The sequence below is a fragment of the Brevibacillus sp. RS1.1 genome (genome assembly GCF_013284365.1).
GTDB classification, from domain to species: Bacteria; Bacillota; Bacilli; order Brevibacillales; family Brevibacillaceae; genus Brevibacillus; species Brevibacillus brevis_D.
In genome coordinates, this window is sequence record NZ_JABSVA010000006.1 from 57672 (window position 1) to 115342 (window position 57671).

Annotated in this window: 50 protein-coding genes and 1 riboswitch (2 of these 51 cut by a window edge); of the genes, 29 read left to right on the plus strand and 21 right to left on the minus strand. The window is 47.9% G+C overall.

Annotated features, from left to right (window positions below):
* On the minus strand, positions 1–61 hold the 5' end (the start) of the coding sequence (locus HP570_RS19740; RefSeq protein ID WP_173626844.1) for a putative periplasmic lipoprotein. 500 nt of this gene lie to the left of the window's left edge; the window shows 61 of its 561 coding nt (coding positions 1–61); the start codon lies at positions 59–61; its stop codon lies beyond the left edge, outside the window.
* Between the two features lie 205 nt (positions 62–266).
* On the opposite strand from HP570_RS19740, the gene HP570_RS19745 reads away from it, so the two are divergent.
* Entirely contained in the window at positions 267–1043 is a 777-nt protein-coding gene (locus HP570_RS19745) for a DUF169 domain-containing protein (RefSeq protein ID WP_173626845.1), read from the plus strand.
* On the opposite strand, the gene HP570_RS19750 is transcribed toward HP570_RS19745, so the two are convergent.
* A complete protein-coding gene (locus tag HP570_RS19750) occupies positions 1040–1561 on the minus strand; it encodes a DinB family protein (RefSeq protein ID WP_173626846.1) in 522 nt (173 codons plus the stop codon). The two genes, HP570_RS19745 and HP570_RS19750, sit on opposite strands and share 4 nt — an antisense overlap.
* 64 nt (positions 1562–1625) lie before the next feature.
* A complete protein-coding gene (locus HP570_RS19755; protein WP_173626847.1) occupies positions 1626–2573 on the minus strand; it encodes a helix-turn-helix transcriptional regulator in 948 nt (315 codons plus the stop codon).
* A gap of 144 nt (positions 2574–2717) precedes the next feature.
* Here HP570_RS19755 and HP570_RS19760 point away from each other — a divergent pair, with 144 nt between their 5' ends.
* The 6 genes from HP570_RS19760 to HP570_RS19785 all read left to right on the plus strand — a co-directional run bounded on the left by HP570_RS19760 (position 2718) and on the right by HP570_RS19785 (position 9066).
* Complete coding sequence (locus tag HP570_RS19760; RefSeq protein ID WP_173626848.1) at positions 2718–3578, plus strand: M15 family metallopeptidase; 861 nt, start codon at positions 2718–2720, stop codon at positions 3576–3578.
* A 21-nt stretch (positions 3579–3599) separates the two neighbouring features.
* Positions 3600–4652, plus strand: a complete 1053-nt coding sequence (vanG, locus tag HP570_RS19765; RefSeq protein WP_173626849.1) for a D-alanine--D-serine ligase VanG — start codon at positions 3600–3602, stop codon at positions 4650–4652.
* 3 nt (positions 4653–4655) lie between these two features.
* The gene (locus HP570_RS19770; RefSeq protein WP_173626850.1) at positions 4656–5453 is read left to right on the plus strand and encodes a M15 family metallopeptidase; all 798 of its coding nucleotides are present in this window, start codon (positions 4656–4658) and stop codon (positions 5451–5453) included.
* Entirely contained in the window at positions 5440–7161 is a 1722-nt protein-coding gene (gene vanT / locus HP570_RS19775) for a serine racemase VanT catalytic subunit (protein WP_173626851.1), read from the plus strand. The genes HP570_RS19770 and vanT overlap by 14 nt, the downstream gene beginning before the upstream one ends.
* A gap of 41 nt (positions 7162–7202) precedes the next feature.
* Positions 7203–8294, plus strand: coding sequence for a sensor histidine kinase (locus tag HP570_RS19780; RefSeq protein WP_173626852.1), 1092 nt, complete (start codon positions 7203–7205; stop codon positions 8292–8294).
* A gap of 124 nt (positions 8295–8418) precedes the next feature.
* Positions 8419–9066 (plus strand): hypothetical protein, encoded by a 648-nt coding sequence (locus HP570_RS19785; RefSeq protein ID WP_173626853.1) that lies wholly within the window; start codon positions 8419–8421, stop codon positions 9064–9066.
* A gap of 125 nt (positions 9067–9191) precedes the next feature.
* Here HP570_RS19785 and HP570_RS19790 read toward each other — a convergent pair whose 3' ends face one another.
* From HP570_RS19790 to tnpB, 4 genes are all read right to left on the minus strand, one after another.
* Complete coding sequence (locus tag HP570_RS19790; protein ID WP_173626854.1) at positions 9192–9779, minus strand: CAP domain-containing protein; 588 nt, start codon at positions 9777–9779, stop codon at positions 9192–9194.
* A gap of 7 nt (positions 9780–9786) precedes the next feature.
* A riboswitch (cyclic di-AMP (ydaO/yuaA leader) is annotated at positions 9787–9944 on the minus strand.
* A 224-nt stretch (positions 9945–10168) separates the two neighbouring features.
* A complete protein-coding gene (locus tag HP570_RS19795; protein ID WP_012684337.1) occupies positions 10169–11284 on the minus strand; it encodes an aminopeptidase in 1116 nt (371 codons plus the stop codon).
* 95 nt (positions 11285–11379) lie between these two features.
* Complete coding sequence (locus tag HP570_RS19800; protein WP_173626855.1) at positions 11380–12579, minus strand: iron-containing alcohol dehydrogenase; 1200 nt, start codon at positions 12577–12579, stop codon at positions 11380–11382.
* A 152-nt stretch (positions 12580–12731) separates the two neighbouring features.
* The gene (gene tnpB, locus HP570_RS19805; protein WP_173626856.1) at positions 12732–13856 is read right to left on the minus strand and encodes an IS200/IS605 family element RNA-guided endonuclease TnpB; all 1125 of its coding nucleotides are present in this window, start codon (positions 13854–13856) and stop codon (positions 12732–12734) included.
* A gap of 362 nt (positions 13857–14218) precedes the next feature.
* Here tnpB and purC point away from each other — a divergent pair, with 362 nt between their 5' ends.
* From purC to purN, 7 genes are read left to right on the plus strand one after another with little or no spacing between them, the layout of a single operon-like run.
* On the plus strand, positions 14219–14938 hold the full coding sequence (gene purC / locus HP570_RS19810; RefSeq protein ID WP_012684340.1) for a phosphoribosylaminoimidazolesuccinocarboxamide synthase: 720 nt from the start codon (positions 14219–14221) through the stop codon (positions 14936–14938).
* Complete coding sequence (gene purS / locus HP570_RS19815) at positions 14931–15179, plus strand: phosphoribosylformylglycinamidine synthase subunit PurS (RefSeq protein ID WP_007717324.1); 249 nt, start codon at positions 14931–14933, stop codon at positions 15177–15179. The genes purC and purS overlap by 8 nt, the downstream gene beginning before the upstream one ends.
* Positions 15180–15183: 4 nt before the next feature.
* Positions 15184–15876 (plus strand): phosphoribosylformylglycinamidine synthase subunit PurQ, encoded by a 693-nt coding sequence (gene purQ / locus HP570_RS19820; RefSeq protein ID WP_172141848.1) that lies wholly within the window; start codon positions 15184–15186, stop codon positions 15874–15876.
* A complete protein-coding gene (gene purL / locus HP570_RS19825) occupies positions 15857–18100 on the plus strand; it encodes a phosphoribosylformylglycinamidine synthase subunit PurL (RefSeq protein ID WP_173626857.1) in 2244 nt (747 codons plus the stop codon). The genes purQ and purL overlap by 20 nt, the downstream gene beginning before the upstream one ends.
* Complete coding sequence (gene purF, locus HP570_RS19830) at positions 18085–19503, plus strand: amidophosphoribosyltransferase (RefSeq protein WP_173626858.1); 1419 nt, start codon at positions 18085–18087, stop codon at positions 19501–19503. The genes purL and purF overlap by 16 nt, the downstream gene beginning before the upstream one ends.
* Positions 19504–19559: 56 nt before the next feature.
* On the plus strand, positions 19560–20600 hold the full coding sequence (gene purM, locus HP570_RS19835) for a phosphoribosylformylglycinamidine cyclo-ligase (protein WP_173626859.1): 1041 nt from the start codon (positions 19560–19562) through the stop codon (positions 20598–20600).
* Positions 20594–21202: a phosphoribosylglycinamide formyltransferase gene (purN, locus tag HP570_RS19840; protein ID WP_064201859.1), complete on the plus strand. Its 609-nt coding sequence runs from the start codon at positions 20594–20596 to the stop codon at positions 21200–21202. The genes purM and purN overlap by 7 nt, the downstream gene beginning before the upstream one ends.
* A 60-nt stretch (positions 21203–21262) precedes the next feature.
* Here purN and HP570_RS19845 read toward each other — a convergent pair whose 3' ends face one another.
* Positions 21263–22198, minus strand: a complete 936-nt coding sequence (locus HP570_RS19845; protein WP_173626860.1) for a magnesium transporter CorA family protein — start codon at positions 22196–22198, stop codon at positions 21263–21265.
* 426 nt (positions 22199–22624) lie between these two features.
* On the opposite strand from HP570_RS19845, the gene HP570_RS19850 reads away from it, so the two are divergent.
* From HP570_RS19850 to purD, 3 genes are all read left to right on the plus strand, one after another.
* Positions 22625–23002, plus strand: a complete 378-nt coding sequence (locus HP570_RS19850) for a hypothetical protein (RefSeq protein WP_173607206.1) — start codon at positions 22625–22627, stop codon at positions 23000–23002.
* A gap of 180 nt (positions 23003–23182) precedes the next feature.
* On the plus strand, positions 23183–24733 hold the full coding sequence (gene purH, locus HP570_RS19855) for a bifunctional phosphoribosylaminoimidazolecarboxamide formyltransferase/IMP cyclohydrolase (RefSeq protein WP_173626861.1): 1551 nt from the start codon (positions 23183–23185) through the stop codon (positions 24731–24733).
* A gap of 79 nt (positions 24734–24812) precedes the next feature.
* Entirely contained in the window at positions 24813–26090 is a 1278-nt protein-coding gene (gene purD / locus HP570_RS19860) for a phosphoribosylamine--glycine ligase (RefSeq protein ID WP_173626862.1), read from the plus strand.
* Positions 26091–26150: 60 nt separating this feature from the next.
* On the opposite strand, the gene HP570_RS19865 is transcribed toward purD, so the two are convergent.
* The 4 genes from HP570_RS19865 to HP570_RS19875 form a co-directional block, all read right to left on the minus strand.
* Positions 26151–27359: an MFS transporter gene (locus HP570_RS19865; RefSeq protein WP_173626863.1), complete on the minus strand. Its 1209-nt coding sequence runs from the start codon at positions 27357–27359 to the stop codon at positions 26151–26153.
* Between the two features lie 11 nt (positions 27360–27370).
* Positions 27371–27754, minus strand: coding sequence for a MarR family winged helix-turn-helix transcriptional regulator (locus tag HP570_RS19870; RefSeq protein ID WP_012684352.1), 384 nt, complete (start codon positions 27752–27754; stop codon positions 27371–27373).
* A 171-nt stretch (positions 27755–27925) separates the two neighbouring features.
* Positions 27926–28060 (minus strand): EYxxD motif small membrane protein, encoded by a 135-nt coding sequence (locus HP570_RS29825; RefSeq protein WP_012684353.1) that lies wholly within the window; start codon positions 28058–28060, stop codon positions 27926–27928.
* An 18-nt stretch (positions 28061–28078) separates the two neighbouring features.
* Positions 28079–28618, minus strand: coding sequence for a YgaP family membrane protein (locus HP570_RS19875; protein WP_142498395.1), 540 nt, complete (start codon positions 28616–28618; stop codon positions 28079–28081).
* A gap of 191 nt (positions 28619–28809) precedes the next feature.
* On the opposite strand from HP570_RS19875, the gene HP570_RS19880 reads away from it, so the two are divergent.
* The 7 genes from HP570_RS19880 to pdxR all read left to right on the plus strand — a co-directional run bounded on the left by HP570_RS19880 (position 28810) and on the right by pdxR (position 37521).
* Positions 28810–30567 (plus strand): adenine deaminase C-terminal domain-containing protein, encoded by a 1758-nt coding sequence (locus HP570_RS19880; RefSeq protein ID WP_173626997.1) that lies wholly within the window; start codon positions 28810–28812, stop codon positions 30565–30567.
* 236 nt (positions 30568–30803) lie between these two features.
* Complete coding sequence (locus HP570_RS19885) at positions 30804–32039, plus strand: branched-chain amino acid ABC transporter substrate-binding protein (RefSeq protein WP_173626864.1); 1236 nt, start codon at positions 30804–30806, stop codon at positions 32037–32039.
* A gap of 61 nt (positions 32040–32100) precedes the next feature.
* Positions 32101–33147, plus strand: a complete 1047-nt coding sequence (locus tag HP570_RS19890) for a branched-chain amino acid ABC transporter permease (RefSeq protein ID WP_173626865.1) — start codon at positions 32101–32103, stop codon at positions 33145–33147.
* A gap of 9 nt (positions 33148–33156) precedes the next feature.
* Positions 33157–34440, plus strand: coding sequence for a branched-chain amino acid ABC transporter permease (locus HP570_RS19895; protein WP_064201865.1), 1284 nt, complete (start codon positions 33157–33159; stop codon positions 34438–34440).
* 21 nt (positions 34441–34461) lie between these two features.
* Positions 34462–35238: an ABC transporter ATP-binding protein gene (locus HP570_RS19900; protein ID WP_173626866.1), complete on the plus strand. Its 777-nt coding sequence runs from the start codon at positions 34462–34464 to the stop codon at positions 35236–35238.
* Positions 35239–35252: 14 nt separating this feature from the next.
* Complete coding sequence (locus HP570_RS19905) at positions 35253–35960, plus strand: ABC transporter ATP-binding protein (protein ID WP_016741241.1); 708 nt, start codon at positions 35253–35255, stop codon at positions 35958–35960.
* Positions 35961–36042: 82 nt separating this feature from the next.
* On the plus strand, positions 36043–37521 hold the full coding sequence (gene pdxR / locus HP570_RS19910) for a MocR-like pyridoxine biosynthesis transcription factor PdxR (protein ID WP_173626867.1): 1479 nt from the start codon (positions 36043–36045) through the stop codon (positions 37519–37521).
* Between the two features lie 56 nt (positions 37522–37577).
* On the opposite strand, the gene HP570_RS19915 is transcribed toward pdxR, so the two are convergent.
* Positions 37578–38117: a hypothetical protein gene (locus HP570_RS19915; protein ID WP_012684364.1), complete on the minus strand. Its 540-nt coding sequence runs from the start codon at positions 38115–38117 to the stop codon at positions 37578–37580.
* Positions 38118–38351: 234 nt separating this feature from the next.
* Positions 38352–39113, minus strand: coding sequence for an IclR family transcriptional regulator (locus HP570_RS19920; RefSeq protein ID WP_012684365.1), 762 nt, complete (start codon positions 39111–39113; stop codon positions 38352–38354).
* 230 nt (positions 39114–39343) lie between these two features.
* Between HP570_RS19920 and HP570_RS19925 the strand changes: the two genes are divergently transcribed.
* From HP570_RS19925 to HP570_RS19945, 5 genes are read left to right on the plus strand one after another with little or no spacing between them, the layout of a single operon-like run.
* Positions 39344–40462 carry an ABC transporter substrate-binding protein gene (locus tag HP570_RS19925; protein WP_173626868.1) on the plus strand — a complete coding sequence of 373 codons (1119 nt, stop codon included), beginning with the start codon at positions 39344–39346 and terminating at the stop codon, positions 40460–40462.
* 9 nt (positions 40463–40471) lie between these two features.
* Complete coding sequence (locus tag HP570_RS19930) at positions 40472–41566, plus strand: ABC transporter ATP-binding protein (protein WP_064201867.1); 1095 nt, start codon at positions 40472–40474, stop codon at positions 41564–41566.
* Positions 41567–41569: 3 nt separating this feature from the next.
* Positions 41570–42412: an ABC transporter permease gene (locus HP570_RS19935; RefSeq protein WP_173626869.1), complete on the plus strand. Its 843-nt coding sequence runs from the start codon at positions 41570–41572 to the stop codon at positions 42410–42412.
* The gene (locus tag HP570_RS19940; protein WP_012684369.1) at positions 42409–43209 is read left to right on the plus strand and encodes an ABC transporter permease; all 801 of its coding nucleotides are present in this window, start codon (positions 42409–42411) and stop codon (positions 43207–43209) included. Before HP570_RS19935 ends, HP570_RS19940 begins: the two co-directional genes overlap by 4 nt.
* A gap of 12 nt (positions 43210–43221) precedes the next feature.
* Positions 43222–44358 carry a M20 family metallopeptidase gene (locus HP570_RS19945; RefSeq protein ID WP_016741236.1) on the plus strand — a complete coding sequence of 379 codons (1137 nt, stop codon included), beginning with the start codon at positions 43222–43224 and terminating at the stop codon, positions 44356–44358.
* A 91-nt stretch (positions 44359–44449) separates the two neighbouring features.
* On the opposite strand, the gene HP570_RS19950 is transcribed toward HP570_RS19945, so the two are convergent.
* The 7 genes from HP570_RS19950 to HP570_RS19980 all read right to left on the minus strand — a co-directional run.
* Positions 44450–44737 carry a hypothetical protein gene (locus HP570_RS19950; RefSeq protein WP_012684371.1) on the minus strand — a complete coding sequence of 96 codons (288 nt, stop codon included), beginning with the start codon at positions 44735–44737 and terminating at the stop codon, positions 44450–44452.
* Between the two features lie 178 nt (positions 44738–44915).
* The gene (locus HP570_RS19955) at positions 44916–45269 is read right to left on the minus strand and encodes a hypothetical protein (RefSeq protein WP_017249740.1); all 354 of its coding nucleotides are present in this window, start codon (positions 45267–45269) and stop codon (positions 44916–44918) included.
* Between the two features lie 86 nt (positions 45270–45355).
* Entirely contained in the window at positions 45356–47791 is a 2436-nt protein-coding gene (locus tag HP570_RS19960; protein ID WP_173626870.1) for a hyaluronate lyase N-terminal domain-containing protein, read from the minus strand.
* A complete protein-coding gene (locus HP570_RS19965) occupies positions 47791–50277 on the minus strand; it encodes a galactose-binding domain-containing protein (protein ID WP_254495385.1) in 2487 nt (828 codons plus the stop codon). Before HP570_RS19965 ends, HP570_RS19960 begins: the two co-directional genes overlap by 1 nt.
* 20 nt (positions 50278–50297) lie before the next feature.
* Positions 50298–51446, minus strand: coding sequence for a beta-xylosidase family glycoside hydrolase (locus tag HP570_RS19970; protein WP_173626871.1), 1149 nt, complete (start codon positions 51444–51446; stop codon positions 50298–50300).
* A gap of 12 nt (positions 51447–51458) precedes the next feature.
* Positions 51459–56075 (minus strand): hypothetical protein, encoded by a 4617-nt coding sequence (locus tag HP570_RS19975; RefSeq protein ID WP_173626872.1) that lies wholly within the window; start codon positions 56073–56075, stop codon positions 51459–51461.
* 11 nt (positions 56076–56086) lie between these two features.
* Positions 56087–57671, minus strand: partial view of a 3-keto-alpha-glucoside-1,2-lyase-like domain-containing protein gene (locus HP570_RS19980; protein ID WP_309139204.1) — the 3' end only. 1673 nt of this gene lie beyond the right edge of the window; the window shows 1585 of its 3258 coding nt (coding positions 1674–3258); its start codon lies off the right edge, out of view — the gene reads right to left on this strand; its stop codon occupies positions 56087–56089.

Here is a 57671-nt window from a genome sequence, read left to right on the forward strand (position 1 = left end):
AGGAGCATCCCATTAACAGAAAGACGAGAAGCACCGTGCCCAGCCATGCCAACTTTTTCATTGTGAACCCTCCAGCCATCCCAAGTAATACGTGTGTCTTCTTTTATCCTAACAGGGATCGTTTCGACTCCCTATCGATAAACCTTTCCATTACCTTACGATGTTGTAAGCTTGGAAAAAATGCAGGGAGTGACAGGACTTTGGGTGAAAAAGACGAAAGATTCCGAGTATAAGCGGTGAATGTGAAAAACGAGGGGGAGAATGGAATGAACGCCATCGAGCTGAATCAAGCACTTCAAATGTATGTGAGGACCGAGACCTTTCCTGTGGGAGTTAGCATCCAAAAAGAAGAAGCCACCCTGCCGTCAAAGGCAAAGCGACCTGTCCGTGATCTGGGTTATCCGATTACTATTTGCCAAGCTGTCGGTTTTTCCCGGCGTTATGGCTGGAGTATCGCGATGAATGGAGCCGATCTGTCCTGTCCGATCGCGCAGGTGGCTTTTGGGTATGAAGAGCAGCCGGCGTTTTATACAGAGGGTCATCTCGCCTGTGGGATGTATACAGATTCATTGGAAAATGGGGCGAAAAGCGAGCTGGATGTCCCGAAATTTTCAGCAGAAGAAAGCGGCTACTACGTATCGTTTCCGCTGGAGCGGGCACAGATTGAGCCAGATGTCGTCGTGATTTACGGCAATGCGGCACAGGTCATGCGATTGGTGGCGGGGATGCTGTACAAGCGCGGTGGATCGATTCCTTCTACCTTTTCTAGCCGGGCCGACTGTGCGGACATCGCGATCAAGCCGATCCAGACGGGACAGCCGCAAGTGATCGTACCGTGTTATGGTGATAGATTGTTTGCCCAGACACAAGATCATGAGATGGCCTTCAGCTTTCATTTTCGCGATGCCGCCGAGCTGGTGGAGGGATTAGTGGGAACGCAAAAAGGCGGAATCCGTTATCCGATCCCGTCCTTCTTGCGCTATCAAGCAGAGTTTCCGCCGACCTATCAAAAGCTTGCGGGGATGTTTGGAGAAAAAAACTAGCCCTTCAGTCGGTTGAGCTGGAGCAGGTGATGGCGATAGTGCATTTCTACCACAGCAAACCATTCCTTTGCGGTAAGCGAACCGAAGGCTGGGTGAGCCACCGTGTGATGCACAGGAATTTCGTCCAGAGTTGGTTCCAGCTCTTTCATTAGTGCGAGCACGCTGATGAGTCCATCATGCAATTGCTCCTTGCTTTCTGGTTGTGCAGGTGTGTACTCAGGAGAGGCAGGGACTTTCACGCGAACGGGAAGAAAGGAACCTTGAGCAAATATCGTCTGGCCGATCTCGGATTTTTGGGCACCTGCTTCTGTGACAGCAGGACCTCCTTGTCTACACTTCTCGACATTTCCCAGATGAAAATACCGGGCAGATTGGATCAAGTGAAGGTACATTTGACCGATCGACCATTCCTCTTCACTTGGCTTTTGCAAGAGTTGTTCCATGGTGAAGCCCTCTAATTCATGCAGATAGTGGTTTGTCACGTCTTCAAATTTGTTTACGATTTCTTTTGTATTCATGGGCGAATCAGCTCCTCTTGGTTTCTTGCTCTTATCATATTCGAACGCTACTGACAGCAGTATGTCAGTAGCGTTCGAATAATTTTTGGGCTTCTTCCCGTATTCGGCTACGCAAGGATTCAGGCGTAAGAACAACCGCATCTGCCCCTAACCCAAGTACCCAAGACAATATTTCTTCGATTTGTCTGACGCGCAATCTAACGAGAAAGCCGTCCGGATGCTCCGTAATCTCTTCGATAAAAAAATTGCCCGATTCTTTTACCCGATCAGCGATAGTTGGGCTGATGACGATCTGCACCTCCAAGTACCGATCGTCGAGAGGCTTGTAATCAGCAAAATGGAAATCGTCAGGGAGGATAAAGCGCTCTTCCAAAACGATCAGGCCGCTCATGCGGGACAGGCGGAATCGACGAATATCCTGTCGCAGATCGCAATGAGCGAGCAGTGTCCAAGAACCACGAACCAGCACGAGACCATATGGAGCAACATCACGAACTGTTTCACGATCGTCCCCCTCCCCAGGCGTGCCCCTCCGATAGCGGAACCGCACCTTCCGCTCACTAATGATCGCATCGTGGAGGAGCTGCGCATGCGCTTTTTCCTGTTCGCGCAGATTGTTTGCTTCGGGGCTTACGAGGCGAAAGGTTGAACGGATACGTCTGGCTTGTTCGCCTACATCCGCAGACAGGATCGCTTCTACTTTGCGTTGCACGGCTCTTGCACTATTTCCAAAGTTTTGGTCAAATGCTTGCTCGACCAAGTCTGCTCCGATCAAAAGTGCAACGGCTTCTTCTACCGAAAAGCTGACGGGTGGAAGAAAATACCCTTCCATTAACGAGTAGCCCTGACCCGGTGCCCCAACGATGGGGACGCCTGCTTCGCTCAATGCCTGCATATCACGATAAATCGTCCGGACGCTCGTCTCGAAAGTCGCGGCCAAATCTTCTGCGCGCAACGTACCTTTTCGCTGCAATTCCAGAACGATTGCCAACAGACGGTCTGTTTTGTTCATACTAGGCTACTGACCTCCTCTCTATCCAGCTAAGCAACTTTATAAAAATGATTGGACATCTTTAAAATTATTTTAGATTTACCCTACTTTTTATTTTAACAGTTTTCCCTATCCTAGATGTGTAAGTGAAGGAGGAAGCTGTGAATGAAAAAGAGGGTTTTTTGGCTTGTCATTTTATCGCTGTTTGGATATATCGTTTTCCGAAAAATAACAGAAGGCCCACCTAATGTTGGAGGACATATGGAAACAGTGAGCGAGGCTACAGGTGTGGAGTACCAATCGATACAAATAACAAAAGATCAAATTTATCAGGGAGACCTTCTCTTGGTCAATAAAGACTATCCGGTTCATGAGGCAGGGGTAAAAAACGATGTGATTCGGTTGTCTGAGCATGAAGAACTGTTACAAGGCTATACTTTGCTCGATCATAGACTCGAAGTGTCGGAGCGTGTAGCCAAAGTATTCTTGGAGATGGTCAAAGCTGCACAACAAGATAACGTGAGTCACTTTATCCTGAACAGCGGTTATCGAGGTAAGGAAGAACAAGAGAAGCTGTATGAAGAAATGGGGCCAGCGATCGCGATGCCAAGCGGTTATAGCGAACACAATGTAGGTTCCGCGCTGGATATTGGATCGACGCAAATGAAAATGGAGCACGCCCCTGAAGGCAAGTGGCTGGAAGATCATTCGTGGAAATACGGTTTTATTTTGCGCTACCCGAAAGATAAGGTAGCCATTACAGGAACGGTATTTGAGCCTTGGCATTTCCGATATGTCGGCTTGCCGCATAGCGCGATCATGAAGGAGAATAACTTTTCGCTGGAAGAATACTTGGACTATCTAAAAAACAAAAGAAGTATCTCCGTGACAAACGATGGGAAGATCTACGAAATTAACTACTACCCTGTCGATGAAGAGATGATGATCAAAGTACCGATTTCGAGCAACTACGAGATTTCGGGTGACAACATAGGCGGCGTGATTGTAACAAGCTACGTGAACTAAAGAAAAGGGGGAGTTTATCTAATGAAGAAATTGACTGTCGCAATTTTGTTTGGGGGATGTTCCTCTGAGTATGAAGTATCGCTAAAATCTACGAGTTCGGTGCTGGAGAGCTTGTGTCTGGAAAAGTACGAGGTGATTTTGCTAGGAATTACGAGGGAAGGGCAATGGCTACGATATACCGGCAACATCGAAAGCATTCGGAATGACAGTTGGCATCAAAGTGAGAAGTGTGTGCCAGCCTTTCTCTCTCCTTGCAGACAGGTGCGGGGAATTGTTACACAGGAGAACGGTGCCATGACGGTCACGAAGGTTGATGTGGTATTCCCGATTTTGCATGGCAAAAACGGAGAGGATGGAACGGTGCAAGGGCTGTTGGAGCTCGCCGGAATTCCTTTTGTCGGTTGTCACACGCTATCCTCTGCGATTTGTATGGATAAGGATATCGCCCACACGTTGGCGGAAAGCTCCGGTATCAAAACGCCAAGATCCGTTACCGTTTATCCAAATACGGATCTTGCAACTGTTCAAGCTGCCACCGAACCACTGGGATTTCCTTTGTATGTCAAACCGGCAAAGGCAGGGTCCTCCATTGGGATTACGAAAGCATACAGCCTATCAGAATTGTTCTTCGGGATAGAAAACGCCCTCCAGCATGATGACAAGGTAGTCATTGAAGAAAACATCGCAGGATTTGAGGTGGGCTGCGCGGTACTGGGAAATCGTGAGGTCATTGTGGGGGAAGTGGATGAGATCGAATTGCTCCAAGGCTTCTTCGATTATACTGAAAAGTATTCATTGGAGACTGCCCATATCCATGTCCCAGCAAGAATAGACGAAGAGCTCGCTCATAAAATCAAGCAAACAGCGACCCATCTTTATCAGGTTTTTGGCTGTCGTGGCTTCGCTCGCGTGGATACGTTTGTCACACCAGACGGGGATATCGTGTTTAACGAAGTGAATACGATCCCCGGCTTTACCTCGAAGAGCAGGTATCCAAGCATGCTGCGTGCTGCGGGGATTTCCTATAAGGAGCTTCTTGATACGTTGATTATGCTAGCGTTGGAGGAGGACTAACCGATGACACAACCTCACGTCTTTACGGTTACGTTGAACAGCGACAATCTGCATCACGGTCATCTGATCTTGGTGAATCGCCAGTATCCGATCCGCTGGCAAACAGACGAAGGTATCCTGCTGAACCGCATGCGGCTGATTGATGGAGCGCACAACAATATGATGCTGGAAAACACGGCTGCAAAGATGTTTGCCGAGCTGCTGAAAGCCTGCAACGCAGAGCATTCAATCGTGCCTGTCAGTGGTTTTCGCAGTAAGGCGGAACAAACGGATATTTATGATCAATCCTTGCTCGAAAATGGACAGGTGTTTACCAGTAAATTTGTAGCGCGTCCGAATGAAAGCGAGCATCAGACAGGGCTTGCGATAGATGTAGGGGAGAAAAAGGAAGTAATCGATTTTATTTGCCCTTCTTTTCCCGATCACGGCGTATGCCGAATGTTTCGACAGCGTGCTAGTCAATATGGGTTTATCAAACGCTACGACAAAGACAAAGAACAGCTAACAGGGATTTCGGATGAGCCCTGGCATTTTCGGTATGTGGGCTATCCGCATGCTGTGTTGATGGAAAAGCTTCAGCTTTGTCTGGAAGAGTATATCGAGTATGTGAAAAACTACCAATTCCATCAGGAGCATTTGCGAGTAGATGAGGAGAACATGGAAATCTACTATGTAAAAGCTACCGATACAGTTACGCACATCCCGGTTGTGGCTGGTGAGCGCTACGAAATATCGGGCAACAACGTGGATGGATTTATCATTACGGTATTTCATCAGGAGGCACGTAATGAACGTGGGTAGTGAAAATCAGTATGGCGGGCTGGATCGATTCGGAATCATTGCAGCGATTCTTGTTATCGCCATCCATACTTTTCCACTGCTATCCATAAGTGAATGGGCGGACTTCACACTGAGACAAACAATAGCCAGGGTGGCAGTTCCGTTTTTCTTTATGTGCACAGGATTTTTCTTCATGCAAAAGCTTGGCTCAGATCGCAACAGAAATGCGTCTATGCTAAAGCAGTTTTTATGGAAAGTAGGAAAGCTATATTTGCTTTCGATCCTTCTCTATCTTCCTGTGAATGTGTATGAGGATTTTACGGATGGATTTACTGTATTTACAGCAGTGAAAGACCTCTTGTTTAACGGGACCTTGTATCATCTGTGGTATTTCCCTGGCATCATGCTGGGAGTGTGTATCAGTACTTTTTTATATACGAGACTATCGATATGGAATACGTTTTGGGTGACTTTGCTGCTGTATGGCATCGGGCTATTGGGAGACAGCTACTTTGGCTTGGTGCATTTTACGCTGGTCACAGTACTGTCGTTTGTTCTTTCAGTGCTGGCGATGAAGGCGATCCAGCGCTTTCGAGGTGGGAAACCGGATCAAATCGAGCGAGCATGGGCTGATATCCATCTCCCGCATCTCCAACATAATGTCAGGGAAATCCAGCAGGTTCTCCCCAAGGATTGTGCGATGATGGCAGTCGTCAAGGCGCAGGCATATGGTCACGGCGGATGGCAAATCGCGAGGTTCTTAAACAAGCTTGGGATTGATCACTTCGCCGTGGCCACAATCGATGAAGGAATCGAGTTAAGGGAGAAGGGCGTAAAAGGGGAGATTCTGGTGCTTGGCTATACCGATGAGCGTCGGATACGCCAGATCGCCCGTTTCAAACTGACACAAACCGTAGTAGATGACGAATATGCCCAAACACTGAATGGCTACAACGTGAAAATCCCTGTTCATATCAAGATCGACACGGGGATGGGGAGACTCGGGGAGTCTTGGGAATACACGGAAAAAATCGCGTCCATGTATCGATATAAGCATTTGCAGGTATGCGGTACCTTTACGCATTTGAGTGTGGCTGACAGTTTGGAAGCTTCGGATATCGCATACACGAAAAATCAAATCGACCGTTTCCAAAACGTGATCGATCAGCTGAAAGAAAAGGGGATCGATCCACAGAAGCTGCACGTCCAAAGCAGTTACGGCGTGCTGAATTACGGGGAGCTGCAATACGATTATGCTCGAGTGGGGATCGCTCTCTACGGGATGTTGAGCAAGCAGGGAGACAAGGTAAAAACAAACGTCAACCTACGACCTGTGCTATCACTAAAAGCAAGAGTTGTGCAGGTGAAACAGGTGGAAAAAGGAGCACCCGTTGGCTACGGACGCGCCCACATAGCGCAGAAGGACAGTAAGATTGCCATCGTATCTATCGGATATGCAGATGGGGTTCCGCGCATGCTGTCACAAGTGGGGGCTACCTGCTTGATTAGAGGAAAAAGGCGACCGATTATTGGCTTTGTCTGCATGGATCAGCTCATTGTAGATATTTCAGATATGGAAGAGGTGCAAAGAGGGGAGGTTGTGACCTTTATTGGCAGAGATCAAGAGGAGGAGATCACTGCCGAAGAAATGGCCCAATCGTGTAAAACCATTACGAACGAGCTGGTAAGCCGTTTGGGAGAACGGGTTAAAAGAGTCTATCATGAGTGATCTTTGGACGAAAACGAGTATAGGAGTGGTTCATTTTTTCCATGGCGAAGGGGAGACATAGCTTTCGTTTCAAAATGCTTGGGCTTCTTGGGTTTGGCATGCTTCTGGCCGCTATCGTAACCTATCTGCTCTATAAAGTGCTCCAGTTTTACTATCGGGTGGGGGTTAAGTACGAAGATCCACTCACCCAGGTTCGCTATTTCATCAAGGAGATGGGGGATATCAATTTCTTTTTGATTGTCTTTGCTCCCATTGCGATCTTGTTTTTCTATCTCCTGACCAAACGGTATGCTGGCTACTTTCGGGAGATTTCTACGGGCATTCATTATCTCGCGAGTGGAGACTTTACACGGCATGTCCATATTCCATCCAATGATGAGTTTGCAGAAATCGCCAAGGATATCAATCTAGCAAGCGAAATGCTGCAAAAGGCGGTAGAAAGAGGAGATTTCGCCGAAAGCAGCAAGGATCAGCTTGTTTTGAATCTGGCGCATGATTTGCGTACACCACTGACATCTGTTCTGGGTTATCTGGATCTCATTTTGCAAGATGAGCAGATAACACAAGAACAGATGCGGCATTATGCGACGATTGCTCTTACCAAATCGCATCGATTGGAAAAGCTGATTGATGAGCTCTTCGAAATTACGAGAATGAATTACGGCATGGTTACCATCGAGCAAAAGGCCATTGATTTGAGTGAATTGCTTGTCCAGTTAAATGAGGAGATGTATCCTTCCTTTGAGAAAAATGAGCTCGTCGCGCGGTGTACGGTTGCTGCCCAATTAGTGATCGTGGGAGATGGGGAGCTTTTGGCGCGCGTATTTGAGAATATCCTGACCAACGCGATACGCTACGGGGGAGATGGCCAGTTTATCGATTTGAACGCTTATCGTGAGGGCGATGAAGTGGTTGTGCAAATCATGAATTACGGCGACCAGATACCTGAGGAGGCGCTGCCGCATATTTTTGAAATGTTTTTTACAGGCGACAAAGCGCGAACGCATCAAGGGGGAGGAACAGGACTCGGCTTGTTTATTGCAAAAAATATCGTCGAGAAGCATCGGGGAACGATTTCTGTCCAAAGTGATTTGATTCGTACGTGTTTTGAGGTCAGGCTGCCGTATGGATGAAATGATGGCAAAAATAAAAAATGGAGACGCTTCAATGTCTCCATTTTTTTATTGCATAATTCATTGAGATTTGAAAAATTGGTATAATATTCCTGTATCGAAATGAATTAACTTTGGGGGAGTTATGAATAAATACACATGGACATTGATAGGTGCGGTAATTGTTGCTGGAATATCATTGGCTACTTGGGCTGGGGCCATTAACCAAGGGGATAAGGAAGCACTACAGGCATATAAAAAGATGGAACAGGCACGTAACAAAGAGAACCACCCCTTAAGCAAATCGAGTAGGAATGTAGCCCTGTCGAACTTTTCGATTCAGGGAGCTGTTTTACCAGAAGCGGATAAAATACGTAAATACAACGATACGAATATGCAAGGACTACTATCTTCAACGGATGAAAAACTTTCCTTCATTATGGAAGGGGATGAAGTAAAAGGTATAGTTTTAGCAACAGATACAGAGCCAATCATGGCTGGTGGTGAAAAAACTGGTCCTGAATTGTTTGACCTTTACGAGAACATGAAAAATACACTCGGGGAAGATGTAAACATTACGTACTTTAGTTATTCAGGTGGGTTTATCTTCGTTGCAACTGATAGGGAAGGTGAGGAAAGCTTGTGGCTCGATCGACGTGCTTCTACTTTTTTAGAACTTCCTTCGCACAAGCAACTCAAATCTGAAGAAGTTGTAGAAAAAATTCGAGAAGGTGCGGAATCGGTGGATGAAGAAAAGACAAACGAGCTAGAAATGGGAAGTAAATCTGAATAAAGCGTATAAAGCTAGCTGTTGGCTTTTCACGGAGATAGATGTTCAAGGGCCACTCCAGACAAGGCAGGGAAAAAATAAGAAAGCCGGGTCCCCGCTAGAGGACTCGGCATTTATATCTAAATTCATTATCCGATGAATTCTTGTACCCAGTATCCATTCACAAAGCCTACACCGATTTTGGTGAAGGAAGGATTCATGATGTTTTGACGGTGTCCTTCACTGTTCATCCATTGGTTCATGACTTCCTCAGCGGTGCGTTGACCCATGGCGATGTTCTCACCCGCGGTCCTAGAAGATACAACGAATTGTTTCATCATGTCAAATGGAGAGCCATACGTAGGGCTTGTATGGTCAAAGTAGTTGTTGTTGGACATATCAGCCGCTTTTGCTTGTGCAACTTTGTTCAGGGAAGCATCCAGTTCCACTGGCTTCAGACCTGCTTTTGCACGCTCTTGGTTTACCAAATCAGTTACTTGCTTCCCAACAGAGGAAGCATCCACTTGTTGGTTAGCTTGTTTTACTGGCTGTTGAGCTGGCTGCTGTTGATTCGCTGGTGCTGCGTAAGGTGCTTGCATTTGCGGTTGGACAGGTTGCATATATGGTTGATACCCGTATTGCGGACATGTGGTAGCGGCAGAAGCTGTGTTAGAAAAGCCGGAAAGAACAAATCCCAATCCCAATGTCGCGATTGCAATAGTACCAAGGCGTTTCATATTCACATCGTCTCCTTTTTTTGGCCTACGAGGTTAGTTGACGGATTCGGATTGAGGAAACAACCCTACGCACTTTGGCGATTCACCCCATGCAGATCTCTCATCTGCAAGTAAAAAAGCTCCCCCGCACTTCCATTCGAGAGGAAGTTTCGGCTGTTTTGTTTGGCATGACCTAGAATAACAGAGATTCACCGGTGAAAGAAACCCGTAAAATTTGGTAGGATTAATAAGAATATCTCTTGTTTTATTGAGAGGGTGGAGTTCGACACTCACCAATCCCGCTTACAGTGTCGCCTGTAAAATAGGCCAGTCTAACACTTTATTTTCTCTGAACAATAGAAAAGGGGCTAGGGAACTCATTCCCTAACCCTTTTTTTCATTCATTTCGTTTAAATCAAATTCTCCGGGTTCAAGCCTTCCAGCTCTGGCAACACAAAGCGCCCATCTTTTCTAATAAGCACATCGTCAAACCAGATTTCGCCGCCGCCGTATTCAGGGCGTTGGATTTGGACCAAGTCCCAGTGAACGGAGGAGCGGTTGCCGTTGTCTGCTACTGTGTAAGCATTCCCTGGCGTGAAGTGGAAGCTGCCCGCGATTTTTTCGTCAAACAGGATGTCCAGCATCGGGTGGAGGATGTGCGGGTTGAAGCCGATCGCGAATTCTCCGATATAACGTGCGCCCTCGTCCGTGTCGAGGATGTCGTTCAATGCTTTAGTATTGGAGCTGGTCGCTTCCACGATTTTGCCTTCTTTGAAAGTGAACTGAACATCATTGAAGGTAATGCCGTTGTAGATTGATGCCGCGTTGTAGAAAATCGTTCCTTCCACGGAATCGCGTACAGGAGCGGTGTATACTTCGCCATCCGGGATATTGCGTTTACCGTCACACTTGATGGCATTGATTCCTTTTATGGAGAAGCGCAGGTCCGTTTTTGGACCGACGATGCGTACGCGATCGGTGCGCTCCATCAGCTCTTTCAACGGAGTCATGGCAGCTGACATTTTCGCGTAGTCCAGATTGCAGACGGAGAAGTAGAAGTCCTCAAAGCTCTCGAGACTCATTTTGGACAGCTGTGCCATCGACTTGTTTGGGTAGCGCAGTACAACCCAGCGTTTGTTCGGAACGCGCTCGTTCGTATGTACAGGTTGATACAGGACACGAGCGTAAATGCCCATTTTGTCGTCCGGTACGTCGGCATACTCGTTGATGTTGTCGTAGGCGCGAATGGCGATGTAAGCGTCCATGTCCTTCATCCGGTCATACTCGTATTTTGCCATCAGAGCCATATGTTCTTCGCTCGTGCCTTGATAGAGTGCACGCATGACTTCCTGGTCTTTTAAGGTGACCAAAGGCAGAGCCCCAACTGCAAATGATTCACGCACAAGTGCACGAACGAGTTCAGGTTGCAGGCCTGTATTTTCGATCAGAACTTTTTCGCCTTTTTGCAAATGGAGTGAGTAACGGACGAGACGGCTTGCCAGTTCATTAATGCGTGGATCTGCCATGGTGGTAACCTCCGTAGTAAAATAATTTTGATTAATGATTAATTTGTATTATTACATAACTGAGCGTAGGCTCGCCAGTGTGTTTGATGCTTCCATTACAGGCAAGCCTCGTAGATCGCGATTACATCGGATTCATTCAATTTTCGTGAGCTAGGCAGATACCCGATTCCGCGTCCGCCGATGCGAACCGCTTCCTCAGCCATTTGGACCAGTGATTGTTTGGTCACACCGAAGTCAGACAGACGTTCTGTGATTCCCATACGCTCATACCAACGGCGAACGGCATCAATCGTTGCTCGTGCTGCTTCGCTCTCATTCTCCACCATAACGCCAAAACAATGACGTCCCATACGGGCTAGTCTCTCGGGACGGTCTTGCAATATCACTTGTTCGAAATAAGGAAGGGACAGGATCGCCAGTCCACGACCGTGAGCCATATCGTAGATTCCGCTCAGCGGATGTTCAATTCCGTGCAACGGCATGCCAGCACCGCGACCGCCAGCAGCGAAGGGACTGATGCCCAATGTGCTCGCCCATAAAAGGGTGGATCGTGCTTCAGCGTTGTCTGGTTGCTGGAACGCTGTGATGGAGTGCTCGACGACGAGGCGAATGAGTGTTTCGGAAATCCCGTCCTGAACGTGGGTTCCTTCCGCGCTGATCAAATAGTTTTCAAACAGATGGGAAAAGATATCGGCGCAAGACTCTGCTGTGACGCGAGCCGGAACGGTAAAGGTGACAGACGGATCGAGAATGGCAATCTTCGGGTAAAGTGCTGGACCGTTGATCGAAGATTTTTCATGCGTGTCCCAATGAGTCAGGACGCTGATATGGTTTGCTTCCGAACCAGTAGCGGCTACTGTCGGGACGGTCATGATCGGCAGTGCTTCCTGAACGGGTACCAGTAATTGACCAGAACCGCTCGGATTTCCCCGCATGTAATCGTAAATCGGGCGTCCGGAAACGGCTGCTGCCGCAATCGCTTTGGAGGCATCCATTACGGAGCCGCCACCGATAGCCAGAATGAAGTCACACTGATGCTCACGCGCAAGCGCAGCTCCGGCATCAACCGTTGCCGTACGCGGATTCGGTTCGATTTTGTCAAAAACAAGATACGCCACTTGAGCTTCCTGCAACAGAGCCTTGGCGCGGTCCAAAAGTCCTGTACGTTTGGCAGCATTGCCGCCTGTAACGAGCAATGCTTTTTGGCCTAATGATTTTGCTTCTTGGCCCAAACGTTCCAGTTCGCCTATGCCAAAGTAAATTTTGGTAGGAAAAGACACTTCAAATGGAAACATCTGAAATTCCTTCTTTCACGTATTGGTTATACCACTGACAAGTTTATCTTGAACACTCCCTCCACCTACGCTACTGCTTGGAGGTGGGGGATTCTTGGGTAGTCACTTCTACCGAAGTGAAATGCGCCAAGCTATCCCTGTCGTCCCGACAGTTAAGTTGTGAGACACAACAAACGAAGTCCTTCTCGCTCAATATTGATCGCGGCATTCTCGTCACGGTCATGCTGTGTCCCGCAGTTCGAACATGTCCATTCTCGCAAGTTCAGATTCTTGACATCTTTACTGCGGTTCCCGCAGTTTGGTGTGGAGCAAAGTTGGCTGGAAGGAAATTGTTTACCGACAAAGGAGAGTGTTCGTCCATACCATTCGGCTTTGTATGTCAGCATGGCGCGAAAAGTGGACCATGACGCATCGGCAATACTTTTGGCCAGCTTTTGATTTTTGATCAGGTGGTTTACTTGCAAATCCTCCAAACAGATCACTTTGTTTTCGTGAATCAGTCGGGTGGACAGTTTATGCAGGAAGTCGTTTCGGGTGTTGGCTACTTTTTCATGCAAGATGGCTACTTTTCTTCTCGCTTTTTCGTAATTCTTCCCGCCTTTTTGCCTATGTGAAAGTTTCCTTTGCCATTGGTTCAGTTTCTTTTCATACAGAAGAAAGTACTTGGGATTCCTGATCTTTTCCACAGTGGAAAACGTAGCAAAATCTTTGAGACCCAGGTCAATACCAATGGTTTTCTCTTTTCCAACAGGAATATACGGAGAGTAAGGTACCTCACAAAGCACCGAAACAGAATATTTCCCGCTTGGATTCCGTCTAACCGTTGCATTTAGAATCCGCCCTTCTACCTCTCTGGATTTTGCAAATGTCACCCAGCCAAGCTTCGGCAGTTTGATTTGATTACCGTCGATTCTGATGTTTCCATTCGTATGTTTCGTAGTGTATGACTGGACTCTATTCTTCTTACTTTTAAAACGTGGGACATCATTTTGTTTCTTGAAAAATCGTGAGAAAGCATCTGCGAGGTTGTCGAGGGAAGATTGAAGGGCTGTGCTGTCTACTTCTTGGAGCCAAGGCTGTTCCTTTTTTAACTGCGGTAGTTGAGCAGAACAAGAATGGTAGGTTAACCCCTTGCCTGTTTGTTTGTAGGTTTCGTTCCAACGTGCCAGAAATCGATTGAACACAAACCGACTGCAACCCAATGTTTTCTCGATGAGTACTGCTTGTTCATGATTGGGAAAAATGCGAAACTGAAACGATTTTTTACGTAGCATCATGATTCACCTCCTCCCATGAAAAGTTTACCACAAAAGGAACGTACGTTCTACGAAAGATTGGGGAACAACCAAAAAGCAGAGGTCCTTCCTTCGTAGCGCCGATTCATCCCCCACTTTCGCCAAGCTATGCAAGGCTTAGAAGTGGGAGTCTTCTCGGCTGTTATAATAAAGCTAGTATGAAGGGTATGTAAACGAATGTTAAAGAATGTAGGTGTGAAAATATAATGTAAATCCCGAACGTTTGTCGAAGTCTATTCCAGCATTTTTCGTTGATAAATGCGTATGTTTGTGTTTTAATGTAGTTGAAACGTTCGTGAATTAACCAAAACTCAACCTTTTTGACTGGGAAGGTGACTCCTACGGTGGAAAAACAGGAACAACTCTACGAAGGTAAGGCGAAACGTATTTATCGGACATCTTTGCCTGATCAGTACTGGGTAGAGTACAAAGACGACGCAACAGCATTTAATGGAGAGAAACGGGCGCAAATCACCGGAAAAGGTGAGCTGAACAACCGCATTACGGCAATCTTTTTCACCATGCTGAAGGAGCGGGGCATCGACAACCATTTTGTCCGTCTGCTGTCCGCCACAGAGCAAGTTGTTCGCAAAGTGGAGATTATCCCTTTGGAGGTAGTCGTTCGCAATATCGCAGCAGGCTCATTGGCCAAGCGTCTTGGCATGGAAGAAGGAACAGTGCTTCCGCAGCCCGTTGTCGAGTTTTACTACAAGGATGACGCACTGGGAGATCCATTGGTGAATGCCTCCCATATCAAAGTGTTGGGGATTGCAAGCGAGAGTGACCAGGCGACATTGGAGCGCATGGGTCTTGCTGTAAACGAGGTCCTCGTGCCTTACCTGCGCGAGCGCAACATTACCTTGGTCGATTTCAAACTGGAATTCGGAAAAACAGCGGACGGGGAGATTCTCCTCGCCGATGAAATATCCCCGGATACATGCCGTTTCTGGGATTCAGTAACGAATGAAAAGCTCGACAAAGACCGCTTCCGCCGCGATTTGGGTAATGTGGAGGAAGCTTACAAAGAAATGCTTACGAGACTAGGAGGAGACGTACATGTTTAAAGCTGTTGTTTATGTAACATTGCGCGAGAGTGTTTTGGACCCGCAAGGACACGCTGTAAAAGGTGCTCTGCACACCTTGGGTTTTGATGAAGTAAACAATGCACGCATCGGGAAGTACATGGAGCTGGAATTGAACACTTCTGACCGTGCGCAAGCCGAAGAGCGTGTACGTGAAATGTGCGAAAAGCTGTTGGCCAATACGGTGGTAGAAGACTATCGCTTTGATATCGTGGAGGGCTAAGGATATGCGAGTAGCCGTTATCGTCTTTCCAGGCTCGAACGCCGACGTTGATTTGTTTAACGCAGTTGAAGACGTAATGGGAGTGCCTGTGGATTACGTATGGCATTCCGATACGGATCTTTCTAAATATGATGCGATTCTCTTGCCAGGCGGATTCTCTTATGGAGATTATCTGCGCTGTGGTGCGGTCGCTCGTTTTTCACCCGTCATGGAGCAAGTGGTGAAGGCAGCAGAAGAAGGCAAGCTGATCATGGGAATCTGCAATGGCTTCCAGATTCTGACCGAAGTTGGACTGTTGCCAGGAGCACTCTTGCGTAACCGTTCACTGAAATTCCGTTGCAAGCTATCCGAATTGCGTGTGGAAAACAACGATACCTCCTTTACCCGTGATTTCGCGGCAGGGGAAGTCATCCAAATTCCGATCGCGCATGGCGAAGGAAACTACTACTGTGATGAGGAAACGCTGGCGAAGCTAAAAGCGAACAAACAGATCGTTTTCCGCTATCATGGCGAGAATCCGAATGGTTCTCTGGAAGACATCGCGGGCATTTGCAACGAACGTGGAAACGTACTTGGCATGATGCCTCACCCGGAGCGTGCCGTCCACTCTTGGATGACTTCCGATGACGGACGCCGCATGTTTACCTCGATCCTGAAGACTTGGAGGGAGCAGAACAGTGTCACAACTCACGCATAAAGAACCGACAGCCGAACAAATTGCCGATCAAAAACTGTACAAAGAAATCGGTCTGACTGACGAAGAATATCAGCGTGTCGTAGAAATTCTCGGCCGCAAGCCGAACTGGACGGAGACAGGTCTGTACAGCGTTATGTGGTCGGAGCACTGCTCCTACAAAAACTCCAAGCCTGTCCTGCGTCGTTTCCCGACAAAAGGACCTCGCGTTTTGCAAGGACCTGGGGAAGGTGCGGGTATTGTCGACATCGGAGACAATCAGGCGGTTGTTTTCAAAATCGAAAGCCATAACCACCCATCAGCGATCGAGCCTTATCAAGGGGCTGCGACTGGCGTGGGCGGTATCATCCGTGACGTATTCTCGATGGGCGCACGTCCGATTGCACTGCTCAATTCGCTTCGATTCGGGGAGCTCAAGTCTCCACGCGTCAAATATTTGTTTGAAAATGTAGTAGCTGGTATCGCAGGCTACGGGAACTGCATCGGGATTCCGACTGTGGGTGGCGAAGTGAATTTCGACCCTACGTATGAAGGCAATCCGCTTGTCAACGCCATGTGTGTCGGCTTGATCGACCACGAAAAGATTCAAAAAGGGGTAGCGTCCGGTATCGGCAACCCTGTTATCTACGTTGGTGCAAGCACGGGGCGCGACGGTATTCACGGGGCGACCTTTGCATCCGAGGAGCTCACAGAAGAGTCGGAGAAAAAACGCCCGGCCGTACAAGTCGGCGATCCATTCATGGAAAAGCTCCTGCTGGAAGCGTGCCTGGAGCTGATCGACACGGGTATCGTCGTCGGGATTCAGGACATGGGGGCGGCTGGCTTGACGAGCTCCAGCTCCGAGATGGCATCCAAGGCAGGGAACGGAATCGAAATGAATCTGGACCTCGTGCCACAGCGCGAAGCTGGCATGTCTGCATATGAAATGATGCTGTCTGAGTCTCAGGAGCGTATGCTCGTCGTCGTGGAAAAAGGCAAAGAGGCAGAAGCGATTGCGATTTTTGACAAATGGGGTTTGGCGTCCGCTGTCGTGGGCAAAGTAACCGAAGACAGCAAGCTGCGCTTGTTGCACCAAGGTGAGGTAGTAGCAGAGGTGCCAGTAGACAGCTTGGCTGACGACGCGCCTGTGTACCATCGTCCATCTGCGGTGCCTGCTTACTACGAAGCAAACGCGAATGTAGATGTGTTGGCAGCCATCCAAGAACCGAAAGAACTGAATGGTACGCTGAAAAGCTTGCTGGCTCAGCCAACAGTGGCGAATAAAGCGTGGGTATATGAGCAATACGATCACATCGTGCGTGCAAACACAGCTGTAAAGCCTGGTTCTGACGCTGCTGTTGTCATGGTGCGCGGTACTCGCAAGGCCCTTGCTATGAGTACAGACTGCAACGGTCGCTATGTGTACCTCGATCCAAAAGTGGGCGGTGCCATTGCGGTTGCAGAATCTGCGCGCAACGTCGTCTGCTCCGGTGCAGAGCCGCTGGCGATTACGGACTGCCTGAACTTCGGAAGTCCGGAAAAGCCTGAGGTGTTCTGGCAATTTGAAAAGTCGTGCGAGGGCATGAGCGAAGCGTGCGTAGCACTCGATGCTCCGGTCATCGGCGGAAACGTATCTTTTTACAATGAACGCAGCGGTGACGCGATCTATCCAACCCCAACGGTGGGAATGGTCGGCTTGATCACTGATGTTGACCATATTACGACCCAGGATTTCAAAAACGAAGGCGACGCGATCATCTTGTTGGGCGAGACCTTTGCTGAGCTGGGCGGTAGTGAGTATCAAAAGATGGCTACGGGCAGCATTTCCGGACGTCCTCCACAAATCGATCTGACTAAGGAAGCGGCCGTACAAAAGCTGGTTCTCACAGCGATTCGCCAAGGTCTGGTGAACTCCGCACACGATCTGTCCGAAGGTGGTCTCGGTGTCGCTCTGGCTGAATCTTGCTTCGGCAAAGGCGTCGGTGCGCAGGTGACTCTTACGTCTGAGCTGCGTACTGATGCGCTCTTGTTCAGTGAATCTCAATCTCGCATCTTGCTCAGTGCTTCTGGGGAGCAAGCGGCGGCGATTCTCGCATTGGCAGGTGAACTTGGCGTACCTGCTGAAAACATCGGTACGGTCGGCGGCGATCGTCTGGTAGTGAACGTGAACGGTACAGAAGCGATCAACGCTTCGACTCAAGAGGTGAAAGCAGCCTGGAAGGATGCGATTCCATGTTTGATCGGTTAATCTGGGACAAATTGAATGAAGAATGCGGCGTTTTTGGCATCTACAACCACAAAGAAGCATCCCAATTGACCTATCTGGGTCTGCACGCCCTTCAGCATCGCGGTCAGGAGAGCGCAGGTATCTGCGCCTCCGACGGCGAGAAGTGGTATAAGCACCGCGGAATGGGCCTCGTGTCAGAGGCTTTTGGCAAGGGCGATCTGGAGAAGTTCAGTGGTCATATCGCAATTGGTCATACCCGTTATACGACTGCTGGTTCGAGTAAGATTGAAAACGCCCAACCGCTCTTTTTCCGCTATGCACAAGGCAGCATGGCAGTTGCCCACAACGGGAATCTCGTAAATGCCGCTGTGCTTAGAAAAGAACTGGAAGCAAAGGGCTCCATTTTTCAGACGACCAGCGACACTGAGGTGATCGCACACCTGATCGCCCGCTCTGAGTGCAAGGATTTGCCAGGAGCGGTAAAGGACGCCCTGCAATACATCAAGGGAGCGTATGCGCTTCTCGTCATGAACGAAAAACAGCTCGTGATCGCCCTCGATCCGAATGGCTTGCGTCCGCTGTCACTGGGACGTCTCGGAGATGCGATCACTGTCGCGTCCGAGACTTGTGCGTTCGATATCATTGGCGCGCAGTACTGGCGTGACGTGCAACCGGGCGAGTTGATCGTCATCGACAAGAATGGCATTACCGAAAGCAAGCATACCGAAACGACACAGCGTTCGATTTGTACGTTTGAATACATTTATTTTGCCCGACCAGACAGTGACATCGACGGAATCAACGTCCATATGGCGCGCAAACGTCTGGGTAAGCAGCTAGCATTGGAATCCGCGATTGATGCTGATGTCGTCACAGGTGTACCGGATTCGAGTATCTCTGCTGCTATCGGATTTGCGGAAGCGACTGGAATTCCGTACGAAATCGGCTTGATCAAAAACCGCTATGTCGGACGTACCTTCATTCAGCCGAGTCAGGAGCTGCGTGAGCGCGCTGTCTATCTCAAGCTGTCTGCGGTTCGCAAAGTAGTGGAAGGCAAACGCGTCGTGATGATTGACGACTCCATTGTTCGTGGTACGACGAGTAATCGGATCGTCCGCATGCTGCGTGAGGCTGGCGCCAAAGAAGTGCATGTGCGCATCAGCTCTCCGCCTGTTATGAATTCTTGCTTTTACGGCATAGACACCTCGTCGCGTGAGGAACTGATTGCGTCAACCAAATCCGTTGAGGAAATTCGTCAAATCATTGAGGCTGATTCGCTGTCGTTCTTGTCTATTGAAGGAATGATCGATGCAATTGGCCGCACCGATTCGGCTCCTAATAGAGGACACTGCCTCGCATGCTTTAACGGAGAATATCCGACAGAGATTGAGTTCGAAGAAGCGCTACCTGCGCTCAAATGCTAACCGTGCTACTTATGAACAACCGCTAATACAAGCACCTCTTGCTAGGGGGAGAAACGATGAGTGAAGCATATAAACAAGCTGGCGTAGACATCGATGCGGGCAATGAAGCCGTCGAGCGCATGAAAAAGCACGTTAAAAGAACATTCCGCCCCGAAGTTATGACTGATTTGGGCGGGTTCGGAGCGCTGTTTCGCCTGGATACCAAAAAATACGAGAAACCGATTCTCGTTTCTGGCACAGACGGGGTAGGAACCAAGCTGAAGCTCGCTTTTGCCATGGATAAACACGATACAATCGGCATCGATGCTGTCGCTATGTGCGTCAATGACGTAGTGGTTCAAGGCGCAGAGCCGCTCTTTTTCCTCGATTATCTGGCTGTAGACAAGGTCATTCCGGAAAAAATCGAAGCGATTGTCAAAGGGATCGCGGAAGGCTGCTCCCAGTCCGGCTGCTCGCTGATTGGCGGGGAGACTGCCGAGATGCCTGGCATGTACGCAGAAGGCGAATACGACATCGCAGGCTTTACCGTAGGTGTCGTGGACGAGAGCAAAATGATTACGGGAGCTTCTGTGGCGGCAGGCGATGTACTGATCGGTCTGGCTTCCAGCGGCGTGCACAGCAATGGCTTCTCGCTCGTTCGCAAGGTTCTTTTGGCAGACAAAGGCATGTCCCTGCATGATCATGTTGACGTATTGGGCAAAAAGCTCGGCGAAGAGCTGCTGACGCCGACCCGCATTTATGTGAAGCAAGTGCTATCCGTTCTTGCGTCACATGAAGTGAAAGCTCTGGCCCACATCACAGGCGGCGGCTTTACTGAAAACATTCCACGCGTGCTTCCAGAAGGAATGCAGGCTGTGATCAACGTTGGTTCCTGGCCTGTGCTGCCAATTTTCGAGCTGGTACAAGGGGCGGGGAACATCTCTTACCCGGATATGTACAAAACGTTCAACATGGGCATTGGCATGATGCTTGTCGTGAAGCCGGAAGACGCAGTGAGTGTGATGGAAAAGCTGCAAGAGCTGGGAGAACAGGCATATTTGATCGGAAATATTCAAGCGGGAGAGCGCAAAGTCGTATACAACGGGGTGGAATGGTGAGAAAGCTGGCCATTTTCGCCTCTGGCAGCGGCTCCAACTTTGAAGCGATCGTGCAGGCTGTACAGGACGGCAGGCTTGCAGGTGTAGAAGTTGCCTTACTCGTGTGCGACAAGCCTGGCGCCAAGGTTTTGGAACGGGCAGAGCGTTTAGGAATCGACGCTTTTGTATTTCAACCGAAGGAGTATGCAGACAAGGCTGCTTTTGAGCAGGAAATAGTGGCACAGCTCCAAAAACGCGATATATCGCTGGTTGTGCTGGCAGGCTACATGCGGTTGGTGGGTGACACTCTTTTGTCATCCTACGAAGGAAAAATCATCAATCTGCATCCGTCACTTTTGCCTGCTTTCCCTGGAAAAGACGCGGTTGGTCAGGCACTCGCATACGGGGTAAAGATAACGGGGGTAACGGTACATTTGGTTGATGCCGGCCTGGATACAGGGCCGATCATTGCCCAGATTCCCGTAGCAGTGCAAGAAGCAGATACGGCTGAGACTTTGGCGGCTCGCATCCATGCTGTGGAGCATGAGCTTTTGGTGAAGGTCATTGGCTACTTAGCAGAAGAGAGAGTGAAGCTGGAAGGAAGGCTTGTCCAGCTGACGTGAATCGAGAGAGAAAGCAGTAACCGACATCCTTTTACGATGTCGGTTTTTTGGTCATCCGTTTTAAAAATACTTCTTTCTCCAAAACAGGAGGGCTGTTACGGACGTAATGGCGGTGGACATGATCATAATGATCGTGAATGCGTGCGGATGATCCTGAAAAGGAAGCCCGACGTTCATCCCGTAAAAGGTGCCAATCACCATAGGTAACGTGATGACAATAGTAATGGCGGTCAACAGCTTCAATACGCGATTCAGATTATTGGAGATGACGGAGCCAAAGCCATTCATGATGTTCCCTAAAATGGCGGTATAGATTTCCGTCATTTTGATGGCCTGCTTGGTTTCGATTTTTACTTCTTCCAGCAGCGCCTTATCTTCTTCGTACATTTTCAAATAACTGCCGCTCCGAAGAAGGGAGATCAACAGACTGTTCGTTTCCAGGGACGTCGAAAAATAGACGAGACTTTTCTGCAATTCAAGCAAGGTAAGCAGTTCATTGTTTTTCGTCGATTGCCGCAACGATTTTTCCAGCGTTTCTGTCTGCTTGTTGATTTTTTTCAAGTAATGCAAATAATCATGCGACGTATTCGATAAAATTTGCAGGACGAACCGGTTTCGCATGTGCGTGTGAAAGCTTTTCACTTTTCCTTGGACGAACTCATTCATGACAGCCGTTTCTACCAGACAAACCGTTAAGATATAATCTTCCGTCACCATGATTCCCAATGGAACCGTCGTATAGTTGTCTTTCGTCGCTTCTTTCGTGGAGATCGGAATGTCCACATAGAGCTTCACGCGGTTCCCTTCCTTGTCGATCCGTCCGATTTCTTCGTCATCAAGGGCATCCTGTAAAAAATGAAGGTCAATCGACAACTCCCTGACGACTTGTTGCTTTTCTTGCTCAGAAGGATCGGTCAGATGAATCCAGCAGCCTTTTTCAAATTGTTGCAGTTCTTCTATTTTTCCGAGGGTATTCGTTTTGTAAATGTTCAACATGGTTTTCTCATCCTTTCGCAAAGAAGGATCGGAGGGATACGACCATGTTACGCAAGCATGTCTGCATATAGATACTTACATACACTCGTCCCATAAAAAGGGAGAATGATAAATAAGGTATGGGGAGCATGCCGCAGCGCCACAAGGCCGGAAAATTCTCCGTACACAATCTTGATTGCAGTTATTCATTCCGCAACTTGGACTACTGTCCATTAAAACGTTCCCCCCCCTTTCGAAAATAAAAACCATCTTACTTTCTCGTCCTTCATGCATGTTATTCATGTCCTTTCAGACGGTGTCGGCTTCTAACATGACCGACTCATCCTATTTTGCTACTATTCATCCTCCGCGAATCATGACAAACCAAATCAACTCTTGTGACATACAGTAATAAAGAAGGATATTCCCACAAAGGGAGGGGCCGACTTGAGCGGAGATTTTGTTTCGAACTTGCTCGATAAGCTAAGCCAAAAAACAGGGCGGCAATGGACGCTTAACGATATTATGAAGCTCGCGGAAAAAATGCCGAAGGGCGGAGCCAATGTAGATGCGCTGCTCGATGAGCTGGGAAATATGGGATTCGAAGTGCCAGAGGAGACGAAAGAGCGCGTCAGGGATCGTGTAAAGGACGGCAATTCCATCTCCATGGAAGAGCTAGGGGACTTAATGCCCAAAGAAGTAAAGGCGAAAAGCCGCAAGTCGAAGAAGCCAATCAAGCCAATCAGGGCGACTGCCAAAGGCAAATCAGTCTCTCTGACAGATCGCATCAAAAGGTTATCAGGCAAAGGCAAGAAAAAACGATAATTTCATCAAAGCAAATACAGGTGATGCAGTCGCAAGTGCCGAACAGGCATGGGCGGCTGTGTTTGTTTTCCTGACGAAGTTGTTGATAATAGCGTACAATTATTTTATAATATATAAGTATTGTTCGTGTTTTGGTCGATAGTTACTCATGTTTTCACTAAAATTCAGGAGGTTCTATCCGTGAGTGTGAAAAAAGCGTTGATCAGCGTTTCTGACAAGACAGGATTGATTCCGTTTGCCCGTCGATTGGTAGCCGCCGGGGTACAGATCATATCTACCGGGGGTACGGCTTCTCTTTTAAAAGCAGAGGGAGTTCCCGTCATTGGCATTTCTGAAGTGACTGGATTTCCAGAAATTTTGGACGGTCGCGTCAAAACGTTGCATCCCAATATCCACAGCGGCCTCTTGGCTGTAAGGGACAGTGAAGCACATGTGCAGCAACTAAAAGACCTTGGGATTGAGACCATTGATCTGGTTGTCGTGAACCTTTATCCTTTCAAGGAAACAATAGCGAAGCCAGACGTGACATATGAAGATGCCATTGAGAATATTGATATTGGTGGACCAACAATGCTGCGTTCTGCTGCGAAAAATCACGCGTTTGTCAGTGTAGTGGTCGATGCAGCCGATTATGAAAAAGTAGCAGAAGAAATTGAAGCAAATGGCGATACTACGCTAGAAACCCGTCGTAAGCTGGCAGCAAAAGTTTTCCGTCATACAGCTGCCTATGATGCCTTGATCTCTCGCTATTTGAGTGAGCAGGTGGGTGAACTGCTGCCTGAGAGCTACACCGTGACTTACGAGAAAGCACAGGATTTACGCTATGGGGAAAATCCACACCAACGTGCGGCATTTTACCGTGAGCCGTTATCGGATCAGTTGAGCATCGGGAATGCGAGTCAACTGCAGGGAAAAGAGCTTTCCTATAACAACATCAATGACGCAGACGCAGCGTTGGCGATTGTACGCGAATTCGCTGAACCTGCTGTCGTTGCGATCAAGCACTCCAACCCGTGTGGAGTAGGGATCGGTACTGATATTCGCGCCGCTTACCAAAAAGCGTACGAAGCAGACCCTGTCTCTATTTATGGTGGGATCGTTGCAGCAAATCGCCCGATTGACCGTGACACCGCACTCGCGATGAAAGAGATTTTCTTGGAAATTATTATCGCACCAGACTTCACCGAAGAGGCGTTGGCTGTTCTGGCTGAGAAAAAGAACCTGCGTCTCTTGCGTATTTCTGCGCTGAATGAACCAGCCAAAAAAGTGGACAATCTGTTCCGCGTGGCTCCTGTTGCAGGCGGGGCACTCATTCAAGACTTCGACTACAAGCAGCTCGAAGAAAACGAGATTCAAGTGGTTACAGACCGCAAGCCTTCGGAAGAGGAACTGGCACAGCTGAAATTCGCGTGGAAGGTCGTCAAGCACGTCAAATCGAATGCGATTCTCTTGGCAAAAGACAATATGACGATCGGCGTGGGCGCAGGACAGATGAACCGCGTTGGGGCAGCGAAAATCGCCATCGAGCAAGCAGGTGCATTGGCAAGTGGCTCGGTTATGGCCTCAGATGCGTTTTTCCCGATGGGAGATACCGTGGAAGCGGCAGCCAAAGCAGGGATTACCGCTATCATCCAGCCAGGCGGCTCCATTCGCGACCAAGAATCGATTGATGCTTGCAACCGAGCAGGCATTGCGATGATCTTTACCGGCACGCGTCATTTCAAGCACTAAAAGAGGCTATTCGGGAGTAACTTTCGCTTTTTTAACACGTATGAAAGAGTGGATTACCTCTCACACAGGAGGAAATACGATGAAAATATTAGTGGTCGGTGGCGGCGGTCGAGAACACACGATTGCCTGGAAGCTGTTGCAAAGCTCTAAAGTGACAAAGGTATACTGTGCGCCAGGAAATGGTGGCACCGCCCAAATCTCTCAAAACGTACCGATCGGTGTCCATGATTTTGCTGCACTGGTTCAATTCGTCAAGGATGAGGGAATCGATCTGACTGTCGTTGGCCCAGAAGATCCTTTGCTGGCGGGGATTGTAGACTTTTTCCAGGAGCGCAATCTGCCGATCTATGGCCCGAACCAAAAAGCGGCAATGATCGAGGGAAGCAAGTCTTTTGCGAAAAGTTTAATGAAACGCTACGAGATTCCGACGTCTGCCTATGAATCATTTCTGGATTACGAATCGGCGAGTGCGTATGTGAGAGAGCAGGGCGCTCCTATCGTTGTCAAAGCGGACGGCTTGGCAGCGGGGAAAGGGGTCGTTGTCGCAGAAACGGTGGAGGAAGCGGAAGAGGCACTTCGTCAGATTATGCAAGAAAGCGTCTTTGGTGAAGCGGGAGCGCGCGTGGTCATTGAGGAGTGCATGTTCGGCGAAGAGCTGTCACTGTTGTCTTTCGTCGACGGAGAGACGGTTAAGCCGATGATTACTTCTCAGGATCATAAGCGAATTTTCAATGATGACCGCGGCCCGAATACAGGCGGCATGGGAACGTACGCCCCGGTACCGCAAATGTCTGCTGAGCTGGTGGACGAGATCGTCAAAACGATTGTCCAGCCGATGGCGTCAGGGATGGCCAAGGATGGCATTCCGTTCAAAGGCATTCTCTACACAGGTCTGATGATTACGGAGCAAGGCCCGAAAGTCGTGGAGTTCAATGCGCGTTTTGGCGATCCAGAGACACAAGTGCTCTTGCCGTTGCTCGAAACAGATTTGCTCGATATTTTTGTCGGAACGATCAATGGTGAGCTCGATGCAGTCGATGTGACATGGCAAAAAGGAAGTGCTGTCTGTGTCGTCATGGCAGCGCCGGGTTATCCGGGAGAATATCCAAAGGGTGCGCTGATTCACGGACTGGGTCAGGCAAACGAGGGAGCTACGGTGTTTCACGCAGGTACGAAGGAAACCGAGGAAGGTATCGTTACGAGCGGTGGCCGTGTGCTTGGCGTCGTGGCAACAGGAGCGGATTTGGCGCAAGCGCGTGAGACGGCGTACGCGAAGGTGCAGGGGATCTCGTTTGATGGGGCACAGTATCGCACGGATATTGCGGCACGAGCGATGAAGTATCAGCAAAAGGGATAAAAAAAGATAAGCTGTTCCTTCTGTAGAGATTTCTACTTGGGGAACAGCTTTTTTTAGTTATCACATGCCCACGTTTTCACCCGCGATGGCCGCTTTTTTCGCTTTAGCCGCAGCCACCTGTGAGAGGAAATAAACGATGAGGAACAGCAGCAGGCACGCCGCCGACCAGCGGTACATGACAGAGTAGCTCGAATGTGTCGCGATGACGCCGAGAAGCATAGAGCCGACCGCAATCCCCAGATCGATGGAATTAAAGAACAGTCCATTCGCCATGCCACGTTGCTCAGGTGTGACGACCTTCACCATCCACGCCTGGATAGATGGCTGAATCATGCCATAGCCAAGGCCATAGAAGGCAGCAGAGACGAGAAGCAAGGACTCTGTCGTTGTCAGGGACAGGAGCAAGAGGCTGATCCCGACGAAAATCGCACCGGGAGGCAGGACGGCAATATGCCCTTTGCGATCATAAAGCTTGCCGGAAAACGGACGAATCAGCACCATCGCCAGTGCATTCGTAAGGAAAAACCAGCCGACATTCTCGATGTGGGCTTCTTTTCCATACAAGGCCAAAAAGCTGAGAATCCCGCCATACGTAATGGATAAACAAAAGTTCAGTCCAGCTGGAAGCAGCAGCTTTTTATCATAAAATCGACGAATGCCTGTGACCGTTTGTGTGTTCCCGGACGACACTGGAAGCTGATTGTAGGCACGGATAAAATGCATCAACGGAAAAATAATAGCAACTAACATCACAAGAACCATGAGCATCGATCCGAATCCAAACCCATTCAACACTCCAAGTCCAATCAACGGGCCGAGTGCCATAGCCAAGCTGGTCGATAAGCCGAAATAACCCATGCCTTCGCCGATTCTTCTGGCAGGAATCACATTGGAGACAATCGTCGGAAAGGTCGTGCTGCCCATCCCAAAGCCGATTCCGACCAGGATTCGCAACAGAAGAAAGAACACAATGCTTCCCGCCCAGTAATAGCCTGCGCTAAAAATCGCGACGAATCCAAGTGCTACGATTGCCAAAAGCTTACTGCTTTTCGTTTTCAAAGCTTCCCCGGTAAATACCCTTGCGATCACTGCTGCAAGTGAAAACAAGCTAATTACCAAGCTGACAACAAAATCATTGGCCTGATAAGTTTCCTTCACATAGGCAGGGAATGTTGGGGTCTGCATTTGAACGGTGAGAAACAACAACAAATTGCATACAGTTAACAGGACGAAATCTCTCGTCCACAGTCTCTCTCTACTCTCTCCCAATGCTGTCACTCCTAGTCTGTCGTTTTTCTATTGATGTTCTCGTTAATCTCCAGCAAGATTTCCCGTAAGAAGGCCAGCTTTTCAGGAGAGATCCCTTCCAATATGTCCGCAACGGCCTGAGCCTCTACAGGAATCGCCTGCTCCAGCCATTCCCGTCCTTTCGGGGAAAGGGTAATGATGTAAGCGCGGCGGTCTTGTTCGCTCAATGTCTTTTCGATAAAGCCTTTTTTGGCGAGTGTGTCTAAAATGCGTGTCATGGAAGGCTGATCCTTCGCAGAGCGCTGAGCCAGCTCTTTTTGATTGATACCCTCTTCCTCTCGTAGCCGATAAAGGACGGCAAACTGCTCCGTGGTCAAATCAAACTCCTTTAAAAAAAGGGAAACATAATGAATCATTCTCCGGTATGTATTTCCAATGAGAAATCCAACCGGTTCTTTTTGCCAATGATCGATCAGGGGAATAACCCTCTTTCGTTCAAAAATACTTGCAATGACAATTATATGTACAACAATTAGTTTTGTAAATGGAAAAAACCGCCCAATGACAGGCGGTTGGTGGCTTCTCCTTTACTGACGATATCTCCCTCTCTTTCGCGAGGTGCGAAAGAAGTAATAGCCCATTACGCCGATGACGCCAATGATCGTGGCAATAACAAAGAAGTTATGGGACATCCATTCATACATCTGGGAGCCGACAAGCATATGCAGTGCCTCCTCTCCTTATGTGTACGTGGGGTAACGAGTGCTACTGTTGTTATTTTCTTGGGAGCGAAATGAAATGATCTCTCTTGCCGCTTTTTCGAGAAGTTGATCCTCGGGAGTAAGCTTCGTGTTTTGCTGATTGTTGATGGAGTGTTTTTCCTGGTTCTTCGATAATTGTGGGCTTGTGGAATACTGTATGTTTGCCTTATTCGTTGTCGCTGGCGTGTTGCTCTCATCATCTTTGCTGGTGTTCGAGTCTTTGATGGGCGCAATATTCATGGAGCGGGTAAATTGGTTGACTGCCATCTGCACGCCTTTTTTCTTGAGCTGATCCATCATGCCTTGCATGCCATTCCCTTTTTTCGTATTGATGCCCATCGCTGCGTACATCGGACAAAAGCGAGTAGCTCCTTCTGCTACTTTCATAGCTGAAAAAGCCATGAGCAGCCATGGAGTTTTGGATGGGCGACGACTCATTTTTCCGATGCCGTACGCCAAGCCCAACAGACCGCCAGTTATACGAATCATGGCATCAGTTCTACCTACGTTTTTATGCATGAGAGTTGTCCTCCTGTCGCAATTACGTCTATTCCCTAGTGTGTAATAAAGGGCGACAAGACACCCGTGGGAATTGTTACTACCATTACCAAGCTTGCAGGGGAATGAATGATGGGCGGAGAAGCTGTAGTGGCGATGAACGATCGTTCATTTTGTAAAACATCGGGAGACCAGCGAGGAGAGAAAAAATGATGCGCGTACGAGCCATATCAGATCGTGATTACTTGAACATGATTCGCGTGAGCAGACGTCAGGCACCGGCAAGCCTCTGGATAAAAGGCGCAAGCGTTCTGAATGTGTACACAAAAGAATGGCAAGAGCATCACGTCGCAGTGGCAGGAGAACGTATTGCTTATGTAGGAGAAAAAGAGCCGTTGGTCGATGACCAGACTGTAATCATAGAGGCGGCTGGGCAATATCTCGTGCCGGGTTACATCGAGCCTCACGCGCATCCGTTTCAATGGTATAACCCTTATACGTTGGCTGACTTTGCTTTGCAAACGGGAACGACTGGTATGGTGTCGGACACGTTAATGCTCATGCAACTGCCTTTTTCGCAAACGGCAGCGATCATGGATTCTTTGGCAGCACATCCCGTGAAGCAATTTTTCTGGGGCAGACTCGATCCGCAGACAGGGAAAGCTCATCCGTCGTTCACGAAGGAAAATTTGGCGCGAATGCTGGAACATCCACGCGTGATCCAGGGCGGGGAGTTGACGAATTGGGGCGGTGTTTTACAAGAGGATGAGACGCTGCTTTTTGGTCTGAAGTATACGAGGGACTTGGGCAAAAGGATGGAAGGGCATCATCCGGGGGCGTCATACGAGACATTGAACATTGCCGCAGCAGCCGGCATAACAGCTTGTCATGAAGCTATCCAGGCTGCTGATTTGCTCTCGCGCATCCGTTTAGGCATGTATGCGACACTGCGCCATTCTTCTATTCGCCCTGATCTGCCTGAGCTGGTGAAGGGCTGGCTGGAGTTGGGGGTGCCGTGGTCTTCACGGATGATGCTGACATCGGATGGAAGCACGCCGCCGATGCATCGTGACGGGTTCATGGATAGTACGCTCCGTGTTGCTATGGAAGCGGGAATGCCGCCAGAAGAAGCGTATGTCATGGCGACGCTGAACCCGGCTGTCTATTATGGGCTGGACGCGGAGATCGGAGGAATTGCGCCGGGCCGAATCGCCGATATGCTGCTGTTGACGGCAAAGGATCAACCGACTCCATCCATCGTGATTGCGAATGGACAACGGGTGGCAGAAAAAGGAACCCTGCTCGTTCCAACCGTTCAGCCACAATGGGAGGAAGCTTCGTTACGATTGGCAGATCCATTGAAAAAACAGGCACATCCTGATTGGTTCCGCCTGCGGCCAGATGCGGACGGCAAGACCCCTGTGCTACAAATGCTGAATGCCGTTATCACGCGGCTGTCGCTAGAGGACATGCCTGTTGATCAGGATGGATACGTATCCTTGCAGCATGATCCGCAGTTGGCATTGATCGCCATTATTGATGCAACTGGAGGCAACCGAACAATGGCAGTGCTTCACGGCTTCGGTGAGCATCTCGAAGGGCTAGCCAGCACTTATTCAGCTTCTGGCGATTGGATCGTAATCGGACGCGATCCCCAAGCGATGGCGCAAGCACTGGAGCGTATTCGGGAAATAAAAGGTGGAGTCGTCCTAATCGATGAAGGAAAAATCATTTGCGAATGCCCATTGCCTCTTGCTGGAAAATTCGCGTCCGCACCGATGGAGGAAGTGATCAGCATGGGTGAAAATTTGGTAAATCAACTCCGTTCCAAAGGACATGTCCATCTCGATCCGATTTATTCGCTTTTGTTTTTTACGGCTACCCATTTGCCGTATGCACGTCTAACGGCAACAGGTATTGTCGACGTGAAGAGTGGGCAAATCGTCGTTCCGGCACTTCCTCTACCTTGAGGGAGTGTTTTTTTGCGGTCACACAAACGCCCGTGATCGTTTGTGAATCAATGATATATGTATATAAAATATATTTTACTTCTTGTAAATTATCAGATTTATTTTAAAATAAAAACAACCAAGCCTATCTATCTTTATCCCCGAAGAGTATCGTTTTTGAAAGTCGCAACCTGGCTAACATGGTGGATGGATTGGGTAACAAGAACAAAGAATGATAGAAGGGGGATTCATTCTGAATGAAAAAGCGTTCTTATGTGGGGGTTTTATCTGCGGTATTGGCTGCGAGTATGGCATTAACAGGTTGCGCAGGAAACAGCAATTCAAGCGGAGGAAGTAACGCAAGCGGCGGGCAAAGTCAGCCAGCTCCGGGTAACAGTGGTGGAGGAACAACCGAGGGTGGTCTCATCAAAATTGCCACACAATCTCCTCTGTCCGGGAGCAATTCTGCTATCGGAGATGCGATTAAGACAGGCGCTGGTTACGCTCTCGAAAAGCGCAAGGAAGAATTTAAAGCACTTGGATTTGATCTCCAGCTTTTCCCTCAGGATGATCAAGGCGACCCGAAAATTGGGGTATCAAATGCGGAGATGCTCATCTCTGATCCCGATGTGTACGGTGTAGTGGGGCATTATAACACAGGGGTTGCCATTCCATCGTCTGTGAAGTACGACGAAGGCAAGCTGGTCATGGTATCCCCGGCAAATACAGGGGTGAAGCTCACGGAAGAAGGCAAGAAAACCGTCCATCGAATCTGTGCTCGCGATGACGCACAAGGACCAAAGGCTGCTCTTTATGCGAAAAATACACTTGGTGTAAAAACGGCCTATATTATCCATGATAAGACAGCATACGGCCAAGGTCTGAGCGATCAAGTGAAGATGCAATTCGAAAAGGACGGGGTCCAAATCCTTGGCTTCGAGGGAATCACCCAGGGCGAAAAGGACTACAGCGCGGTACTTAACCAGGTAACGGTGAAAAACCCGGACATCATCTTTTTCGGGGGCCTGTATCCAGAAGGTGGAATTTTGATCAAACAAGCTCGTGAAAAAGGATTTAAGGGTTATTTTATGGGTGGCGATGGCTTGGATTCTTCTGATATGATAAAAATAGCCGGTAATGCTGTCGAAGGGGTAGTCTTTACGTCAGTAGCAGGGGACGTAACGCAAACCGAAGAGGGCAAAAAATGGGCTGAAGAGTACAAGAAAACCACAAACAAGCCTCTGGAAACCTATTCCGTCTATGGTTTCGACTCCATGAACGTCATCCTCAATGGTGTCTTGGAAGCTGCCAAAGCGAACGGAGGCAAAAAACCAACCCGGGAGCAAGTCCTCGATGCAGTCCACAAAACCAAAGATTTTCAGGGTCAATTCACCAAGGTTACCTTTGATGAAAAAGGTGACAACACAAATGCAGACGTATTCATTTACAAGTTTGACAAGGACAAATCCATTTTCGTAGGCAAGGCCGAGTAATCACACCACACAACGCGCACACACTCCCATGCCTCATACCAGGATAGGGGGCTGCACGCCAGTGTTGGCCCCTTTTCCACGAGAAAACAAGTCCAGTCAACGAAACGAATGCAGAAAATTTGTACAAGTCTACAAGGGAAATGAGGGATGGGAAAGCATGATCAATATTTTGCCTCAGGTGTTGGTTGACGGATTGACACTTGGATTTATGTACGCAGTCGTGGCTTTAGGCTACACAATGGTTTACGGGATTTTGGAAATTATCAACTTTGCCCATGGAGACATTTTCATGGTCGGAGCCTTTATCGGTACAGAGGTATTGTTGATCTCTGATGCGCTAGGGGCACTTGAAGGTATGAATTCATTTGTCGCACTTTTCATAACACTCATAATTGCCATGGTATTAACTGGTGCCTTGGGGGTAGGAATTGAGAGGATTGCCTATCGACCATTGCGTGGAGCACCTCGTCTTGTGCCGTTGATTTCGGCGATAGGTGTATCGTTTTTGCTGCAAGACCTCGTACGTTTTACAGAAGCACTGGCTCGCAATGAGTTTTATCTAAACAGTCCCGCTCTTTTTACGGGCTCGATTCCATTAGGAAGTATCGCTACGATTCCAACAAAAGGTTTGATCGTAATTGTAATTGCGATCATCATGATGATTGCGTTGACGTTGTTTGTGAATAAAACAAAGTGGGGAATCGCCATGCGCGCCGTCGCACAGGACCAGAGTACGGCTTCGCTGATGACCATAAATGTAAACAAAGTAATCATGCTTACGTTCTTGATTGGCTCCAGCCTGGGTGGCGCGACAGGCGTTCTGTTTGCGCAAAACTACGGGACGATCGATCCATATATCGGTTTTATTCTCGGTCTAAAAGCATTTACAGCTGCCGTACTCGGCGGGATTGGGAACCTGCGTGGTGCGATGATCGGTGGCGTACTCCTCGGTCTTCTGGAATCCTTGTCCGGTGCCTTTATGGGGCCGTTGACCAACGGAGCCTTTGGTGCAGAGTACAAAGACGTGTTCGCGTTCAGTATTTTAATTCTCGTGCTTCTCTTCAAGCCAGAAGGACTGTTTGGCGAAGCTGTAAAAGAGAAAGTGTAGGTGAAATAAATGGCAAATCTCGCTTGGAAATCGTTCAAAGGTATTCCGCTCGTATTCACGTTGATCTGGATTGTAGGCTTTTCTGCCGCATTGTACCTGATGGATAAATCAGTGATCGCGTTTCTCGGCATTCTTTCTTCCATTGTGCTTGTCTATTACACGAATACCACCAAGTCGATCAAAATGGCGATTGGCGCTATTGTTCTCCTCCTGATCATTCCATTGGTAGCCGGCGAAAACCGTTACTACATGGAGGTAGCCTCACAGGTAGGAATTTACGTAGCGATGGCTTTGGGCTTGAATATCGTAGTAGGCTTTGCTGGTTTGCTTGACTTGGGTTACGTCGCGTTTTTTGCTGCTGGGGCGTATGCGTACGCGATTTTCTCGACCTCGCAAGCGAATGAGTTTATTGCAGGGAATCTGTTCCCGCTCTCCGGTGAGTGGTTTTGGCCATTTCTCATAGTCGGCTTGATTGTGGCTGCTGTTTTCGGAATATTGCTAGGATTGCCAGTTCTCAGAGTAAAAGGCGATTACCTCGCGATTGTGACCTTGGGCTTCGGTGAAATCATTCGCATTGTCTTCAACAACCTGGACAAGCCCATCAACATCACCAACGGTCCGCAGGGAATCACGCCGATTCCGTCTCCTGAGCTGTTTGGGATCAAAATGGGGACGCCGTTTTACTTTTACTTCATCGTATTGTTTGTGATTGCCTTTATCGTATTGGCGAATATACGCTTTGAGCATTCCCGTTTGGGACGTGCATGGATTGCGGTACGTGAGGATGAGCTGGCTGCCCAGTCCATGGGGATTTCCTTGTTGAATACCAAGCTGGCTGCATTTGCATTGGGTGCTTCCTTCGCAGGTGTTGTGGGGGTCATCTTTGCGGCCAAGCAGACGTTTATCGATCCGACTTCCTTTACGCTGATGGAATCCATCGGGATACTGGTGATGGTTATTCTGGGTGGTAGCGGCAGCATTCCAGGCGTTGTGCTTGGAGCCGCATTTGTGACAATCTTGCAGGTACAGCTGTTAAAAGAATTCTCCAACTTCCTGCACAGTCTGCAAAATTCGGGGATCATCAGTTTGCCGAACCAGCTGGACCCATCCAAGTTCCAGCGCCTCATTTTCGGAATCATGCTCATTCTCGTAGCCTTGTATCGCCCTAACGGATTGATTCCGGCCAAACGGAAGAAAAACGATCTCGATGCAATCAAAAAGAGCGAGTTTGGCAAAGAAAAGCTGGGGATTCTCGGCAGACTGTCCCAATTGACTTCTGGAAAACAGTCATAGCGGACGAGGAGGGAAATGAGCATGGCATTGTTAGAGGCAAAAAATTTGACGAAGCGCTTTGGTGGCTTGGTAGCCAATCAAGACGTTTCGATTGACATCGAAAAAGGAACCATTACGGCGGTAATCGGGCCGAATGGAGCCGGAAAAACGACTTTTTTCAATATGATTACCGGATTTTACGAGCCAGACGAGGGAGAAATCCTGCTGAATGGCAAAAGCATCAAGAAGCTTCGTCCCGATCAGATCGCGAGTCGCGGTATCACCCGTACCTTTCAAAACATTCGTCTGTTCAAGGAAATGACGGCTTTGGAAAATGTCATGGTGGGTGTGCATAGCCGCTTATCGGCTGGAATTCTTGGAATCTTGTTCAACTCCAAACGTGTACGCCAAGAGGAAGAGCGGACGCGCGTGGAGGCTTATCAGCTCATGGAGTATGTCGGGATCGCGCATATTGCCAATGAAGCGGCAGGGAGTCTGCCTTACGGGTTGCAACGACGCTTGGAAATCGCCCGGGCGATGGCGACCAATCCGCAAATTATTTTGCTCGATGAGCCAGCGGCAGGGATGAACCCTCGCGAAACGGTTGAGATGACGGATTTTATTCGTCGGCTGAAAAAAGAGCTCGATTTGACGATTATCTTGATTGAGCATGACATGAAGCTGGTCATGGGACTGAGCGAATACATTCACGTGCTGGATTACGGGAGAAAAATTGCAGAAGGAACACCTGAACAAATCCGCAACAACCCTAACGTCATTGAGGCCTATCTCGGAAAAAGTGCGTCGGACGTGTCGTAGAAGGAGGAAAATCGATGGCATTGCTAGAGCTGACTAACGTTCATACGTATTACGGCGGCATCCACGCATTAAAAGGATTGAGCATAACGGTAAACGAAGGCGAAGTGGTGACGCTGATCGGTTCCAACGGGGCAGGTAAATCGACCACGCTGAAAACGATATGTGCGCAGACCCGTGCCAAAGAAGGAAAAGTCATCTTTAATGGCAAGGACATTACGCAGATGCGTACACATGATATTGCCTTAGCAGGAATCGCCCACGTTCCGGAAGGCCGCCGTATTTTTCCAAAGCTGACCGTACGCGAAAATTTGGAGATGGGTGCCTTCAGTGTATCCGACAAAAAGGTAATTGAAGAAGGCATCGAGCGCGCCTTTGCTTACTTTCCACGCCTGAAGGAACGGGTCAATCAAAAAGGCGGCACGATGTCCGGTGGAGAGCAGCAAATGCTGGCGATTGCTCGTGGACTCATGATGAAGCCAAAAATTCTCATGCTCGATGAACCGTCGATGGGATTGGCGCCGATTCTTGTGGAGCAGATTTTTGACATCGTTACGGAGCTGAACAAGGAAGGCATGACGATTCTCTTGGTCGAGCAAAATGCGAATCAGGCGCTGTCTGTCGCCCATCGCGGTTATGTGATTCAGACAGGCGAAATTATTTTGCAAGACGATGCCCAGACATTATTGATGAATCCGCAGGTAAGAGAGGCGTATTTGGCGTAATAGTGGTGTAATAGAAACGTGAGTACCGATGGGGATTTTTGCTCCCGTCGGTTTTTCATTTATTCAGCGAGGAGGATGTGGCTTGCTAGATATTAGTCCCCGCTTTGTAGAAGGGAGCGAGCCTCTCTATCTACAGCTTTATCGCTATTTTTGTACAGAAATCCAAGGGAGGCGCTTGATCTCCGGGACGCGTCTGCCTTCTGTTCGAGCCTTGAGCGGATTTTTGCAAGTGAGTAAAACGACTGTCGAGAGTGCCTATCACCAGCTCATGGCAGAAGGCTACATCGAGAGTCGGGAGCGCAGCGGATTTTATGTGGTCGATGTGGATTGGGATGGGCCAGTGCCTGTACCTACAGGGAAAGGGCAGCAACCAGCTAAAACGGCTTACGTCCAAATAACTCCATCTACGCCCTCAGCAGTTCCGATCCAATATGATTTTCACCAAGCGCGCGTTGATGCCGAGCATTTTCCTTTTGACCGTTGGCGCAAGTACACCAACCAATGCATGCAGGAAGAAAACAAGCATGTGCTCTACTACGGCGACCGACAAGGAGAGCCGCAGCTGCGGGAGGAGCTCGCACGCTATCTCGGACGAGCTCGGGGTGTGCAAGCTACGCCGGAACAAATTGTGATCGGTGCGGGGACGCAGGTGATCATCAGCTTATTGGGGTTCCTATTCGGGACACGGGGACAGGCTGTAGCGATGGAGGAGCCGGGCTATCACGGTGTTCGTACCGTATTTTCCCATTTGGGCTATGATGTGCGCCCGATCAGACTGACAGAGGATGGGATTGATGTGGAAGCGCTCAGTGAGAGTGGAGCGCGGCTGGTTTATATCACCCCCTCTCATCAGGACCCTTCCGGAATTGTCATGCCGTATGCCAAACGGCTAAAGCTGCTACATTGGGCGAATCAGACGGGGAGCTACATCATAGAGGACGACTACGATGGGGAGTTTCGCTATCATGGCAAGCCGATTCCTTCCCTTCAGGGGCTAGATACGCAAGGACGCGTTATCTATTTGGGGACGTTTTCCAAGGCGTTGCTGCCTTCGATTCGGATGAGCTATATGGTTTTGCCGCAAGCATTATTGGCGGTGTTTCAGGAGAAATTGGCGGATTTTGACCAGTCGGCATCGCGTATTCATCAGGAGACGCTGGCCCTGTTCATGAAAAATGGCGATTGGGAGCGGCATATTCGCAAGATGCGGACGCTTTACCGCAAAAAGCATGGGGTGTTGCTGCAGTGCTTGCAGGAACAGCTGGGGGCGTACATCCGGATCAAGGGTCAGGATGCCGGACTGTCTGTGACGGTAGAATTGAAAAGTGAGAGTACTCCGCAACAGTTGACCCAATTTGCGGCTGCATCAGGTGTACGTGTCTATCCAACCGCACATAAATGGATTCATCCACAGGAAAATGGACTGCCGGCTTTCCAGTTCGGCTTCGGGGGGCAGACCATCGAGGAGATTGAGGATGGCATTCGTCTGTTGAAACGTGCATGGGAGCCTTATTTACAAATAGAAGGGGAAAATAAAAACCCAATCCAGGGGATCGGGTGAAGGAACGCTGAGAAAAAATGAAAAGCAGCATCCCAAAAAGGGAGTGCTGCTCATAATTAAGGGACGTACTGTTCTGTAACTTTTGTGATGATGCCATTCTTTACTTCAACGTGGAATGGTATCTGATAAGGAATTCCCTTGGATAGTACAAACTTTTTAAAAGTATCGGTGTTTACTGCTTCATTCCAATGGAAATTCCCATCTTTTTGTGTAGAGTTGGTTTGAAGAGTAAAGGAAGCCTTTGGAGAAACTTCAAACGTTCTAATTTTAGGACTGCTATTACGAATGTAATATGGCATCGGATAGTCCTCTTTTTCCGATGGATGATCTTGACGATAAGCTTTTACTGCTGCCTCACCGAAAAACCATTGAACATAGTCAAGTGAGACGAGGAGCTTTCCATTTTTCACTTGTAACGTTTTCACATAGGCCATTGATTTTTCAAGGGTATTTCCTTGTTTATCCTTGCTACTTGTTGGAACAATTACTTGGGGAGGAACAGGCGCAACCGTTCCTTGCTGTGAAGCTGCATGAGCGTCAGTAACAAACAATGAACAGAATAACAAAGAAGAAAGCAGCAAATATGTTTTTCTCATAGGGTGTCATTTCCTTTCTGTACACGAAATACTATTCACAAGTAGTAGACGAAAAAATAACAAAACCGTTTCGCCTCAAGAAGAAAAATTTAACATAACTATATCGAGTGAAATAAAAGTGAACGAATTGAGCCGTTATCATTAGCAAAACAAGTGAGTCAGCATGAAGAGCAGCCTCCTGTCATCAGAGCAGACTGATGAACAGGAGGTTTTTTCATGGCATCTTAACGGATTTCAAGACATTCGATACCCTAATTGAGCTGACATCGCACGTACCGTCGCTAGCGTTTCTTGTAAAATCTCTTCTTGTTTCGGCATCACGCGGTCGGAGGGACCGATGACACTGACAGATGCAGTTACGTGCCCAGTTGAATCAAAAATAGGGGCAGCGATTCCGGTCACGCCTGTATTGCGTCGATTCGAGCTGATTTCATAGCCTCGCCGGCGGATCGTCACCAAGTCCTCTTTAATTTGCTCAACCGACGTGTACGAATGAGGCGTGTAGCTTTTCAGCGGATGTTCCTGCAAAATCTCATCTTGAAACTCTTCTGGCTGATAGGCCAGCAAAACCCTTGCAGCGGAGGTAGAGTAAAGAGGAAAACGCCGAAAGGATTCTACGGTAAAGCGAACAGGATGAAGCGAATCCTCTTTGGCTACATAGATCGCGTCCTTTGAATCTTGTACACATAAGACCGCTAATTCGTTTGTCCGTGAGACAAGCTGGTCTAAGAACGGTTTGGAAAAATCAACGATATCGTGATTCGTGAGCACCTTCGTGCCCAGTTCCAAAAGCGTGTAGCCAAGCGTATACTGCTTGGTTTTTTCATTTTGGCGGATAAAGCCTTCAGACTCCAGCGTGGACAGGAGCTTGTGAACGGCTCCCTTGGACAGCTGGAGTTTTTTGCTGAGCTCCGTTACCCCGAGTTCCTTTGGCGAATCGAGAAATATTTTTAACAGCCGACAGCCATTTCGAACAGAAGACAATACTTGGTCCATACAAAGGTCTCCTTTAACGTACAGTAGCTCTTCTATCAAAGAAGAGTCTCGATTGAAGTAATTTTACCATTAGAAAGAATGCTGACAAGCCTGTAATTGGGGCAATGGTGCTTCTAGTACGACTACCTTGAATAGTCAGTATCTTTATGCTAGTATAGCATTATCGTTCTCGAATAGGAAACGTTGTTCTCTATTCGTGAACAATATAGACAATCGGGGGTCGAACTTACATGAAGAAAAAGGCATTATCCGTCCTGTCCATTTTCGCTTTGACTGGTTCCTTGCTGGCTGGATGTGGCTCCTCCACGCCGCAAACATCTGCTCCTGCACCGGCTGCTGGCAACAATAGCGGCACCGAAGCACAAGCTCAGCTGGAAGACACACTGGTAGTAGCAGGAAACGGCGCGACCGTTGAAAAGATGATGAAGGATGAAGTCTTCAAGAAGTTTAACGAGAAGTATCCGAATGTAAAGCTGACCTATGTTTCTGGTGTTTCCACGGAGATTGTAGCGAAGGTTAAGGCACAGAAAAATGCACCGCAAATCGACCTGACAATCGTTGAAGGCGGCGAACAAGAGAAGGGACGTCAAGAAGGCTTGTGGGAAACTGTATCCGCAACAGATATCCCGAACATGAAAAACGTGCCAGAAGATTTGCGTGTGACGGAGGATAGCGGTATAGTTGTAAACTTCACGCCGATGGGGATTTCCTATAATGCGGATCTGGTAAAAGAAAAAGGCTTGCCTGTACCGAAGTCCTGGAATGACCTAGCGAAGCCTGAAGTGAAAGGCTACATCACGATGACAGACGTAGCGAGCAACTTTGGACGCTCAACGATGATCATGCTGGCGTACGCAAATGGCGGGTCTGAGAAAGACATCGAACAAGGCTTTAAGAAAATGGAAACGATTGCAGGATACATGCCGACCTTTGCGAAGAGTGCTGCACAGCTTCAGCAAAATCTGCAAAACAAAAGCTCAGCGTACACCACTTGGACAATGGCGCGTAGCTTGACACAAAAAGAAGCAGGCGTACCATTGGAGTTCGTTTTCCCTGAAGAGGGCGGAAACATCGTACCGAACGTAGCTACGCTGGTAAAAGGTTCGAAGAGTCCAAAAGCGGCAAAAGCATTCGTCGATTTCCTTTTGACAGATGAAATTCAAACGATGTACGCAACGAAGCTGTACTACAATCCGGCAACCTCTGTGAAGCTGCCAGACGATGTAGCGAAAACATTGGAATTCGATCGTACAAAGGTTGTCAACTTCGACTATAGCGTAGTGAGCAAGGAAACATCTGCGTGGCTGGATCGCTTTAACAAAGAAATCGCACCTAAAACAGGAAAGTAGGTATTTTACGTGACCAAGGTGATTGATGTTGAACTGCGCGGCATCATGAAAAAATTTCAAAGCAATGTCGTGGTTCAAAACTTCAACCTGCAGGTGGAGCAAGGCGAATTCATTTCATTCCTCGGCCCATCTGGTTGCGGTAAGACCACGACCTTGAATATGATTGCCGGTTTTTTGGACCCGGATGGCGGGGACCTTTTGATCAAAGGGCAGCGAATGAATGGCGTGCCTCCGTACAAACGGGAGCTGGGCATGGTTTTTCAGACGTACTCGTTGTTCCCTCATATGACTGTGGCGGAAAACATCGCCTACGGCTTGAAATTACGCAAAGTGAACAAGCAAGAAATGCAAGAGCGTGTGAATCGTGTACTCGGGCTGGTCAAGCTGCCAAACGTAGCAGATCGCTATCCGAAACAACTTTCCGGCGGACAACGCCAGCGGATTGCGATTGCACGGGCGCTTGTTATTGAGCCGTCGCTTCTGCTGTTGGATGAACCGCTTAGTAACTTGGATGCCAAACTTCGGGAAGAGCTTCGCGATGAGTTAAAGCGCTTACATCACGAAATCGGCGTTACGACTATTTTCGTTACCCATGACCAAGAAGAGGCGCTAGCGCTTTCTGATCGCATCGTGGTCATGAATCACGGATTCGTGGAGCAAATCGGGACACCTCTGGAGATTTACAATCAGCCCGCTTCTGAATTCGTACATACCTTCATCGGTAAGACGAACCGTTTGGAAGGGGAAGTCATCGGAATGGACGGGGATGTACTCACGCTGCGGACGACTGGTGGAATGCTCGTGAAGGCGGCAAAGCAACAGCGAACCGTGGCACTCCATGAAAAAGTGATCATTTTTATCCGACCAGAGAAAATCAAGCTGACCGATACAGCAGTCAGTGAGGAAGCGAATCGGGTAAAAGGACATTTGCAGCTTGCCTCCTTCCTGGGCTCGTACACAGAATGTGAGGTCAAGGTCGGGGAGCATACGCTCTCGGCAAAAGTCCAAATGACCGATAGTTCGGTGGACCGCCAAGAAGGTCAAACGGTTTACTGTCAATGGAACGCGGACGACGTACTGGTCATGCCCGCAGGAAGGGGATGACGGATGAGCAAGCGTCTCTCGGTTACATTGTTGACAGCACCTGCGATGATTTTGCTGCTTGGCGTATTCATCCTCCCGATGCTGATGATGCTTTTGCTCAGCTTTCAGGATGAGAATCAGGCGTTCTCTTTGCACAATTATTCATTATTTATACAAGATCCGTACTACTTGGAGATTCTTTGGCGGACGATTCGCGTGAGTCTCTGGACGGTACTGGTAAGCCTCTTGCTCGGATTTCCTGTAGCGATGTACATGGCGCAGGCTACAGGGAAAATGCGTGGAATCGTCACGATGCTGATCCTGGCCCCTCACCTCATCAGTGTTGTTATTCGCAACTTCGGTTGGGTAGTGGTTTTGGGGGAAAAAGGGTGGATCAATGAGACGTTGATCAGTCTGGGTCTGATCGATCAACCGTTGCGGCTGTTGTACAACGAGCTCGGTATTGTGATCGGTCTGACGGATTCCTTTGTTGCCTACATGGTTCTGGCGATTGCAACCAGCTTGTATGCCATCGATCCGTCCCTGAATAAGGCGGCATCGATTTTGGGGGCTTCCCGCGTACGTACGTTTTTCAGTGTGACATTACCCTTGTGTTTGCCGGGGATTATTGCAGGTACGACACTGGTGTTCAGCTTGTCGATGAGTGCCTTTGTGACACCAGCCTTAATGGGCGGCACTTCCGTGAAGGTCTTGCCTGTCATTGCCTATGAGCAAATCATGGCGACATTGAACTGGCCTTTGGGCGCGGCACTTGCCTTCCTGCTCTTGAGTAGCACGATTCTATTGGTGACTTTGTATACAAAGCTGATTGAAACCAAGCGGTATAAAGAGGTGTTTGCGTCATGAAAAAAATAAACGTACTCGGACTCATCACGTTCTTTGTGCTTGTTTTGGTCAATCTGCCGTTTCTGGTCATTATCCCGAGCTCCTTTACGGCAGCCGGATACCTCGCTTTTCCGCCCGAAGGATTTTCGTGGCAGTGGTATGAAATGATTTTGGATCGGCCGGAGTTCATCGATTCGCTGTGGATCAGTCTAAAGCTAGCTACGGTAACGGCGATTTTGGCGACTTTCTTAGGGACATTGGCTGCATTCGCGCTGTCCAAATACAAGTTTCGTGGGAGCGGCATCATCAACGCACTAATGCTTTCACCGCTTACCGTTCCTTCGCTCATTATTGGGATTTCCGCGTTGTTGTTTTTCACGCGAATTGGTATCGCGGGGACGTTTACAGGACTTTTGCTGGCGCACATGCTGATCTCGATTCCGTATGTCGTTAGGCTGGTGCTCACAGGGCTTAGCTCGTTCGATTATACGCTGGAAAAAGCGGGATACATGCTGGGGGCCCATCCGTTTCGGGTGTTCTGGGATATTACGTTGCCACTGTTGCGTCCGGCCATCGTGTCGGGGATGATCTTTTCGTTCTTGACGTCGTTTGACAATGTCACGGTTTCCTTATTCTTGGTGGCACCGGATACGACGACGCTGCCACTCGCGATTTTCACCTATATGCAGGAGACACTTGACCCGTTGGTGGCTTCGATTTCCTCCGTGGTCATCCTGCTGAGTCTGGTGTTCATCGTCTTGTTGGAAAAAGTGTACGGACTAGAGCGCCTGTTCGGACTCAATTCACAATCTCATTAAGGAAGAGGCACTATGTCAATCCACACTTATGTACAAGAGAATATGCCCCACTATCTTCAGTTACTCGAAGAGTCAGTTAACATGGACTCGCCTTCTCGTGACAAACAGTTGGGTGACCGCATGGCGGGCTGGTTCGCCCTGCAGTTTCAACGGCTGACAGGGGGAGTAGCTGAGCTGATCCCGAATAAGACGTATGGCGATCAGGTGCGTTGTACGCTGGGCAACGGGGAAAAACAAATCCTCATCATCGGCCATTACGATACCGTATGGCTAGAAGGAGAGGCGGCTCGCCGACCGTTTGCGATCCGGGATGAAAAAGCGTACGGGCCGGGCGTATACGATATGAAAGCGGGCGTTTTGCAAGCAATGTTTGCCATGCGGGCATTGGTAAAGCTGGATCGCCTGCCAGCAGATAAAAAAATCGTACTCCTATTAAACAGTGACGAGGAGATCGGCAGCCCGACTTCTCGCCGACTGGTAGAAGAAGAAGCCGCGCGTTCGGTGGCGAGCTTTGTGTTGGAGCCGCCAACCGAACCAAGCGGCGCACTCAAAACATGGCGGAAGGGAAGCGCCCATTTTACCTTGGCAGTCAGCGGAATTTCCTCACACGCGGGCGTCGATCATCAAAAAGGTGTCTCTGCTATTGAAGAGCTGGCGAGACAGGTGCAATTTCTACATGCCTTGACCGATTACGAGAAAGGGACAACCGTCAATGTGGGCGTCATCAAGGGCGGGATTGGCTCCAATGTCGTGGCGGATTCGGCAGAAGCTGAAATTGACGTGAGATTTATCTCGATGGAAGAGGCCCTACGCATTGAGAAGGTAATGAGCGAACTCACGCCAGTGCTCGCCGGTACAAACATCAGCGTAAAGGGAGGCATTCGCCGACCGCCGATGGAGCGAACTGAAGAGACAGGCAAATTATTTTCCCTTGCACAATCGATTAGCATCAATGAACTAGGGATGGCTTTGGAAGAGTCGGGTACAGGTGGAGTCAGCGATGGCAATTTCGCGGCCGCTTGCGGAGTCCCGACGCTGGATGGACTTGGTGTAAAAGGTGGTTACGCCCACTCGCCGGATGAATGGATCGAACTGGGAGAAATATCGACGCGTGCTACCTTGTTGGCGCGGTTGATAGAGGAAGTATAGAGAGAAGCAAGAGAAAAAGAGAAGAAGCACCTGCCTGATGCGTAAGATGGTTGCATCAGGGCAGGTGCCTTTTTGTGTGGAAAAAGAGAGGCTATTGTTTCGAGGATGTATTTAGCTTTTTCACAAAGCTATTAAGGTAGTTCGCTCCGCGGCTGGTGAGGATACCAGCTAGCACGGCAGAAACGTAGTAGCCGCTGCCCTCAAGACCAAAGGGGTTGACTTGAAAAGCGAGGGAGAGCGAAATGCCAATGAGGATAGAGAGGATATAAGTGAAGCGGTCTTTTAGTACGGGGAAGGCATTCTTTAAAATTTCGGTAACGGCTTCAATCAAGATTGCCATAAAAGTAAGCAGACTCAGGCTGTGAATGAATGGGTCCATGTCAATCAAAGGTTGTTCCTCCTTTTGCTAGTAGAGCGGGGCGTACTTCGGGGAAAACATCCAGTCGTCATTCATTTGGGAGGGAGTTAATTCGCGAGGCGAGATTTCGCCCCAAGGCAGGTAGATGTCACCTTTGTGGATGACTTCTTGTGGAGCAGGTCGGCCGGATCGGCAACATCTAGGAAATCCTCGCTTGCATGTACGTTTTTAGTTCGGTCTCTAGCTCTTTGACACGGTACTCTAGCTGTTGTCTTTCTACGACCAGCGTCGTGTATTTATCTCGCCACTCCTGCACGATGGTTTCAAGCTCCATGCAACGGTTGCGCCAAACATGGAGTTCTTCTCGAAGCTTGTCCATTTCCTGACGAAGCTCCTGGCGAATTTGCTGGTTTTCTTGTGAGATTTGCTGCCTGTCTGTTATCATCAACTCTTTCTTGTTGTTGTGGCGTGCAACCAGATAAGTGACGATTGCCGTCAGTACACTGGATACTACCAAGGGGAGAGTGGAAGAGTTGAGTAGTGTTTGGATCATCCGTTTATTCACCTGCTTTCTCTTGTGAGGTCTATATATAGAGTAGACAGTTTGGGGAATTTTTCACGGTGTTTTGAGTGAAAATGCTACCATAACTGCTTGATTTGGAAGTAAGAATAGGTGGGGGTGGCTTCTATGACGCCATTGGCAGAAAAAGAGTAACCAAAAAGCTCTACGTAGTCGCCGGGTTGTAAACGGACGATGCTTGAGCCGTTTAAGCACCAGGCATGGTTGGAATAAGAGACAATACTGTTGAGGACTTTATGGAGTTGACCGTTGATTCGGACGTCTAGATGCAGACCGTTTGGGGAGGTTGTTGGGCTTTTGATGCGAGCTGAGCCAACAATTAGGTAGTCGCCAGGTGTCTTTGCAATAAAGCGATTTAGTTTTTTATCGAATTGTTGAAGTTCGTCGTGGGTGGTTGTGTTGAAATTGATTTTGGTAAAGGTGTCGGGGGCAGTTAGGGTTTGATCGGCGGACATGGTGGCTGTTAGGTTGGTTCCTGTTTTGGCTGGGGTGAGCAATAGGTTGGAGCTGGTAAGGGTGTAACCAGAGATGGAAGGGGATTTCACGGAGCCAGAAGGCGAGGTAATGACTGCTTTTACCCGTAAATCTGCATAAAGAGGGTTTTTAAAGGAATGTTTGCGTCCTAAGACAGTGGATTCCCATGTAGAGCCGCCGTCGTTAGACAGGTACCAGTTTACAGAGCCATCTTGCAGTGTTTGGTCCGCTGTAATCGAGGCATAAGCAACGGGAGAGACAGAAGGAAGCTTAGTGCTTACAAACTCTTGGATGACCTCCCCTGAGAGACTACCTGTAATTACACGATAACCATACAGTTCAGGAGAAAGGTTTTCAGTAGGTGAGTCTAATCTGGCTCGTAAAAGTAGCGAGGTAGAGGGAGTTTGGAATGTAATCTCTTCGCCGGGAAAAGCATTTCTCCACTCTAGTCCGTTGTTGTTTGTTACTTCTAAAGTAACGGTAGCTTTGGATGCTCCAAAACTATATTCGTCAATGGCTTGGTTGGCTTCATATCTAGTAGTCAAAGAGAGTGTTCGGAGGACTCCATTGCTATCCTTGAAGGGATAATGTTTGCCGGCAAATGGCGAGACCGTGACTGAAGTATCGATCATTGATAAATCGGAAGCTTTAAATGTGGCAAGATAGTATTTATTTAGCTCAGTATCTGATGAGTAAACAAAGTGGTAATTAGAGCCGTCAACAACTAGCCTAGAGACCCAATTTGCTTTGACGTTTACCACTGAAGCGGTCTGAACAAGTGTTTCTGGGTGAAGGGAATAAAGCTTAACTGAGTAGGAATTAGTACTGCCCGTATAAATTGTTTGTATGGCGATGTACTTATCTAAGACGGGGTCATACATCATATCGATGGAGATGTCTTTACCTCCATTTGCTAGTTGTATATTTCGAACACTCTGAAATGAACTGTCGAAAAGAAATACTTTGAAATAATTTCCGTTTACCATGCCTAGAGTAACTTGGTTTCTTACTGGGTCATAGGCTGAGCGCAAGTAATCGGATGGACCGGATGTAAGAATATTAGTCAAATCCTTAACTATAAGACCATCACTACTAAAAACATGAAGTCGCGTATAAGATGCAACTGAGTGAAAGACCCATACCCTATTCTGATTATCTAGAGTCATCGATGTTGCTATCACTGTTCCTGCTCCTAAATATAGGGTATACCAATCTTTGTAAGTGGTGCCATCGCTATTAACAGCACCAACTACCCCACCGAGTGATGAATTTGAAATAGAGAACCAGACACGATTGTTGTAGTCCACAACATAGTCGACCGTTTGAAAAGGAAGAGTATGGGTATTGCCCTTGAATGGCAAGATCGTTCCTTCAAACGACAGGCTGCCATCAGGATTTGTTACCTTTGCATAAATCCCTGTGCCGTTTACTAGAGCCACCTTCCAGGTACGATTCGTGCGATCTGTAAAACCCATAGGCTGCGAAAAAACACTTCCGGAATAAGAAAAGCGAGTGGCTTCTGAGAAAGCGTATGCGCTAGGTTCGTTGGATACAGCGTTTATAGTTACTTTGTCAGTACTCGGGACGGTAATTGGTTTGGTATAAAAAATACCATTTTTTATACCGGCTGTGTTCTTGATGAGACGGTTGGTTGTGTTAACAGTAACTCCCATTGAATTTGACTCGTCAAAGTAGTTCGTAGTGCTGAAGTCTTCAGTAAAATCAGGGGTAACGGTAGGAGCTACTCTTCCTCCTACAATTCCAGCTGTTGTCTTTTCGGAGTCGACAAAAGCCAATGTATTAAATTCTTCGGAGTAGGTGTTGACGACGGTACTTCTGTGCATTTCAAGCTCTTCTACTCGATTTGCAAGAGTGGGATCAGATGCTGCGATTGGGACTACACTTTCACCTGTTCCGACAAAAAGTTCATGGGTATCCGTAGTAAAAAGAGGCTCCCCCGCTGAAGCAGCGGAGGGGAGATTCGCTTTTAAACCGCGTTTTAGTTTGATTGGTAGTGTCATTAGAATGTACCTCCATCTACTTCGGTGATCGTGGAGCCACTGCTACCGCCTACTGTATCGGTATAAGTGGGGAGAGTGTCTTTGTCATACCAAATACAGCCAATGCTATAGAGGACTGCTTTTTCACTAAGGTTGGCGCGCATGACTAGGGATGTACCTGGTAGGAAAGTGCTTAAATCAACTAGTTGATTCAATGGAACACCAGCTGTGAACGTGGTTCCTCCATCGAGTGACAAATCAATGCCGATACTGCCCTCGTACTCTGCATCCAGAACAAGATGGGTCGGAGCTTTTGCCAATGGAATCGGTTTGGAAACCATGACAGGATTTTTTTCAGATGCCTGTAATATTTGTACCTCAGTAACGGTCATATATGAGCTTTTATTCCAGACAGTTACTTTGACTTCATTAACGAGATGGTCTAGGTTGATGGGGTAGTGCCATGAACCGTCACCATGTACTCCTTTATCGGTCTTAGAAGCGAGATTAATCCTTGGAGTAACTGCTTCCCATTTAGCCGTTGATGGATTTTTGACAAAAATTTGATGGTCGCAATAATCGTGTCCGTTTTGTCCTAAACTGCCATTCATCCAAAGAATGATTCTATATATTTCTACAGGTGTTACCCATTTCATGAATAAGTCAGCACTTGTACCGCCTTGAAGCCAGTAATCAGAATATCCACCTGGTGTTGCAATAGCATTATCGTCAGCGATTTTTTCAACGGCATAGGTTGGGGTCGTACCATTTGATTTGTAAGGTCTAAAACTGGTGCTATTATTATTCCAATCTCCAAGAGATGAAGCGGTTTGGACGCCCAGGTCCTTCCAAGAGAAAGGTACTCCAGCAGCTTTGGTAAACTTTCCATTTTGGATTTGAAATGCTTCTGATTTAGATAAATCGACCCCAGATAAATCTACAAAAGCATCAGCATACAAATTATGCCGAACCGATGCTCCCTGATTCGCGCCTTCCAAAGTACGATAAGCATTCCGCAAAATATTAGTAGCGGCAACAACGTCAACTAACGGTTTGGTGGTGCTACGATCGTTGCCTCCCCCTTCATTACCGGGCATCTCAACAAGCATACTGTCGTCATACCAAGTAAATCCTAAAGATTTTAAACTGCCTGTAGACGGTATGTTAGCTCGTAATTGGAGGTTTGTACCTTTTAGTGAAGAGGTATCGATTAGCTTGTTTAATTCGATGTTGTTTACCCAAGTTGTTCCATCGAGGGTCAGGTCGAAGGTGACTGTGTCAGTATACTCCGCAGTTGTAATAATCTTCTTTGGAGAGCGTCCAACGTTAACTGCCTTAGTCACGAGAGTAACAGCGTCAATAATTTCATAGAATTTAATCTCGTGCCAACCGGTATAAATTACCGTGTTTGCACTACGATAACTGCGAAGCTTGGCCAGACGGTAATAGCGGTATGCAGAGGTATTCGTAAAGCTGTGTTCTAACTCTGAACCTGTGTTTGCATGAGATCCTACGTATAAATCTGTCCAATTCGTATTGTCTTGTGAACCTTGCAGAGTAAACGTGGCAAGACCGTACTGTCCAGCCGAGATTCCAATAGCTCGTATTGCGACCTTCGTAATAATTTTGGGGACGAAAAAGTCAATTTGCCACCAATGACCTTCTGCCGGAGGAGTCGCTCCATCTGTATAAAAGGAATCAGTTAAATTTCCGTTGATTCCCATCCATCCAGGGTAACCAGATGTTTCACTAGACGAGGTTACGTGATAAGGGGCGGGTTCAGTTGGACTGGACATGATGATGTTTGTATCGTAAAGCCCGGGTGAGACAGTACCATTTATAATGGCAAAAGAAGATGACTTCTCGATATCAATTCCTGAGGAATCGCTAAATACATCTACATACATGTTGTTTTGACGATAGGCTGATCTGTTATGTGTCTCCGCATCACGGAAGGTATTCAGCAAAATATTGATAGGGGTCTGTAAATCAAAGGAGCTGCTCGAGGCTCCCCCATTATTTCCCCCGCCACCGCCTGTACCAATCTTCCCCTGCAAATCATCCAACCGAGCTTTCAGACTGGGAAAGGTCTTCCCATCCCGATCCCGGCGTGCAGCGACCACCTCGGCGTTCGGGTTAGAGGATACATCGCTTTGCAGCTTTAAAATGGCTTGGTCTTGCTGTGCGTTTTTTTGTTCGACTTGTGACAGACGGAGATCTTGCGTCTGATTTTTCGCTTCTGCCGCACTGACCGCTGACGATAACGTATTCAGACCCGTTTGAAAGGTAGAAACAGCACCTTTCACGGCATCAAGCTGACGATCCTGTTCAGCGTCTTTGTCTTTTAGCTCACGGAATTTATCCTGTAAGCTCGGTTTATCTTCTCTAGCGTCATCCAGCTCCTGGAGGTAGGAGTCGATTTCGGCGTGGGTACGTTTTCCCTTGTTGGCCAACTCATTATGATCGAGGACGACTTCGGTGCCTGTTCGGGTGATTCTGACCGACATACGTTCAGCTCCTTTTCGATTTATTTGGTATAAACGGCGGACAAATTGAGCCCAAAATGGACATGCGTCGTTTTATCTACGAGGGATGGATCAGTCTCACGGGAAATCCGTGTCCAGAAAACTTGTTCATTTCCTGCGGCAGTATCTGGCAGGGTGAAGGCGTCGCCCCACGTACCAGGCACTCCGTTTTTGTCTGTAGCGACATCTACTAGCCGCTTGTATTGATCGGTACCTGCATAGGAGGTGAGAACCCCTTGGATACCTGTAAAAGTCCCATGATGCATCGTATTTCGGGCGATCATTTTCACTTCCCTATACTGGCCTTGGAGCATATGACCGAGAAACTCCTCCGTGTTGTCTTGCAGGTGGACTTCCCTTCCTTCGCCATCGATAAAAAAGAGGGTGAGAGAGGGGGAAAAGTCGTATTCGTCTCCGCCCCACATTTCGATCTGGTCGCTGGAGCTAATGGTTGTTTTTCCGTCTGCTTCTGCAAAACGGAGGGAGCCAGTGAAAGGAATAGGATGCTGAGTCATATCAAAGTGAATGGATGTTTGGCTTGTCCGACACGTTTTAGAGTCGACAGCGGCTCCAGTGGAATCGAGCAGCTCCACGCGGATGCCAGGAGAGAGGTTTGAGACTGTGAGAGTGGGGAGGGAGAAAACGCGGACGTGTTCCATGTCCAGATAGTCGTCTGTAGCGCTGCTGTTGAGAAACATACCGATTTTGGGAGCAAGGCGGTTAAATTCCTCCGAACCAATGATGTGCCAGATGGCTCCGTCCTCGGACCAATACGCGGTGTAGGTATTGTAATCGCGTATTAATCGAAGCCAGGGGAAGGTTTTCGCAGTGCCTTGTGATGCATCGTAATACTCTTCGACGTGGAAAAAATCATTGTGGTTTATGAAGACAGTCAATCCGCCTGTGCTTCCGGAAGCTTTCGGATTGTATGAATTTTTCATATCGAGGACGAATTGTTTCATGGGGGTAAGTGTTTCTAAAAAGAGTTGAAGCGGCTCGGCTCCGCCTTTTAAACGGAGCGAGCCTGGTGCGTCTGATAGCGACCACCTTGAAGAGTCATTTGGTGTCATGTTCCACTTGGAATCGAGGGTAAGAGAATCGAAAGAATCCTCGAAGAGAAACCCCGATTTACGCCGAGAAACTACACTCATAGAAGTACCTCCTTACGTAAATAGCCATATTCGTTTGCCAATCACACATGCCTCAGGGCGTTGTTTCCAGATCGCGAGCAAGCATTTGATCAGTGCTTCGACGCATTTGTCTCCGCTGCCGGGATCGCAGTAGGGGGTGACGAGGACCTTGTCGCAGATCCAATTACTGAGTCTAATGAAGTCAATTTCACAATAATCCCAAACATCTTCGGTGCCGTTTGTCGTAAAGACCCATCTGTATGTGTGTCTACCCTTGGAGACAGGAAATACGGGTACTCCATGTTGGTTAGTATATGAGCCAGCAAGTGTACCATCTATATAAAAATCTAGTCTGCTATTAAACGGAGCGGCTTTAAGACTCCAGTTTTCAGTAGCATTGAACGAGCGCACCCGAAAAAGAGAAAAGTACTTTTTTCCTGTCCACGTGCTTATCTGACCACGTTGTTCCGTTTTTATTTCGACTCTTACTTTGGAATTTCGTTGTTTTACTAGATTTGAAAAAGAGAAGCTATAAAAGTCTGAAACTGCTAAAGTGTTGGATTGAAGTAAATGATCATTTTCGTCATACATGTTCACATGTAATTTACTTCCATTACATCCTCCCATCCAAATAGGCACATTTGCCGTTGTTTTAAAGGCATAAATAAAGGCGCTTGAAGGTTTGAGCGGGAACTTATCTTGAAATGTATACTGACCATTACTTAGACGTGCTTCAACATCACAGTCAGAATCAAATTTGATTTTTATCGAATAGTTTTTCCCTTCTAAACTATCATTTTTTATACGTGCGCGTATTGACTGGATATCATCAAAGTCGTTGTAAGTTCTTTCTGATATTAGCTGATTATCGTCATCATCATATATTCTGACCCTTACACGAGCGTCGCGGCACGGTTTCTTTTTTCCTTCACGAATTGCAATGGTATCAATCCAACACCAAGAATCATCAGGGATAATTTCGTCAAAAGAAGGAGGTGTATTAGGTTCATAGGGGGACTTATTTTTGGGGTAGAAGTGATTTAATTTGTCTGAACAATAGTCAACCCAGGTCTCTACCATGTTTCCGTTACTGACAATAAACATCCCACCATCGTCATATTTTCCTCCGCGATTGCTTTCACCCTTTAAGAGGCGGTATTGGACAGAATACGTTTTATCTTGAGGGACATCAACTGTAATAATGTGTTCAACACTTTCTTTACCTTCTGTAGAATAGATTTTTCTTGAAATAGTCTTTCCGTCAAATCTACGCATAACGAATACTTCGACTGCTGTATTATCATATTCCTCTGTTAACTTATGAGGCTTATTAGAAGTTATTTTTAAATCTTTGATCGCCATGTAGAAAGGCCAGTTATTTTTACCGAGTCCGGAATCTTCTCTAAAAATATCATAAAATCTGAATGCAATAGCATAGGTACCTCGATCTTTAATGTACAGAGGATTCATCTTATATGGTTTGGAACTTCCCCAATCTTTTATTTGGAGAGGATTTTGAATCGAACCGATATTATCTTTTTTAGTAAGCTGACCCAATGTTTCTGAGGTTATTAATTTCCCTTCCTCAAATTTTCCTAAGTAACCCCATCCTTCCATACGTCTGACATAGGTTTGTTTCCCGCCACTTGAATTATTTTGTCCATTATCAAGTTCGTAAACATAGTATTGATAATCAAAATTAATGGTTATTTTTTCATCACCAACACTTTTAAAGATGACATACCAAGCAGTAGGTACAGAACCCGCACTGTCTTTATACGGTGCTACCTGTTGTGAAGTAATAACGTAAGTAGACTTGTAATGAATTGGGGTTTTTATTTTTGCATTTTTATGTGGGCTAAATTGCCATGTTACAGGAACATTATAGGAGTCTTGAACAACTGTACCTTTCCCAGCTAAAATCTTAAGCGTTTCCGTATATTTCGCTGTTCCAACGGAAGATGCACAGATTGCTCTGTATACACTCATCTTATCCTTTGAAATAGCATGGCCAATTGGGGTAGAACCTTCAGAATAAATTCTGCCAGAACGTGAATATAGGTGTGCCTTTCGAGGAGTATATATATAGTGCTTGTGAGCAGTTGGTTCTGAGTAATCTATTGGTACTGTCTGACTTCCTTTAGGATAGCATTTCTCGCCAGCTACTACAGGATCTGGTCTTGTAGGCGGTTTATAATCTCGCTCAGGAATTTTCACCTTATCGTGATCCTCAAATTGCCACTTTAACGTTTGCTTGCCAGAAGGAAGCGGAACAATAACCGTTGTCCCCAAAGGATCGGAGGTGCTTTCTCTACCCGACCAGATTAGCGTTCCATTACGATACAGCTTTAGCTTCTCATACTTTGAAAAAGAACCACCATACTCAAATTTCACGTATCCATCTTCGGCTAAGTCGATGTCCTCAACATATAATCGATTTGTTGTCCCATCTTTATTTTCAACCTTAAGCACACCGTCACCACCATGACCAGGGCCGTTATAGCGGGTTACAATATCTTCCCATTCCCAGTGGTCTTCCACTCGGATTTCTTTAGCGTAATGATCTTGGGAGTTAAAGTCTTCAGAAAAGATCTCAGTATATTCATTTTCATGAGCAGATTCATCCACCAAGCTTCTTAATGCTAAGTCCTCTGTAAGTTCAAAAGTAGTACCAGGATTTAGGTAAACCTTGTAGACATTTTCATCTCCATCGTTGTCCGTATAGCTAGAATCACCATCCGTCCGCCAGTCACGGTCTACTTCGATATAGCTCCCCATCGGTGTGCGGTGTTTTCCACGAGAGGAGCCATATGAAAATTCCCCCGTATATTCATTTTCTAGGGGTTCTTCCGTGGAAGTATCATGAATTCGGAAGGTAACAGTATTGGTTCCTTGGGAAAGGGGGACTCGTACGTTTTTCGCAGATTCATTTTCAAGGGAGCTAAGAACTTCTTCTCCGTTAACGATCACAGAAAAGGTTTCAGATGGACGCAGTCTGTGAAAAAAGCTAAACTCCATCCAGCCATCCGCTTCTAAATGTATGACTCGTGTGACATCTCCAGTTCCTGTTACAATGGGGTCCTCCATGTGGAACCCTGTGCCCACACCTCCAATTGTTTTCCAAGTCCATTTGTTTTCACCAGAAAGCGAGAATCCATCTGGTTCTCTCAAATAAGTTGAGCGTTCTTCATAATGGTCAATCTCAAGTGGAGGGCAAATCATTTGAATATCACCAGTCAAATCTACGGTGCAATCGTCTCCGACAGTTACAGTATAAGTAATAACTGCATTATCTTCGTCTGTAGATGATTGTCTTCCATCCAAAGACCACTGCCAGCCATGTGTCGAATGAACTGTACTCCCCTTTTTACCGGAGCCAGACTGGTTGGTGGATGTAAAAGTGTCGTCGAAAAACATGAGAGACTCTTCTGTATAGGGGAGGTCATTTGTCCCCATTCGGTATTCGAAGCTAAAATCCCCTGCACAGTCGCTATCCATTACTCGTTGGACTCTTCTCGAACTTGTTCCAACAATTCCTGAGAAAAAGGTGGACATTTTACTCGAATCGGAATAGGTTAACCATTCCCACCCAGGAATGTTATAAGCTGCATCCCCCAACGTATCCACATCCGGAGGCGTCTGCTCATCCAAGCTCTGCACCACCTCAACACACTCCACATCTTTAACATAAACGGCATTCTTCCCAAACCGCCGATCACTCATCCGCCGAACAAACCAATCAAACTTATAAGTCTGCCCCGGCTTGACGTGAAATTTCCCTTCCTGCCAGCTGTTGTTCTGATTCCATTCCCCGCCAACCTGATTGTTGTTGATAAAAAACAGCAACCCATCGCCAGGAGCGGTGCTAGCCATGTATTTAAAACGAATAAAGCCTTGCTTTTTAAAGCGCCACTGAAAAGTCACTTTGCTGGAATTACCGTGCTTGAGAGTGGTCACATCCAGTTTCATGATATTTTCATTCCCCGCCATCTCACTGGAACCGACAGAGTGAACCATCTTCCATTCCTGATCTTCCGTCGAGGAGACATAACGGAAAAGGCCGTGAAACTTATCTGACAGCGGGAGAGTCCGCATATCAAATGTAGGGACTTCTTTATCGATGGCATCGTAATGATTGAGATAGTAACCGCTAAAGTGATGATAGTAAGGAGCTGGACAAACTGGCAGCGAAACATTTTGATGGGTTCCATCCGGCTGCTCGGCGTTTTTTAGGATTTTGTAAATGCAATCGCGTACCATGAGCAAGGCACGCTGGTAGTCGTTTTTTTGCGGATCGATTTGCTGGTTGACCCACCATTCCAGGCGACGATACATGTTCCAAAGCGCTTCGCGGCAACGAACTTTGGCGTACCAATTTTTGTCCCGGACAAATTGCTCTATCATCTGATCGATTACGCTTTCGAGAGAGTCGAGATTGACCGTCTGCCAACGACCAATCTGACCTTTGCCGGGATCGCCCAAAAGCGGATTCTGATACCCGGCATAACGATCCTCTGCACGAGGACGATTGGGGCTGTCCGGATTGTCCGGATGATTCGGGTGGAATGCGCCCTCTACCAATGAGGAGCGCATTTTTCCGAATGTGACGTTGCCCACTGATTTAGAAAAAATGCCAAACGTATGACCCAAAATGATCACCTCTAATCCGTAAAATCGTATTGCAGGTTATGATCTACCCAGACGCGGATGCGGTTACCCGTAACCCAAACACGCAGCGTGTACCATTTCTCTTTTTCCCAGGCAAACGGGTTCATCGGGGTAGAGTACATGGTTGATCTGCCATTCTCTACCTTAAAAAGCTGCATGGGTCGCGGCATACCGCTTGCGCTTCCGTCACTGACGACGAACATCCAGTAGTTCTGGTCGTTGTGATATTTGAACACGATACCGGCGCTGTCTCCATCTGCGGGTTCATCTACTTTGAAATCGACCTCAAACTGATAGTCTGTATAGGTAAAGTCGTTTCGAATGAAGCCACTCATGCCACTGGAGCCTTTTGGGTGGGTAAAAGTGCCTTGGTCGCGATTATGCTCCCAACTGCCAGAGCCAAAACGAGTCCAGTTGTCTTGCCCCATCGCGAGTGCATTCATATCCGTCGTCCATGGATAGTACGCATTGAATGGATCGTGGGGATCGTACGCTTCTGGAACAGAAAAACCACCTGACCAATGCTCGGGATCGTGCTCAGCCTCGAGTACATCGTTGGAGTAGTCGTAGACCAAACCTTGTCCTATTTCTTCTATACGATCTGCCCATGCTTTCTTGTAGTCGCGAACAGAAAGTAATGGTTTCTCGATATGCCCTTTTCTATGATCCAATTGACCAGCCAAGTATTCCAGGATGACGGCATCTGCGAGTTCTTTTTTACCCATGATTTGGGTGAGCAACGAGGTAGCGCGCTCTTGGTTGGAAGCGACCCAATCCGCGTTGATAACTGCTTGATCTGGTAGCTTGTAACTGAGGATGGATTCGAACAAATGAGCAGCTGCTTCCGGCTGATAGGCAATTAGTTGCTCATGCAATACCGTTTGTTCCAACGCGAGCTTGGCATACTTTTGCCATTCATCGTCTTGTAGTTCTCCATCACGCGCGCTTTTTTCTGCCTCATCGTATAAATCGACGAGGTAACTGGCTCGTTCATGCGGGGAGGTAGCGAAGAGATAGCCGCTGCACAATTCCGTGATTCTGCTGCGCAACAGTGCGGTGACCGGCAACTCGTCAAGGTCGCTGGCGTGAGCGGATTTACGGGCTGTATGCTCGTCGAACAAAAAGGACGGATCGGGTTCCATGTAACCAAAAGGATTCTCAATTTGCAGCTCGGCTGGACGGAATACATCTTCGCCGACTAGTGCTTCTGTAAGGGATGAAGGAGCTGCCTCCATTTGGCTGGTGATTTCCACCTCTTCAACCGTTGAAGGGAGCCATACTTCCCGTTTTCCTGCAACCCCATCTTCCTCCAGATGGGAGAGAATCTCATTCTGACGGGTGGACTCCCATGTCTCAAAGGAAAGAATGCCGGCCCTGTCTTGCAACGCTTTACTGAAAATGACCTCAGATTCGATCAATGCCTGAACCCGTGTCCGCACACCCTCCAAAAATTCCTCATCCACGTAAGCATCGAAAGTTTTGTTGGTCAGCGCCCATTCCATCAGTGCTTCCAGAATGCTTTGGCCGTCTGTCAGGCGCGAGGCAAAAATCATGTCGTCCATCAGGTGGGAAGGAAAT

Bases quoted from the DNA above. Each gene is read 5' to 3' on its own strand.
- HP570_RS19745 (WP_173626845.1), top strand. From the start codon at position 267: ATGAACGCCATCGAGCTGAATCAAGCACTTCAAATGTATGTGAGGACC.
- HP570_RS19750 (WP_173626846.1), bottom strand. From the start codon at position 1,561: ATGAATACAAAAGAAATCGTAAACAAATTTGAAGACGTGACAAACCAC.
- HP570_RS19755 (WP_173626847.1), bottom strand. From the start codon at position 2,573: ATGAACAAAACAGACCGTCTGTTGGCAATCGTTCTGGAATTGCAGCGA.
- HP570_RS19760 (WP_173626848.1), top strand. From the start codon at position 2,718: ATGAAAAAGAGGGTTTTTTGGCTTGTCATTTTATCGCTGTTTGGATAT.
- vanG (WP_173626849.1), top strand. From the start codon at position 3,600: ATGAAGAAATTGACTGTCGCAATTTTGTTTGGGGGATGTTCCTCTGAG.
- HP570_RS19770 (WP_173626850.1), top strand. From the start codon at position 4,656: ATGACACAACCTCACGTCTTTACGGTTACGTTGAACAGCGACAATCTG.
- vanT (WP_173626851.1), top strand. From the start codon at position 5,440: ATGAACGTGGGTAGTGAAAATCAGTATGGCGGGCTGGATCGATTCGGA.
- HP570_RS19780 (WP_173626852.1), top strand. From the start codon at position 7,203: ATGGCGAAGGGGAGACATAGCTTTCGTTTCAAAATGCTTGGGCTTCTT.
- HP570_RS19785 (WP_173626853.1), top strand. From the start codon at position 8,419: ATGAATAAATACACATGGACATTGATAGGTGCGGTAATTGTTGCTGGA.
- HP570_RS19790 (WP_173626854.1), bottom strand. From the start codon at position 9,779: ATGAAACGCCTTGGTACTATTGCAATCGCGACATTGGGATTGGGATTT.
- HP570_RS19795 (WP_012684337.1), bottom strand. From the start codon at position 11,284: ATGGCAGATCCACGCATTAATGAACTGGCAAGCCGTCTCGTCCGTTAC.
- HP570_RS19800 (WP_173626855.1), bottom strand. From the start codon at position 12,579: ATGTTTCCATTTGAAGTGTCTTTTCCTACCAAAATTTACTTTGGCATA.
- tnpB (WP_173626856.1), bottom strand. From the start codon at position 13,856: ATGATGCTACGTAAAAAATCGTTTCAGTTTCGCATTTTTCCCAATCAT.
- purS (WP_007717324.1), top strand. From the start codon at position 14,931: ATGTTTAAAGCTGTTGTTTATGTAACATTGCGCGAGAGTGTTTTGGAC.
- purQ (WP_172141848.1), top strand. From the start codon at position 15,184: ATGCGAGTAGCCGTTATCGTCTTTCCAGGCTCGAACGCCGACGTTGAT.
- purF (WP_173626858.1), top strand. From the start codon at position 18,085: ATGTTTGATCGGTTAATCTGGGACAAATTGAATGAAGAATGCGGCGTT.
- purM (WP_173626859.1), top strand. From the start codon at position 19,560: ATGAGTGAAGCATATAAACAAGCTGGCGTAGACATCGATGCGGGCAAT.
- purN (WP_064201859.1), top strand. From the start codon at position 20,594: ATGGTGAGAAAGCTGGCCATTTTCGCCTCTGGCAGCGGCTCCAACTTT.
- HP570_RS19845 (WP_173626860.1), bottom strand. From the start codon at position 22,198: ATGTTGAACATTTACAAAACGAATACCCTCGGAAAAATAGAAGAACTG.
- purD (WP_173626862.1), top strand. From the start codon at position 24,813: ATGAAAATATTAGTGGTCGGTGGCGGCGGTCGAGAACACACGATTGCC.
- HP570_RS19870 (WP_012684352.1), bottom strand. From the start codon at position 27,754: ATGATTCATTATGTTTCCCTTTTTTTAAAGGAGTTTGATTTGACCACG.
- HP570_RS29825 (WP_012684353.1), bottom strand. From the start codon at position 28,060: ATGCTTGTCGGCTCCCAGATGTATGAATGGATGTCCCATAACTTCTTT.
- HP570_RS19875 (WP_142498395.1), bottom strand. From the start codon at position 28,618: ATGCATAAAAACGTAGGTAGAACTGATGCCATGATTCGTATAACTGGC.
- HP570_RS19880 (WP_173626997.1), top strand. From the start codon at position 28,810: ATGCGCGTACGAGCCATATCAGATCGTGATTACTTGAACATGATTCGC.
- HP570_RS19885 (WP_173626864.1), top strand. From the start codon at position 30,804: ATGAAAAAGCGTTCTTATGTGGGGGTTTTATCTGCGGTATTGGCTGCG.
- HP570_RS19895 (WP_064201865.1), top strand. From the start codon at position 33,157: ATGGCAAATCTCGCTTGGAAATCGTTCAAAGGTATTCCGCTCGTATTC.
- HP570_RS19900 (WP_173626866.1), top strand. From the start codon at position 34,462: ATGGCATTGTTAGAGGCAAAAAATTTGACGAAGCGCTTTGGTGGCTTG.
- HP570_RS19905 (WP_016741241.1), top strand. From the start codon at position 35,253: ATGGCATTGCTAGAGCTGACTAACGTTCATACGTATTACGGCGGCATC.
- HP570_RS19915 (WP_012684364.1), bottom strand. From the start codon at position 38,117: ATGAGAAAAACATATTTGCTGCTTTCTTCTTTGTTATTCTGTTCATTG.
- HP570_RS19920 (WP_012684365.1), bottom strand. From the start codon at position 39,113: ATGGACCAAGTATTGTCTTCTGTTCGAAATGGCTGTCGGCTGTTAAAA.
- HP570_RS19925 (WP_173626868.1), top strand. From the start codon at position 39,344: ATGAAGAAAAAGGCATTATCCGTCCTGTCCATTTTCGCTTTGACTGGT.
- HP570_RS19935 (WP_173626869.1), top strand. From the start codon at position 41,570: ATGAGCAAGCGTCTCTCGGTTACATTGTTGACAGCACCTGCGATGATT.
- HP570_RS19940 (WP_012684369.1), top strand. From the start codon at position 42,409: ATGAAAAAAATAAACGTACTCGGACTCATCACGTTCTTTGTGCTTGTT.
- HP570_RS19945 (WP_016741236.1), top strand. From the start codon at position 43,222: ATGTCAATCCACACTTATGTACAAGAGAATATGCCCCACTATCTTCAG.
- HP570_RS19950 (WP_012684371.1), bottom strand. From the start codon at position 44,737: ATGGACCCATTCATTCACAGCCTGAGTCTGCTTACTTTTATGGCAATC.
- HP570_RS19955 (WP_017249740.1), bottom strand. From the start codon at position 45,269: ATGATCCAAACACTACTCAACTCTTCCACTCTCCCCTTGGTAGTATCC.
- HP570_RS19960 (WP_173626870.1), bottom strand. From the start codon at position 47,791: ATGACACTACCAATCAAACTAAAACGCGGTTTAAAAGCGAATCTCCCC.
- HP570_RS19965 (WP_254495385.1), bottom strand. From the start codon at position 50,277: ATGTCGGTCAGAATCACCCGAACAGGCACCGAAGTCGTCCTCGATCAT.
- HP570_RS19970 (WP_173626871.1), bottom strand. From the start codon at position 51,446: ATGAGTGTAGTTTCTCGGCGTAAATCGGGGTTTCTCTTCGAGGATTCT.